Raw genomic sequence first — 53,414 nt, forward strand, 5'->3', positions numbered from 1 at the left:
TAGCTGACTCCCTGCAAGTCGACGAAACCGACCTCAACAAAGATGACTCCGAAAACTTCAGTTCCCTCTTCACCATCGACCCTGGTGCTGATGGGCAACAATCCGTCGCTTACTCACTCGGCCTGAAATCTGCATCTGGCACCGACAGCGGCGTCGTCGACACCGCCACAGGGCACCACGTCTTCCTCTACCTCGAGCACGGTCAGGTCATCGGACGCGTCGGCTCCGGCTCAGCACCTGACCCACAAGGCACACCAGCCTTCACACTCTCCGTCTCAAGCTCAGGAAACGTCACCCTCGATCAGATCCGAGCTCTCCAACACCCAACAGGCGGTCCCTCCTCACCGGATGAGGCCATCAACCTCTCTCCAGGATCCATCAAGCTCAACGCCACCGTCACCGATAAAGACGGCGATACAGCGTCTCAATCCGTTGATCTCTCTGGCGCCGTCTCCTTCAAAGATGACGGACCTTCCATCGCCCTCAGCAGCCTTGGCAAACAAAATGATCATCTGGGCCCAACTCACTCCACCACCAACTTCTCCGATAATTTCACTCAAACTGCCGACTACGGTGAAGATGGTAGTGGATCAATCCACAGTTCCTACGCTTTATCTGTTCGAAGTAGTGGCGTAGACAGTGGTGTTGTTGACACCGCCACAGGACACCACGTCTACCTCTACCTCGAGCACGGTCAGGTCATCGGACGCGTCGGCTCCGGATCAGGAGCCAACCCAAACGGTGACAAAGCCTTCACCTTTGGCATTAATTCACAAACAGGCGTCGCAACACTCACTCAAAACCGTAATATCGAACACCCTCAAGGAGCACAGACTCAAACTCTAGGTGATGCCAACCTCATTCAACTCACCCGTACAGACACCATTACCGATGCCGATGGTGATAAGGCCCTAGATCAAGCTTTTATCAACGTCGGGACAAGCCTATCTTTCAAAGGAAGCCCACCGCAACCGCAACCGCAACAACCTCACTTGATCGATGGAGGGCACAATGGCAACCATGGCGACGTAGTTGAAACTTATCACCAAGGGAACAGCCCGAATTCTGCGATAACCGGATATAAATTTAGGGATGGCAGTGTCTTCGTAGTTCACAACATACCCAGTCACTGGGGCCTACAACAGGACGGAAATAATAAATGGAGCCAAAATCACCACCCGCGACCTTATGACGCAACAGCACCTGCCTCGGACGAACCAGAACAAATCGAGACTATCGACTTTGTCGCACAACTAAACAGCTTTGAAATCATCGAATCACAGAAAGACGACAGTGAAAACCCAGACCAGAAAAGTAGCGCCCAAGATCATTACGACCAAGCAGACAAATCTGACCCGAACCAGACAAGCGAGAAGAAAGACGAAAGCGTCCTTGCAACTGATGCAACTGATGCAACTGATGCAACTGATGCAACTGATGCAACTGATGCAACCTATGCTTTAACAAATGGCCAAGAGTCCAACGAATCGAGCAACACTGCAGCACTAGAAGCAAAAAGAATTCACACCACCACAATGCCAATTACCCACACCGACCACGGAGATATCGTCGAGACAGCAGCCAACGATGCCAATTCAAGTCCCATAAAAACAATTGATTCGTCCAGGATTGATGAAGAAGTCCAATTACCGAGCAGTGATTCAGATTCAAACCAAGTGCCACCTGATCTGACCTTGACAGACACATCACAAACAAACGATGTCATCGATGGCTCCAGCTTGATATCGGCTATCAACGATCTACAACAACCCGATGCAGACGCCCTAGCTGCACTGAATGAGCAAAGTGCAGAGGCCAATGGTGGCGACCTAATTCAAGAGCAAAACGCCATGACGCCCTCAGCTCAAGACCCCAGTGCTGTGCCTGTGACCTCCATCGATGATCCCTTCAGCGATCCATCTGAGTTGAACAGCAGCGACACGGCTCCGCCTGATTTAAGTGACACCAGCCACACCGCTGATCCACTGCCCGCTGATATTTCGCAAGAGGATCAGGATCCAAGCCTCTTGAATGTTTGATGCCAGCATTGAACGATCTTCAAAACAATCACCAGAGAATTGATCTCAAGCTGCATGACGCAGAAATTACTCCTATAATTTTGAGGCTTTCTTTTTATTGGCAAGATGCGCTCCTTCGTTAAGGCTTCGGCATTTGGCTTTATTGCGAGTGCGGCTTTCGTCGGTGCATCCATATCAACTGCTCCTGCCTCCGCCCAGAGCAAGGGCATCACGTATCCCAAAGCCGGGGTGGTGTGCGACCAGGTGGGTCAAACCTGCTACGACAGCTATGGCCCATCAATCGCGATCACCAAGATCTACTTCGGCCAGTTCGCCGCTGAGCGACTTCTCCAGAACCGTCGTGGTTCCACCAACAACGACTTCCGGCTCAGCTCCGGCCAGGCTTGCAGCATCCAGAAGCGCACCTGCTGGGATGACGGCTGGGGCGAGAAGAATGTGGCGCGAGGTTTGACCAAACAGCTCTTTAGTAGCAATCAGAGTGCCAGCAACGCCAGCTCCAGCAGTGGCAATCGACAGGTGTCGACCGACACGGGCTACTGCAGCCTCAGCCAAGGTGGGCGACGGGTGTTCGATGGACCCTGTCTGCTCAAGCAGGTGTCGAGGGGTGATCGCAACCGCTACAAGATTCAGCTCCAGAACGGCACGACCTACGTGTTCAAAGACAACGGCAGCGGTAACTACGCCATCACCGATTCCTTCGGTGGCAGCTGGCCGGTGACCTTCGTGGACCATGGCAACACTGGTGTGTTCCGTTTTGCCAACTACAAACTGGTGGCCACACAGAACAGCGGCAGCTCGAATCAGGAAGCCGCCGGTGCTGCCTTAGGCGCTGCAGTTGGCAACCTGCTGAACAATCTGTTCAAGTAAGTGCGCTGAGCTCCAGGCCATCGGCCAACACCACCCCGTGCTGCTCAAAACTGCGCAGCACGCGCAGCTGAAACTCCCGTTCGGTCACCCACTGTTCGCCGGAACGGGTGATCAGCAACACCTCCAGCTGGGTGCCGAGCGGGGTGATCCGGCGCACACCGCGCAGGATCGGCTGGCAGAGCAAGCGCTCTCCCCAAACCGGATCGCCCATCAACCGCTCAATCTCCTCGCCGATCAAAGCGATCGCCTGATCGATCGAGCTCTGCCTGTGTGAGATCACCACCTTGATCAGGCTGCCAGAGCGCAGCTTGGTGTGATTCCGCAACTGCCTGATCGTGCTGTTATCCAGCGTGTCCACCCGCTGATCAAGGCAACGCATGGCCGTGCTGAACAGACCAACATCGATCACCTCGCCCTCCACGCCATCCACCTCCACCCAATCGCCGATGGCGTAGCGATCCTCAAGCAACACCAGCATCCCTGCCACGAAGTCGCGCAGCAGGCCCTGGAACACAAAGGCCAGAGCACCAATCAAGGCACCGCCAGCCACCAGGATCGACACAGAAGCAGAACGCACTCCTGGAATATCAAGGATCACCCAGATGGCCAACACCGCCACACAACCCACATCAATGAGGCGATGGGAGACCTTCAGCAGGCTGCGGTACCGCTGATCACGCCGGGCCCGCTCCTGTTCGATCACATCGACATTGTCAGCCCACTGGTGGAGAAGAAACGTGCTCAACGCCCTCAGCAACAGGCCCACCACTGTCACGGCCCCCAGCTTGACGATCACGAAACTGGGTTGAAGCAGCAGCTCGATCCCCAGCGGGATCCGGCCTGGCATCGCCATCACCCCAAGACCCACCATCACGACCAGCAGGAACAGCACCAGCACCATCAACACCCGAGTGGTGGTGTGCAAGAGCTGGAGCTTGAGTTCGAGCTTTCGATTGCGTTCGCCCTGATGGCGCCGATGCTGCAGCAAGCAGCGTCGACGGCGAACCCAGGCCCAGAGCCAGATCACAGCGGCGACCAACCCGAACAGGAGCAGTTCCACCGCCAAGGTGAAGCGCCAGCGCCGAACCAAGCGCTCAGGAGATAGAGCCAGGCGGGCGTGATTGATGCGCCGTTCGAGCAGCGTTTTCCATCGCTGCGCCAACACCTCAACTGTGACCCCGTTCATCTCCGCATCGGCGCGGGTCACCGTGAGCAGGGGCAGATGGCGCTGCCGATCTGGCAGCTGCGCTTCCAACAGATAGTTCCCGGCGGCATCCATCTCCACCGTGACCGTGATCGGGTCATGGGTCATCGACACCCCATCCCCAGGGCCGGTGGTGCAGACCTTGGCCTGACCGCCGAGCAGGCTTTCCAGCATCCACTCGCTCAGTCGTTCTGCTTCCGTGCAGAGCCGGTTCGGGTCATAGACCAAACGCAGGTTGCCTTCGATCACCGCAGCCCGGCGCTGCGCTCCGAGGGCATCGCCATCGCGGAGCACCGGGCTGGCAACCGTGAGGGCCGGCACACCAAGGATGCGCACCTTGGCCAGCTCATAACTCCCTGCATCCAACACCTCATGACCAGAGCGTGGAACAGATGCCCCATTGCCGAGTGGGCTGGAGTTGAGCAGGGGAAAGAGCCCGGAAGCCTGGATCGGCTGCTGGGGAATCCAGCACAACAACACGGCGCAGACGGCAGCCAGCAGTCCGCCGATCCAACAGCGCTTCCAACGGTGGGGAGCCAGCACGGCAGCACCGGAACGATGTCTGCACTCTGCTGACAATCCCCCCTGCCGTCAGCGACGAACGCGGATCTGAAAACGACTGCTGGGCGCTCAGCGTGGTCAGAAGCTCAGATCCAACACGCTGTAGGCCTGTGGATGCTTCTGCTGAGCGCTGTCATTGCCCTGATCTGCAGAGGGCGACGGGCCCTGACTGAGGCGCGCGGATGAGCGATTGAAATGGGCTTGCTCCGCCTGGATGCCTTGATCAAGGGAGACGTCACTGCTGGCGGATAAGACAAGGGGCTCCATGGCGGAAGCCTGAGGGAGAAGGCCAGCGAGCAGCAAAGAAGCGCTGACAACAACGAAGCTGAAACGGGTCATGGCCAGGGTGTGAGGAGGGCCACCCTTTCATTTAGCTACGGCCGAAAAAAAATGGCAATGGTGCCAACCAACGCCGCAGCAACGGCAGGCTCAGGCCGATCACATTGGAGTAGCAGCCATCCAACCGCTCCACGCAGCTGCCACCTCGGCCTTCCAGTGCAAACCCCCCAGCACACTGCAACGGCTCACCTGTGTCGACGTAAGCGGCAATCTCTGCATCGGTGAGAGGGGAAAACAACACCCGGGTGGTGACGCAGACACACCGTTGTTGGCTGCCTGCTGCAGCGGCAGGGCCCGGCAGCAGACAGTGGCCGGTGTGCAACTCGCCCCAATGGCCGCGCATGCGCTGCCAACGGGCCATCGCCTCGTCGGCATCGGCAGGCTTCCCAAACACCTCCCCATCGACGGAGAGCACGGAATCACAGCCGAGCACAGCCGAGATCGGATCACCAGCGTCGCCAGAAGCCTCCAGCTGGCTGTGCACCGCCTCAGCCTTAGCTTTCGCCAGCAACTGCACCAGCTGGGCTGGATCAGCGTGATGGATCGCGTCTTCATCCACGCCACTCACCTGCACCCGATGGGGGATCGCCGCCTGTTCAAGCAGACGCCGACGGGCTGGAGACGCGGAAGCAAGCAGGAGCACGGGCCAGCAATCACTCGGCTCAGTCTGAACTGATCGCTCCCAAGGGCTTGAGATCCGAGAATGAACTCCAGCGAGTCTTGGCCGTGATCCCCCCCTCATCCCCACTGCTCAGCCAACGCGCGCTCCAACGGGCTCGGCAGGCGATGGGCTGCCTGCCCTTCACATGGCGTTTTTATCAGGTTCTCGAGGAGGAAGCGCTCAGCAGCACGGGGCTGGTGGCCCGGCCGGATTGGGGTGAACTCTGCTGCCACCCCTTAGCAGCCAGCCGCATTGAAGATCACTTCATCTGGCTGATTCAGCTGGGGGTCCTGCGGAGAGAAGTGGATGGCCAGGGACTCACCGAACGGGTCCGACTCACGCCGATGGGCCGCGATTGCCTAACTGCCTGGCCGGAGGCCATCCCAAGAGCTTCCCTTCCTCAGCGGCTGCAACACTGGCTGAGGCGACACCGACCGAGGCTGTGACGAAAGCAAGTAGCATCTTTATGCTACTGATCGGGAGTGATGGGAACAGAAGTCACCTTGCGGCAGGCCGGCGGATCGCTCAGTGCCACGATCCCGGCTGAAATGGCACGCCGGTTTCATCTGTCGCCCGGAGACCGGGTGCAGGCGATCGAAACGGAACAGGGGATCCTGCTCTCGCCCTTTGATCCAGCGGTCGAGGAAGCCCTGGCGCTGGCCAGTGCAGCTGCACGCCAATTTCAGCCAGCCCTGCGAGAGCTGGCCCGTTGAGCAACACAGCGGAACCCCGCTGGGTCCCTAGCGTTGCCGTACAGGCCAGCCACCGGCAGCAAACGCTGGAGCACGGAGGGCTGCAGGGCATCAGAAGCCAGGCCGCCCTGGATGCCGCACTCGCCAGGCCACAGCAACGCTGGAGCTACGGGGAGCTGAGCACCATTCCGCAACTGGCAGCGGCCCACGCGGAAGCCATCGTGCGAGCCCACCCGTTTGTGGATGGCAACAAGCGCAGCGGTTTCCTTGTGGCTGTGGTGTTTCTCGGTCTGAACGGGTTCAGCTTTCAGGGCAGCAATGAGAGCGTGGTGTTCATGATTCAGCGATTGGCAGCTGATGACCTGCCCTGGGAGGAGCTTAAGGCGTGGTTTGCAGGCAACAGCGTGGTCACACCATGACCATCCCACCCGCCCTGATGGTGCTGGGCACCAGCAGCGGTGCCGGCAAGTCGTTGATGACGGCTGCCCTCTGCCGGGTGTTGCGGCGCCGCGGTGAAACACCGCTGCCCTTCAAGGGGCAGAACATGAGCAACAACGCCTGGGTGGATCAGGCCGGCGGCGAGATGGCCTACTCCCAGGCCCTGCAAGCCTGGGCGGCGGGCCTCGAACCCGAATGCGCCATGAACCCGGTGCTGCTCAAACCCCAGGGCGACAGCACCAGCGAGGTGATCCACCTAGGCCAATCAGTAGGCAGCTGCCGCGCCGAGCACTATTACCGCGACTGGTTTCGCCCCGGCTGGGCCGCGATCCGCAGCGGCCTAAACGAGCTGCAGGCGGCCTACCCCGAGGGGCGGCTGGTGTTAGAAGGCGCCGGCAGCCCCGTCGAGGTGAACCTGCAACCGCGCGACCTCACCAACCTGCGCCTGGCCCAATACCTGCGCGCCCGCTGCATCCTGGTGGCCGACATTGAGCGCGGCGGTGTGTTCGCGCAGCTGGTCGGCACCCTGGCATTACTCCGGCCGGTGGAGCGTCCGTTGATCCGAGGCCTGCTGATCAATCGCTTCCGGGGCCGGCGTGAACTCTTCGATGAAGGGCGCCGCTGGCTGGAGGCCAACACGGGCATTCCGGTGCTGGGGGTGATGCCCTGGCTGGATGAACTGTTCCCGCCGGAAGACTCGCTTGATCTGTTGGAGCGCCGGGGCCGCAAACGCGGCGCCGAACTGGAGATCGCGGTGCTCAAGCTGCCCTCCCTCAGCAACTTCTCCGATCTCGATCCGCTCGAAGCCGAACCCACGGTTCAGCTGCGTTGGGTAGCCCCCGGCGAGGAGCTGGGCAAGCCCGATGCCGTCGTGGTGCCCGGCAGTAAGCAAACCCTGCGCGATCTCGATGCTCTGCAGGTCAGCACCCTTGGCACGCAAGTGCAGGCCTACGCCGCAGCCGGCGGGGCGGTGTTCGGAATCTGCGGCGGCATGCAAGTGCTCGGCCGCGAGCTCCACGACCCGGAGGATCTGGAGGGCGCCAGCAACGGTGCGGGCAGTGCTCCAGGACTGAACCTGCTGCCCTTGCGCACCGTCTTCGGCGGCAACAAAGCGCTGCGCCAACGCAGCAGCCAGGCACTCTGGCCGCTCTTGGACGCCAGCCGCACACTCTCGATTGAAGGCTTCGAGCTGCACCGCGGCAGCACCACCGCCGTGGAACCCTGCCAATCCCTTTGCAGCGATCAGGAGCTGGGCTGGGTGGATGGCTCCGTGGCTGGCACCTATCTGCACGGAGTGTTTGAAAGCGGGCCGTGGCGCAGGCGCTGGCTCAATCAGCTGCGCACGCGCAAAGGGTTGCCGTTACTGAGCGAACAGCAACCCCACCACAGTCGTCAACGCGAAGCACTGCTCGATCGCCTCGCCGATGCCTTCGAGCAGCACGTGAACCTGGAGCCGTTGCTGAAGCCATGAACCAAGAGGTGTTGATCCACTGGCCCAATGGACAGACCAGCCGCTGCACCCCTGGAGCGGATTGGCTGCAAGCAGCACGCGATGCCGGCTTTTCGATCCCCACAGGCTGCCTCGGCGGCAGCTGCGGCGCCTGCGAACTGGACGTGAACGGCAACACAATCCGAGCCTGCATCGCCAGCGTTCCTGCGGCAGCATCGGGGCAACTCACGGTGGAGCTGGCCACCGATCCCCATTGGTAAGCAAGGCCACCTCCCACTCCCTGCTGCTGGGCAGCTTGCGCTCCCTGGGCGCCGGGGCTGCAGGCGGCGCCCTTGCTGCCCTCGTGGTGCTGATCACCCTGAGGTTGCAGGGACAGATCTGGGGCGAAGCCGTGCTTCGGGGTCAACCCAGTCAGCTGCCCCTGGCCTGGTGTCTTCTCTGGGCTGGAGGGATCGGCCTGCTGATCGCCCTGCTGCAACGGCGACAAGCCGGCAGCCGTTTGCCCGAGATGCATGAAACCCTGAGCGAACTGCGCCACCCCAGTGGCCTGCAGACCCGCCATGGCGCCAGACAGTTGCTCGGTGGTGCCCTCGCCCTGATCGGAGGCGGTGCCCTTGGGCCGGAGGCTTTGATGACGCGATTGGTGGCGGTGGCCAGCCATCGCATTTGGCGCGGCGCTGATCGGAATCTGATTGCCGCGGCCATGGCCGGCAGCCTTGGCCTGTTTCGCTCGCCGCTGGTGGGTGGAGCCTCCTTAGCGGGACGCCATTGGCAGCTGCTCTGGCGTTGGCTCCCCGCCACCCTCGGCGGAATCGCCGGATTTGTGATCTTCGATGGCCTCAGCGATCTGGGCGGTGGCCTGCAGGGTGTGCCCTACGGCTGGCCCCAGGATCAGGAACAAAGCCTGAGTGCCCTGCTAGCCGCAGGGCTCGCCGGGGCGGTGGGCACCCTCTGTGGACTGCTCCTGAAGCACTGGCGTCAGTGGCTGAATGGGCTGGATCTCACCGGGCGCTGCTGGTGGAGTCCGGTGGTGACCGGGCTGGTGCTGGGGCTCTGCCTTTGGGGCCTACCCCTGGCCCCTTTCTCTGGAGAGGTGCAACTGAAGCCTTTGGTGCTGGGGCAATGGCAGCTCAGCCCACTGCTACTGATCGCCTCCGGACTGGTGAAGTTGCTGCTGGTGGGTGGCTGCTTGGAGACCGGCTGGCGAGGGGGGCAGTTCTTTCCGGTGATCCTGGCCAGCAGCGCGATCGGCATTGGCTTCCATGAATGGCTGCCATGGATTGGTGGCATGGAGAGCTGGAGCTCAGGAGTGGTGGGTGGCAGCTTGTCGGTGCTGCTGGGATCCCCTCTGCTGGCGCTGCTGCTGGGCCTCACCCTGCTCCAGGGCCATGGGGCCGGTGCCCTAGTGATCGGCCTGCTGGTGGGCCAGATGCTGCAGAACAACCACTGATGGGATTGCTCGCAGGGCTGATCGCCGCGCTGGCCTGGACCCTGGCGAGCAGTCTCTGGCGCGGGCTGACCACCTCACTCTCGGCACTGCAGCTCAACGGGCTCAAAAACGGGATCGCCACACTGCTGCTGTTGCCGGTGCTGCTGACCCTGCCCTGGATGCAGGACAAGCAAGGGTTGATCGTGCTGCTGCTCAGCGGTGGCGTGGGCATCGCCCTTGGCGACAGTTTTTATCTGGCGGCCCTACGCCGCCTCGGCACCCGCCGCACCCTCACGGTCGATGCCCTCTCACCGATTGCTGCAGCAGTTGGTGGTGTCGTCGCCTTGGGCGAGCAGATTTCCGCCCTTGCTTGGTTGGGTGCTGCTCTGGTCACGCTCTCAGTGCTGCTGATCGCCAATCAAAACCCGCCCGATGCCACGGGCCAGGCCGACCGCTCGCAAGCGAGCCAACGGCTCGGGCTGCTCTGCGCCATCGCTGCCGTGCTCTGCGGGGTGAGCGGAGCGGCCCTGTCTCGCAGCGTGCTGATCTCAAGCGATCTGAGCCCATTGCAGAGTGCTGCGACCCGTCTGCTGGGAGGCCTGCTGCTGCTGCTCCCCTGGCTACGCATCGGGCCAATCATCCCGCGTCCGCGCCCCAAACAGATCCGCTGGCCTCGGGTGCTGCTTGCCACCTTGCTGGGCACCAATCTGGGGATCCTGCTGCAGCAGGTGGTGCTGCAACGCCTGCCCCTGGGGGTGGGGGTGACGCTGCTGGGCACCTCTCCGGTGATGGCCTTGTTGGTCTCCAGACTGGAGGGCGACCATCCCAGCAGCGCCGGGGTGATCGCATCGTTGTTGGCCGTCTCTGGCGTCGCCCTCGCCGTTCTGAGCTGAACCCTCTACGGTCGTGCCACTCCGCACTCCCCTATGAACGCCCGCCGCTGGTTGCTGCTGATCGGTGCGATCGGCGCCCTGATTGCGATGGTCGTCTGGATCGGGGAGATGGATCTGGGCATGGATGAATCCCTCCAACCCCCTGCTGTGCAGCAACCATGAGCGATCAGGCCACCTATTTCGGAGCCAATGGCTGGCTGCTGGAGATCAGCGGCCTGCGCGTGCTGGTGGATCCTTGGCTGAAAGGCGATCTGGTTTTCCCTCCAGGACCTTGGCTGCTTAAGGGTGAACTTCCCCAGGAGATCACAGTCCCGGAAAGCCTCGATCTGCTGCTGCTCACCCAGGGCCTGGCGGACCACGCCCACCCCGACACGTTGCAATTGCTGCCGAAGACCCTTCCAGTCGTGGCATCGCCAGCGGCAGCTCGGGTCGCCCAGCGACTCGGCTTCAGCTCCATCACCAGCCTGCAACCGGGCGAGCACACGCGTGTTGGAAAGCTCACGGTGCAAGCGACTGCGGGGGCGGCAGTGCCCACCGTGGAGAACGGCTACCTGCTCGATTGGACCGAGGGGTCGCTGTACCTCGAGCCCCACGGCGTACTCGATCCCAAGCTGCCGAAACGATCGATCGACACAGTGATCACTCCGGTCGTGGACTTGGGTCTGCCGCTGCTGGGTGACTTCATCACCGGTGCGAAGGTGCTGCCCGAACTCATGCAGCGATTCCAACCCGAGCGCGTGCTGGCCAGCACCACCGGCGGCGACGTGCGCTTCAGCGGTCTGATCAGCAGCCTGCTGCAAGGGGGCGAGGGACCCCGTGAAGTGCCGGAGGGGTCTGAGACTGACCCCGTGGTGGTGCCGACTCCAGGCATCGCGATTCCACTCACGCGCTCAGCGGCGGAACAATCGGCGTCTGAGTAAAACGAAACTGAGCTTCCCCCCGCCATGGCCATGCAACAGGTGCTGGAACAGCTCGAGTTCGAAACCCATGGCCAGGGATTCACGCGCCTCGATCCGCATCTGAATCAATGGCTGGCGGCCAGCGGCATCGACACCGGGGTTTTGCACCTCACCTGCCTCCACACCAGCTGCAGCCTCACGATCAATGAAAACGCCGACCCGCGAGTACTCGTAGACCTAGCAGCCTGGATGGAGGCGGTGGTTCCCCAGGACGGCCATGGCCCAGTGACAGCGAACGGCCAACGCCATCGCTACCGCCATGACGATGAAGGCCGTGATGACATGCCCGCCCACATCCGCACCGCACTCACGGCCCAGACCATGACCCTGTCGGTGCAAGGCGGCCGACTGCTGCTGGGGATCTGGCAAGCGGTCTACCTCTGGGAGCATCGCGCCATGCCCCACCGACGTCGGATTGCCTGCCATCTGGTGGGAGAAAGAATCACAGAACGAACAGTCCCTGCCAGCGAAGCCAGCCAAGCCAATCTTTTGCAACGCCGTAATGGACCCAAACTCAATGAGGTCGTGCTGTCGCGTCATCAACCCGATGCCTGGGCCGAGGATGGCGGCGTGGACACCGAGGTGGATCTATTGATCGACCGCTTGCATGAGATCGCCGACGAACAGCCATAAAAAGGCCTGTGGGTATAGTTTTTTGTCCAATATTCGTGTTGGCCCCATTCATGGGCCTGCCAATTCCCAACCCGATTCTTCCAGTTCTGGGTGTGCTCTTTCTGCCCACGACAACCCTGGGGGTGTGCTTCGCGCAGGCCTCATTCGGTGGAGTGGGCAGCTTCAGCGGCCTGCAGGTGCCGCCATCGGTCTGGTGATCGATGCCGGCTTGATTGGAAACGGTCGCGGGCTGGCCAAACGGTCAATCAGATAAAACCATCAATCATCCACGGGCGCAAGCGACATTCAAAAAATCACCCAAGGACAGCACCGACAACCGCTCCTGAGTCTTTTATAAAGCATCACCAATACCGACAACTGAGGTGAATGGAATACGCAAGCAACATAAACTCAACTACAGCAAGACAAAGAGAAGCAAAAACATATCCGAAAATCCGGATCAACTACGCAGGAACAGGAAACCCAAGACCAATACTTGATCAGTGGTTGCACAAGCTACTTCGCGCACCAAAGTTGGCCCGAGATCGAAGCAGCCAATCAAACAAAAACCATCTTTTTGTGCAAGTAAATGTCAAAAAAAGAATTATTATTATCGACACAAAGAGCGTTAGCGCAATTACGCTCAAAGTGAGCCAATGCCAAAGAATTGTGCAAAAGATCACTGAGATCAACAAGCCTTCCGCTAGAATCGAAAGAGTAGCAGGTTTCAAAACTTTTTATAATCGCAAAAACCTCTTCGGGATATCGCCCGCGATTCCATTCCATAAAAATTGACAAGTTACTAGATTTTTCGATTACACCCTTGGCACCAAGCAGAACATTAGCCTCGGCACCCTCAACGTCAATCTTCAGAAAGTCAATCGATTCTATTGATTCCGATCTACAATAGTCATCAAGTGAAATGGAATCAATCTTTTGTTGCACTACATCCGCAGATTTTTCATGAAAGATTTCCAGATCTGTGTTGAAGCCCTGCGTAGAGGCACTACCCCTATGGAGCCCAGGAATACTTAACGTTAACGTATCTCCGGAAGCAACAGAGACAGCCCTGTTCACAATTTTTGACCTGAGCGAGATCCCATTGAGTAATGTTGTTTTCTGCAGATTCGGGATTAGCGACGAATTTGCTTCAAAGAAATATATATTCGAATTGGAATGCAACCTCGAAAGGATTAAGCCATACCAACCATAGTTAGCACCAACATCGAAAATAACCGGATTATCCCCAAGCTTTCGGACGACTTCTTCGCATCGAGCAGTGTTTTCCATTTCCCATTCACCATTGAGCGTAATGTGTGGGGCCAATGAAACGTCTAACCAATCTACTGCAATAATTTGTCCGGTAAAAATGGTTGTCAAAATAGTGCCATCACTCAATGTGTAACATCTACCATTTTTAGAAGCGTTTGCAAAGCTTGCAATCTCCGCCATCTGTGAGATGATACTCAATTGCTGAGCAGACAAAGAAGAGACCGCCTCACTAATCTGTTTCACTTGAAAATTAAGCTCTTTTATCAAATGCATAATTTCAAGAAATTTTTCCACAACCAGGCTCCGTTTCCAGCCAGTAATGAACTCTTATTCTAATGCTAAACCATGACACAAACCTATCAACCTTAACATTAACTACGCAATTTGATGCGATGAAAAATGAAAATTTGGCCAAGCCAAGCGACAGAGCCAAAGAAGGTCACCGAACACATTCTCCTAACACACACATTATCAATAAGCCTACGAGAACATATCTCCAACATCAAAAAAGACAGATGGCTAACTGCGGAAAATCGCCTAAGTGCCTCAACGCATCCCCATTACTACCATTAATTAGTCAACAAAATAACAAGGGATTTATCGGTCGATTCAGTATAAAATTTGCAGAATAGATCGTCTGTCACCCATAGTAGCTCTTATTAAAACACTTCAACAGCTCCTACCCCCCCCCCCATAGTAAGTAGCGCTGAACTGAAAATACAGACGCAGTTCCACGGGAGTGGATAACTTAGCGATACATCGGAGCACTATGGGCATCACCTACGACAAGCTCGATGCCTGCCACATGGTAGAATAGTCAGAAATTGTCACCAAGATGTGGCAAAGTGGGATCAAGTAAACCAAGCCCAACCTCCACAATCATATGCAGAACGTATAGGCATAATAAAAAAACGATGACGTGCAAATTTAATTTGACAAATGATCAAAAAAAGACACGGTCCAAAAACCCAAAACGTATCAAGCTCTATTTGCGAGAACTGCATTAAAAGCAAAAAAGCTACATCATTCCTGACAAACACAAACCATGACCATTCAATCAGCTTCGGAAATAATTAAGCAACCATTATTTGGTCTCAAGCTCGTGGTCTGTGGATATGAACTTGAACGAAAAGAACATCGTGGGATTGCTGTCTTTAGCAAAGGTCTGATCTACTCGTTAAAAGAAGCAGGAGCCGAAGTATGGCTTCTCACAGAACTCTCACCGAGTGATATTAAGGGAAAGTCCCAATTGCCATACTCAGTACGACGATTAGTATTCATGTCACGATTGCTCGATCAACTAAGCAGTGGAGAGGCTTACCCCTATGACGATAGTACTCTAAAGCGCTGGCTGCGAAATAAACCGTTGCTAGGTTGGAGTCTGTCAATATCAAAAGTGGGTCGTCAATGGAAGAGAAATCTATTCCCACAACGGAAAATAAGATCAAATCAACTTAGCTTTTTACCATTGGGACAACTAATCAGCAGCCCGTACCAGAGCTGCGAGCGACTTGCATATCTGCGTTACATCGATGGAATCATCTGCGCACGAGATTGCTTCACTGACTCGTTCAACCTAGCGAAAAGAAGATCCAATCAAAAACTTCAGATCGATCTCAATGGGTTTGACGGCATCATTAGCACCAGTCCACTAAACATAGAACCCTTAAATACGGATATTTTTGTGCAGACATTGCATGATCTAATCCCCTTCGAATACGCGCGTACACTTGACAACCTGCCAAGCTTTTTTCAGCGACTCAATGCGACTATTTCATCGAGGCGAATCTTTGTATCAAAAGATGCAGAGCAAAAATACAATGCATCAATTCTGCCTGATACACACTGCGATGCAAAAAGATTAGCGAGCAAGGTTATTTACCAATGTCCATCACTGCATTTTCCGGAAGACGCTCTCGACTGGGAAGCAAATGTCTGCGAATTGACGATTCAATCCAGCGAAGATCTACATCTTCACTCACTTAACCCCTTCGGATTTCTTCTCTTCAATTCATCACTGGTTCCACATAAAAACATATTGTTTGCATTAAGGGCGTTTATGGAGTCGGGTGTCGAACGGCTGGGGGTGAAATTCTGCATCACCGGCCAGCCACAAAACGATGAATACAGCAATACGGTACAACAACTGGCAAATAAACATAAGAACATTATCTTTACCGGTTACGTCGATGAAGCAACTAAGCGCCATCTCTATCTCAATGCTCTTGCCCTGATCAGTCCCTCACTGGTTGAGGGCTTCGGAATTCCAGTGCTCGATGCCGCCTGTTTAGGTCTCGCAGCGGTAGCTAGTCCGGTCGGCTCGCATAAAGAAATCCAACAAATGCGCGATTTCGATACGTATGTAGTGCTTCGCTCTACACTAGATACAAGCGATTGGGCCAGTGCTATAAGAAAGCTAGCAATGCATCATCAGGATAAAGTTGCTAGAATGAGTCAAAACGATGTACAAGCCCTTCTCAACAAGATTCGGGAAAATCGTATTCTGCGCTACAATTTAGTTCAAAAAATAATCAATATTGAATTCACAAATAGTATCTGTGAACTCCTCTCTCCAGCAAAAAATGGAAAACCAACAAGGCTAGACTTAGTCAATTAATTCAGCACATAGATCGCGAATCGAGTCTTGTTGATCCTGTATTGACAATGTTTTTGCGAGAGCAACACCTTGCACACCTAGGTTGAGGTTGATGGGTGTCGTAAGCCTTCTGCGCCAGGGCGACACCGAGGGCACGGGCGTAGATGGTGACCTGGGCGACAAACCGGTGGTTACCGTCAGCAGTCTCGATCGTGGAGCCTTTGAGGGTCTTGCCATCACAGACCAGCTGTTCCAAAGTCGTTGCCCCACCTGGGATCTGCTTGATCATCCAGGCTTGGCGCACCTCGCCGAACTGCTCCAGGTGAGCCTTGTTGAACAAGTAGAGGAACGTGGCATCTGTCGGCCAGCGCTTGAAATTCAGGCCCAGCGTCTGGTTCAGCGTCTCTCGGTGCCGCTTGGCGAAGGCCTCCAGATCGCGTGAACTCCTGCAGTCACTGAGGATGCCGAGCTCCGTGACAAGCAGCTGATACCACTGTAGATAGCGCACCCCGCGGCGGTAGCGCCATCGGGTATGGCCTTGAGGAAGCTGATCAGGTTGGCATCAGCTCTGAAATCAATGGTAGGGGCTGCGGTCTCGGGCATTGCGAAGGGGTACACCCCGCGAGCAAACCAAGCACCAACGGTGCCGCCAAGGGCGTTCCGGAAGGACTTTCAGGCGGGCCTGGCCTTTATTGCAAGAAGACCGCTTGACTCGTTGCTCGTCATAAAGTTTGTGTATAAAAATGGAAAAACATTTAATTTTTATCAAAAAGATGGGGTATGCCTATAAATACCAACGATTGAATATAAAAAGTAGACTTTCAGGTTGCTGTGGCCAATCAAGCCGAACCTATCTCCTTCGCAAAACTCGCAGGTAATATCATGCAGAGAAGTGACTACAGCTCCACTTTTACTTCGATGTAAGTTACCACCAGCAAGCGAACGGATTAAGAACGACTCGAAGGAACGAGTTTCATTAGAAATTACTGGAATATTAAGACCGACGTGTTAAAGACGTATCACAACTGGTCGCTTCACAATTGACACTGAGGACACGACAAACAAACTTTAATTGGAATACATACATGGCCTCAGCGGCTGCCGCGAGATCACGATGTTAACGAAACATCACAACTCATACTACGACAGAAACGATATCTGCATTCCCCGTAGACACCAAATAATCAGTCATCTGCTGCTCATTTTGATAATTAGCATACTGAATATTACCATCAGCATGCATCAATGCTCTCAAGTATGCGGTTCCATCAACAGTCTTCCAGTATACTTCTTGCATACCATCACCATCATAATCGCCCGCAGTCTTAACGACTAAGTTATCAATACTCAAATCCTTTTGGAAGCGCACTTGACTATCATACGTGTTACCTCTTTCTACGATGCCGGCCTCGACTAAAGGATCGGAATATAAACCCACAACGCGAGTTGTGCCACCTTGACCATAATCTCCATAATCAACAATTCCAGTAACGGGATCTTCACACTCTGTCACCCAACGACCAGAATATCTATTGGTGTATATTTTTTCATATACGCCGTCATTATTGACGTCAAATAATCCCTGATACTTATAGCCGCTTTCGATGCGATCGTCTGATGAACCGCCGTGAAGATGACCATCATAATCCCTGATTTCAGCAAGGCGATACAAGCCATTTGAAGTCGAACTTGTAGACGATCCACTCGAGGAGTATTCGTAAAGATCGTCGCTTGAAGATGACGATCCACTCGAGGAATATTCGTAAAGATCGTCGCTTGAAGATGACGATCCACTCGAGGAGTATTCGTAAAGATCGTCGCTTGACGATGATGATCCACTCGACGAGTGGTCATCATCATGCTCATTTTCGTAGCGGTCATCGTCGAAGCGGTCGTTGCGGGACATGAATCCTCCATAATCGATGCTTCTATACTAGCCAAGGAAGCGTGAAGAAGTCGAGAGGGACTGCCAGGCCACTCATCACGAATTCCACACGACCAACTCGTTAGGGAGGCCCTGGAAAACCCAAGCCTTCCGCGCGACAATCGAGCCGTGATCGCAGGCCAGGACTGAGGTGATGGGCGGCAAGCAGCTCGGCTTCTCGGATTACGAGCTCACCACCGCCAAGAAGTAGACCAAACGCGAGAAGTTCCTCTCTGAGATGGATGCTGTCGTGCCCTGGGCGGCACTGGTAGCCCTGATCGAACCTCACTACCCCAAGGCGAGCAAGAAGGGTGGCCGGCCTCCGTACCCATTGGCCACCATGCTCCGGATTCACCTGCTGCAGCAGTGGTACTCACTGAGCGATCCAGCCATGGAGGAGGCTCTGATTGAGACGCCAACCATGCGCCGCTTTGCCGGCATCGTGCTGATCAGCGATCGGATCCCGGATGAGACCACGATCCTGACCTTCCGCCACCTGCTGGAGAAGCATGATCTGGGCGAGCGGATCTTTGAGACCGTCAAAGCCCACCTCAGTGCACGCGGCATGACGATGCGCCAGGGAACGATCGTGGATGCCACCTTGATCGCAGCGCCCAGCTCCACCTCTACGAGGGCGCAGCCCGAGTGGGCCGGAGGCCAAAGAACAAAGAGGGGAAGCGCGATTCAGAAATGCACCAGACCAAGAAGGGCAACCAGTGGTATCACCGCTACGCGGAAGGCTGCGCCTACGGAATGAAAGTCCACGCAGGTGTGGACAAGGACTCCGGCCTGATCCATTCGGTGGTTGTTACGGCTGCCAATGTTCACGACCTCAGCCCGGCTGCTGAGCTGCTGCATGGCGATGAGGAGGTGGTGTAAGGCGACGCTGGCTATCAGGGCATCGCCAAAAGGCCCGAGATGGACGGCGCGAAAGCTGAATTCAGAGTGGCGATGCGACCTGGGAAGCGGCGAGCGCTACCCGACACACCAGAAGGGAAGCTGCAAGATTTGATCGAGACTGCCAAAGCTCATATCCGCGCCAAGGTTGAGCATCCGTTTCGGGTGATTAAGCAGCAGTTCGGCTTCCAAAAGACCCGGCTGCGTGGCCTGACCAAGAACCGCTGCAAGATCCATGTGCTGTCAGCACTGACGAATCTGTTCCTTGCCCGGCGCCGGTTGTTGACATCAGCATAAGCACGCAAGTGATGTGCTCATGCACCTCAATTCAGGCTCAAATGCCAGTCAGATGAGGGTAGAAATGAGCCGATAAAGCCATCGAGAAACGGCCCCGGAGTCAAATGAAGGGAAGAAGCAGATCTGTCGAGCTCAGGCAGCCCTCAAACCCCTGTTGCCCAGAGATTCCTTAGCCTTAAATGCAACCGTCGATGATCTCAACATCTACTTCGGCGTTACCACTTCAGCATCGCAAACGCTGATCAATGGTCAGCAGCTGTTCTTCTAGGCAGCATGTGTGTATGGGATTCGCTTGCTGACTCTGCTGAGTGCAGTAAGGCTGCATTGACATGACTCCTCCTGCCGAGCTGCTCAGCGACGCGGGCCAGGAAGTCGGGGGTGAACGTGATGCTCATGGTGGGCACAGCAGCGGACTCCCTGAGTGTTCCCCTGTCGCTAGCGGCAGGGTCACTACGGAGCTGTTGGGGCGAGCCCTCGCCAGACTGAACGCTGGTGCCAACAGCTGGATGAGCGTGCCCTGGGCAGCGCTGAAGCAGGACGCAACAGCGGTGGTCGAGATCGGGAAGCTCGATGTGGCGGTGGCAGCCCTGGGGATGGGCTGCATCCTGCTGCACCTGCAGCGCTGCATGCTGCTGGCGGACCGCGTTCTAGGGCAAACGGAAAACGAGGCGGAGGTTTTTGCGCTAACCCTCTACCCCGCTTGCCTGAGAATCAAGTGGAGCCAAGGAGACTCGAACTCCTGACCCCCTGCATGCCATGCAGAAGAGACATCAACCGAGATCCATTGCCACACAACTGCTCAGGAGATTTGTGTCAGTTTGTTTTGCGCCAAACCATGCGCCAAATTCAAAACCGCCTTGCCTGACTGGGTTCTAGCCATGGATGCTTCTGCCCGCAGGGTTGGGGCTGGCTTAGCTGGGCCAGAGCCCAGTGGAGCAGATCTGCTGCATGCTGCAGGGTGCAACTCTTTTGCGTCATAAGCTTTTGGTGGGCCAGCGCGGCGGCAACCGCCTGACCCGTGACCAGTCCAACCGGAATTGAACTGATGACTTCTGTCTATCCACGGCGTGCCCTGCCGTCACCCGCATTGACTGCGGTTGCAACAGTTTTGCAGCGCACACCTGAACGCATCACTTGCACTGTGCCTTGGGCAGTGAAAGATCAGTTGCAGCGTCGTGCTGATGAAGAAGGACGCTCGCTGTCTGGGTTGCTGGCGTTCCTTTTGGAGCGCTCACTGAGTGAATAGCTTTAGAATGAAAACTCAGACATTGTGAATCAAGGCGGGGGAGACCCCGCTTTTTTATTCCTCGTCCTCAAGGTCGCTGATGAGATCTGCAAGGTGAGTCATAAATGGGTAGGTTTCCATTTCTTCGGAGGTGATAACTGCGTCGAGCTGTTGATACAACTGCCACAGCACCTCCACGCGGTCGGTGTTGTTCATTGGCTTTTTGATTGCTGTTGAGTTGGTGGTGCGCCGAGTGCATCGCTTCCAACGGATTCATGATACCACAGCGGGGGTGGTTGTCAATAAAAAACTCGCCATAATTTGGGTAACCGCTGCCACCCTTTGGCCCTTCCTGCATTACCTACAACACTCGCAGGGCACGCAGTTTTGAAGCAACTCAAAGCTGAGGCTGCTGCTGAGCGTCGATCTATTGACGACGACCTACCCCGCCAACCCGAGTGCCCACTTTCTAGTCCACAATCCCGTCGCGCTGCCCGTCATGCCTGATCTAGACCAACAGATAGCCCAGGCTCACTATGATCTCGAAGCGGTCGAGATGGAAGCCAAGAAGCTAGAAGCCAGACTCCGCAGGATCCCAGGCATGGAAAGGCTTCTGCCGAATCGCAACTATGGCCGCCCGGTAAACATCGAAGCGATCAAAGCGAACCTTACCGCGCGGAGTTTAATCAATTCATACGACGAACCTCTGGCGAGTTACTTAGGTATCAACTCAGGCAGCGCTCGCATTGCAGAGGAACGTGCAGAGGCTCGCAAAATGGCAGCCGAAGCGATGCGGCTCCGCGTTGAACGCCTGCAGCAACAGAACGCAGCAGCACAACAGCAACGCGAGCGTTACGCCATCGCTGGTGTCAATCCCGTCAACGGTCGGAGGCTTGGATCATGAGGCGCCTCACCCGTTCGCATCCGTTGCTCGGTTGGCTGAAACTTGAAGGGCGCGACTATCAAGTCACGCTCGACAAACTCATCGAAGAACGCGACCGCGAAGACAACCCAGAAAACTCAGGCCCAGCACCTGCGTTCATTGAGTGGGTTTGGCATAAACAATTGCCCGCACTTGTAAAAAGCGACTTCTACAAGAATCAGATCATGCAAGCAATCGACAGTAAACAGGAACGGATCAATGCTCTACAAGAACAGATCCGCAGGCAAGCCGGAGCCCTGCAAGAAGAGGCCGCATTGATTGCCATTGAACGCCTCCGGCTGCTGGAGGTACTCGATGGCACAGAACACGATGGAGGCGGCGCCTGATGGCTTCCACTGTCACCAGAACGTTCATCGAACGGGTGCCGCAATCCTTCCAGGATCTGCATCGCCAGTGGTGGCAACACAAACACTCTGGAGGCAGCACCCTCCTAGGTCGCGCTGTGAGCGGCGGCATCCTGTCCGCACCATCACCACAACCCGATGACTTCAAGCGTGTGATCCATTGCGTGTGGTGTTGGAAAGCTGGCGCAATCAAGGATCTGTGGTGTGAGCAGCACCCAACGGAATGGGCAGAGGTTCAAGAACGCCTCGCGCTGGAGGGCAAACCATGGTGACCCCCACCCGAGCAGAAGCAGCAGCCCGGCAGGCGTGGGTGTTGCGGGAGCTGTCGCTGCTACGGCCCCGTCATGAGGTGGTGGCCGCCCTGACCGAAGAAGCGGGGGTGTCTGAACGCACCGCTCGCAGGTATGTCCAGAAGGCACAGCAGCAGCTGCTGGAAGGCATCAGCAGCACCCAACGCGATGAGCTGCTTAGTCAAATGGTTTCCACCCTGCAGAGCACAACCCGCCGGGCTGCTGCTGGTGAACGCTATGGGGAGGTAGTGGCTTGCGTGAAGCTGCTGGCTCAGCTCACAGGACTGCTGGAGCGCGGTTGACGCAGGAAATGGCGCATCAATGGGCATCTTTGGGCTAGGCTGCTCAGTTGCTGCAATGAGACTGAGCACATTGACCTTCTGCTACTCGGGCAGAGGGTTGATTCGCCACCTCCAGCCAGACATCTGCATGACAGGGTTGATCCAATGGGCAGGTGCAGCCCAGATCAAAGCCAGCAAGCTCGCGCCTTGCCAGTGCCACCAACTCAGGATGATGGTGTAGGTGTTCGCGGAACATCGCCACAGCCTGCAAGGCATCGGCAGCCTCAATGCCGACCCTAAACGGATTTCCCCATCGAGATGGCCGCGTAACCCTTTTGCTGTTCGGCGGGTTGGGTTGGAAGTAGTTGCCAATTCTGAAGCGGTTGGGATTTCGGCTCACCATTCGTCGCCGTCCTCCATCTCGTAGGGGAGTCTCTCTTGGATGGGAAGGGAATTGCTGACATCCCAGTCCAGCAAAGGGGTTTGGTTCGTTCCCGATCGTATTCCCGTGGAGATCTCGGGATTCCCACCTGCAGGGCCTGGGAACTGGCCGGGAAGTCGCCACTCCCCTTGCGCTGCAGTGCTTTTACGTAAATTCCTTCCTTCTTCTTCAAGAGCTTTATTAGGAGAAAGCCTCTGAAGCTCACCTGGAGCAAGCGCGTAACAACCCGGCTTGGGCTTGACAACCCGCCTTGGCGTCATCTTCCCGAGTGTGTTGTCTACGGTCTTAGCAGTTTTGCCATGCGCTGCAAACACCTCATCAGCTAACCCTTTGCGGCTGAGGTGTCGCACACCTCGCTGATGTGCATCCCAGAGGATCTGAATAATCGCGTCCTCGCAGGTGCCCACCTTCGCGGTCCCATATGCCAGGTCGTAACCCCCATCCTCTCGGTTCAGGCTGAAGGTCAGCTTCCTTCGCGGATCCACTACGGCAGCGCGGTCCTTTTTGAATTCCGCAGTAACGCCTGTAAACCGCCCATCGGGATCCGTCGCTGGCATCAGGTGAACAACCATGGATGGCTCTTCCTGCCAAGCTTTCGCACCGCTCGCAGAACCCTTTACAAAGCCGTCATGACTTAGAAAGGTGATATTGCAACCGGTTGGCTGGCAAACGATCTCCCGCAGATAGGAAAGCATCGCTTTAACACTTTCGTTACTGGCGTAGCTCCAGCCTGCACGAGAGCTAACCGATTTGGCGCTGTCAATAACGACAAAATCAATCAGCTTGGCTTGGATGAACTGCTGCAGCCTGATCACGCCATTGATGCTGGCATCCCATGCCTGATGACCTTGACCAGGCTCGTGGCCCCACACCCAGATTCGTTGATCAGGGTGCCCAGGCTTGAAAACAGGGTCAAGAGGGTCAATTGCCAGATCCTCCAATGCTTTCTTGAAGGTGGCATTACCTCCATCGGTTGCAATGAACAGCGCTCGGCCAGGTCGTTCTGGTGGACTTTCACGATCCAGCAGATTCCTGCCATTTGCAAGAGCGTATGCAATGGCCGCGAGCAGGGATGTTTTGCCGGTTCCTGCTGCCCCATAGAACAGGCTTACATCACCCCTTGGGATCCAGCCATCCAGCAGGTAAGTGAGTTGCTCCACGTGCGCCAGATCAACGGAATCATGTTGTGCATTTGACTTGACCAATGTCCCTTGGCTTAAGAGTCGAAACAACCTGCCGTTGATTTGTTCATCGGTAAGGCGGAAGCAAGTTTTCAATTCTGATCGATGCTCCATCTCCGCATCTTCGTCGCCGGATGTGATTGCATCAAGCGTGGCCCTGACAAGCTCGTTGTAGGTAAGTTCAGAAGACATTGTCTTTCCCTCCCATGTTCAACACTTCGCCTAGACAATTCCTTCTGAACAAATTGGCATCAGCTTGCTGATAGCCCAGTGTCTTGAGCTTGAGCTGCACCGCTTTGGCGTATCGCCGCCAAGATTGATCGGAACTCGCCAGGGAGTTCAGCTTTACCAGCAGTTGCGGTCCCTGCTGGTATGCAGTGTCAATAGCGCGGAAGTAGTGCTTCAGCTCATCTGGGGTGCAATGAATGAATTCAGGACACCGCATTGCCTCCCGATAGAAAGCGAGGAATTGCAGAAGATCAGATCGTGCGATCAGCTTCAGTGAGCGTCGCCTGCGAATACGTCTCGAAGGCCCACTGCCTCGCTTAGTTGGCTTTGGGCGATGTAGCTGGAATTGATGGGCTGCGCCGTCGTAGCCCACTCCAGTTCGAGTCAACGCCCAGTCAGTGCCATGGATGCTGACAACGTCTCCGATTTGGAGGTGTTCTGGTGGGCTGAACCGCGAACCGAGGTGGCAAAGGATGAGCTCATCATTAAATCGGCAGTCTCCATCGCTATTGCGCCCGCATATTGGGCACGGCATGCGCTTGGACGATCGAGTCAACATGCCGCCCACCCGAGACAATCTGGCGCATGCTTTGGCGCATCGCCGAGATAGCACCTGGCCCTACTCCCAGTCCAATCGCTAGACCTCAAGGAATCAACCCGCTGCAGGTGCAGCAGAGGGTCAGCTAAGCTTGGGCAACCACCCCCAAGGCTCGCGCTTACTGCGTGGGCCATTTTTTATGCCTCCTGCAGCTCGCGCAGGACGGCTTCAGCCTTACGAGCCATCATTCCGCGATGATGGAAAGCCTTCCTGACAGCATCAACATTCCAAAGGATTGCAGCGCTGCGAGAGGAACCGAGCATGTAATCCTCACCACCGACTAGAAAGCCACCGTGAGAATCACGGCAGCGCTTCAGGTGGTTCTGACTGCAGCCGATCGCCACAGCAGCCTGAGGCGTTGGTAGCCACTGTTGAGAGGTGCTCATTTGGCTACCTCCTGGGTAAGAGTCAGTTGATGGGCATTTCCTCCCCCTGGGCGGTAGCAAGGAGGCCGCATGTCAGAAACAGCTAGCCCAATGTGATCGCTCACCCATTGGTTGATGGGGTGAACTCTGCGGGCGCTGTAGCTTTCCGCCCTGCCGCCCACCTGCCAAGTGATGACTTTGTCATCAGCAAAGTCCGGGTCTTCCCATTCCTTGTAGTCGTAAATCATCACCGGGCCGTAGGCGGTGCGAAATGCCCATGTGTAGAGGGTTTGCCTCCCCATCGATGAGGGTATGTCGGCGTTGCAGATAGTCGGCTCACCTAAGCGGCTTGCCAAGTAAGCCTTCGATGACTCGAACTGCCCGATCAGGCTTGTGCCCATAAAAGGGGTGTAGTCGAAAAACATCAGCCCACCTCCTCAAGCTCAAAGCCTTCGAGGTCAGAGCATTTGACGACTGGCTTGGTTGCCTTCAGACCAAAAATAGGATCGTTCGGCAGATCAACTTTTGCGCGAGTGCTCAGTGTTTGTTTAATGCCCTCAGCCAGCTCATCTTCAACAAAGCAACCGATAATCCATTGGGCTTGGTTTGCCCAGCTCTCTTCAGGGTCTAGGTAGTCCTTGGTTAACTGCTTCCATTTCACCTCTGTGGCTTGAACGGAGAGTTGGACTTCGAGATTGAAATTGAGATGTGCCGTGATGACTTTTGTGTTCGCAGACATTGAGTTGGTTCGCTTGAAACGACAAGCGCACCATGCGGACGGTTCGCAAAAACGGCGCCACCCTCTTAATCCCTATGCCGCCCTGTTATCCGTCAAACTCACTGCAAACACCGCGAAGGCAAAATCAGATAAATAAGTTACTCTTAATTGTTATGACTTTATTCATAAGTGCACCCAGGGGGGCGCAATGTGCACCTAGGCAGCCACAGAGTGAACCCCTTGGTTGTATCGATCGACCGCAGCCTCAAGGCTGGCCTCATCAGTCCATTGCCCGTAGTGCTTCAGATGGGTGGCAACGTTGTGCCCCATCAGGGCTGCAGCGATCCTTGGGTGCATGGGGTTAGCGCTGCAGCAGTGTGCCCTCCACGCATACCCATGCCGCAGTGAATAAGGGGTGATCCCTGCGCATCGCGCCACCAATGCCTGCCATGGCTTGTAGCGCTCCAGTTTCTGGCGGAAGTCAGCTCCAACGTCCTGGAACTTGCCCTTCTTCTCCACCAGGGCGATCTGAGTGCGGATCGACTTAGGCAGCTTCACTAGCCCACTGGCATAGAGCTGCAGCAGGCGCTCACCCTCACCCTCACGACCTGCAATATCAATGGGCTTCACCAGCCGGGCTGGTTTGGCTTTGCTGCCCAAATTGCTGCTGTTGCGCTTCACGTTGCCCACATAAGCCTTGCCATCACGCACTTGGAGCACAGCCAGCTCAGCAGGTCTTAGACCGAACAGACCCACCAGCCCAACCGCCAGCCGCAGCTCATGCTCGCCATCGGCCTCCAACTGATCCAGCAGGGCTGCAAGATCCTCTGGCATGACCGGCGGCGTCAGGTGATCGGCGGCTGAAGTCTCGGCTGAACCAATCAACTCATTGATCTTCGCTTTGCTCGGTGGGTAAAACCTTGTCGGCGCTCCGCACTCATCGACCGCATAGGTGAGAAAGCGAGCCACGTCGAGCAGGTTGCGCTTCCGGCCTACGCCACCAGCAGGGCAGCTCTCAAAGAACTTGTTGGCATAGGTACGCATCAAGGAAGCACCATCCCGAGGCGCCGGTTTGCTCTGCAAAGCCTGCAGCGTTCGCTCCACCCTTGCGGTTAGATCTCGGAGTGTCGAGCTGCGTCTGCCGTTTTGAGACTTCAGGAATCGAGCGGCAACCTCCGGCCAACCCGCAAAGCCTTCCTGCGTTGCAACAGGGCCTGACAGCAACTCAGTGTTGAGCTTGTGCGCATCCTGCAGGCTGAGGTTGCGATCCTCCATCAGGCTGCGCAGTTGGCCAACGGTGGCGAGGATCGCGGTGGCGTTGGTGGCCTTCCACTCCAGAGGCATCACCACGCTGGAGCGAGTGCGATCCTCCCAAATCCTTGTGAGCTGGCACCGTCCGATCGGGTTACGGCTGCTGGCCCCAATCTCCCGCACGCTCCAACCCTTGCCGTGCTGCTGGCGAAGCTGCAGCCGCAGGAGGTCGAACCATTGCTGACGGGGTGCCATGCGCCAAACGTGCGCCAAATGCGCCAGAGGAGGGCAGAAAACCAGCTAAGAAGCGGGATCTGTGTCCCCACCATCATGCGCCAAACCATGCGCCAAACAAGGGCAAGTGGGTGTGTGTGGGTGCACCTGACCCTCTGCAGGTCTTGCGCCAGAACCTCAAAACCCCTGTCTCTGACTGGGTTTTGTCAATGGAGCCAAGGAGACTCGAACTCCTGACCCCCTGCATGCCATGCAGGTGCTCTACCAGCTGAGCTATGGCCCCAAAAACGTCGGTTGAGCCCTTGGGCCTGTGCCGTCGTCGTGTCGAAGCTTACACCGCCGCAGGCCAGATCCCGTGGCCCAGAGGCGCGATGCTCAGACTTGGCGCCAGACCGCCATGAGCTTGCCCTGCACTTGCACCTGATCGGCTGGCAGCTCAATCGGCTCATAGGCGGCATTCGCCGCCTCGAGACGCACCGTGCCGCCATCACGATGAAAATGCTTGAGGGTGGTGCCGCTACCAGGCACCAAGGCGCTCACGATCGTCCCCTGCCGCAACCTGCCGGGATCGGTCACGGGCTCCATCAGCACGACATCACCGTCGGCGATGTGCGCCTCGACCATCGAATCGCCATTCACCGTGAGGGCAAACAGCCCGCGGGTTTCCAGCAGCGGCGCCAGGTCGAGTCGCTCCTGCACATCATCGAAGGTTTCCACTAACCCACCGGCCGCCACGGCCCCCAGCACAGGAATACCGGAGGCAATGCCTCCGAGCAGTTGCAGTGTGCGCGCCTGACCCTCCTGCCAGGTGATCCATCCCTTCTGCTGCAAATGACGCAGGCGACTCTGCACAGGAGCGGGAGATCGCAACCCCATGGCCTGCATCATCTGGCGAATGGAGGGGCTGTGATGGTGACTGCCGATGTAATCAGCGAGCCAGTCGTAAAGCTCCTGCTGAGCAGATGTGAGGGGCTCGGGGGATCCAGCGGGCACCGGCAAGACAAATGGTCGTCAATACATTTGTACCGGTGCCCTGGTGGTTTGACAAGCCCCTCGAGGGATCAAGGGCTCAGAGGCCGCCCATCAAAGCCACCAGCAACGCTTGCTGCGCATGCAGGCGATTTTCCGCCTGATCAAAGATGCGGCTCGCCTCACCCTCCATCACCCCAGCGCTGATCTCTTCACCGCGGTGAGCAGGCAAGCAATGAAGCACGATCGCGCGGGCATCCGCCTCCGCCAGCAAGTCTTCATTGAGACAGAAGCCCTGGAAGGCGCGCTCCCGTTCCGCCTGTTCTTGTTCCTGCCCCATGGACGCCCACACATCGGTGTAAAGCGCCTGAGCTCCGCGAACCGCAGCGACGGGATCGCTGGTGACGCTGATCTCCGCACCATCCACCGCCAGCGCCCTGGCCTGGTCAAGCACACCAGGCAGCGGCTCGAACCCCTCAGGGCAACCGATCCGCACGTTCACGCCCAGGAGCGCACCACAGAGCATCAGTGAATGGGCCACATTGTTGCCATCGCCCACATAGGCGAGGGTCTGTCCTTTCAGATCGCCAAAGGCTTCCTGCATGGTGAGGAAATCCGCCAGGGCTTGGCAGGGATGCTCCAGATCGGTGAGCGCATTGATCACCGGAATCGAAGCCCAATAGGCGTAATCCACCAACTCCTGCTGAGCGAAGGTGCGGATCGCCAGCACATCGCAGAAGCGGCTGAGCACCCGCGCCGTGTCTTCCAACGGTTCGCCGCGGCCCAGCTGCGTCACCTGGGGATTGAGATCCACTGTCTGGCCGCCAAGGCGGGCCATCGCCACTTGAAAACTCACCCGCGTGCGGGTGGAGGCCTTGGTGAAGATCAGCCCCAGCACCCGGTTGCCTAGGTCAATACGACGGTCACCAGTCTTGAGCTGAAGAGCCAGCTGAAGAAGGGCTGCGGTCTGCTCGGCCGTCGCATCGGCCGACGAGAGGAAGTCACGGCCGCTCAGGGGCGAGAGAACAGAGGCGACACCCTGAGCGGAGGCAACCATGACTGGGTTTCAAAGGAGCTTTATCGGGGATCAGAGCCCCTTTCGTCAAGTGTCAGGCGCTAGCCGCAGCGGATTCAGGCAACACGCTGGCGGCCAGCATCTCCTTGAGCTCGTCGCCCTCGATCACCTCTTTTTCGAGGATCTTCTGGGCAATGGTCTCGAGCAGGGCCATGTTCTGGCGCAGGATCGCCAGGGCGGTGTCGTGGGCGTTGTCCACGAGGGCCCGCACTTCCTTATCGATGGCCTGGGCGGTGGCATCACTCACCGTGCGGCGTGGATTGTTGCCGCCGCCGAGGAAGCGACCACCACCCTGCTTGTCGTAGGCCAGAGGGCCGAGGGTGTCACTCATGCCATAGGTGCCGACCATTTGTTCGGCAATGTCAGTGGCGCGCTGCAGATCGTTGGCTGCACCCGTGGTGATCTTGCCAAAGACAATTTCCTCTGCTGAACGCCCTCCCAGCAGAGTGGCGATCTGGCCCTCGAGATCTTCGCGGGAATTGAGGAAGCGCTCTTCGGTCGGGAGCTGCAGGGTGTAGCCCAGGGCGCTCATCCCGCGGGGCACGATCGAGATCTTGGCCACCTTGCTGCCTCCAGGCATCAGGTGACCGACGATCGCGTGACCCACTTCGTGATACGCCACCACCTTCTTCTCATCGGCCTGAAGCACACGGCTCTTCTTCTCAAGGCCGGCCACCACGCGCTCGATCGCCTCGCCGAGATCCTCCTGCTCCACCTTGGTGCGCTTGGCACGGGCCGCCAGCAGTGCCGCCTCATTCACCAGGTTGGCAAGGTCGGCGCCGGCAAAACCACTGGTGGCCTGGGCAATGCCATCGAGATCCACCCCATCAGCGAGCTTCACTTTTTTGGCGTAAATCTCAAGAATCGTCTTGCGTCCAGACAGATCCGGACGATCCACCAAGACCTGCCGATCGAAGCGGCCAGGACGCAGCAGAGCGGCATCGAGCACTTCGGGCTGGTTCGTGGCCGCCAGCACGATCACGGGCTTGTCCTTGGAGGCAAAGCCGTCCATTTCAGTGAGCAGCTGGTTGAGGGTCTGCTCGCGTTCGTCATTACCGCCGACCACACCCATCGAACCGGAACGGCTCTTACCGATGGCATCGAGCTCGTCGATGAAGATGATGCAGGGCGCGTTTTTCTTGGCCTGCTCGAACAGATCGCGGACCCGGGCGGCACCGGCACCCACGAACAGCTCGACGAATTCCGAGCCACTGATGATGAAGAAGGGAACACCTGCTTCACCGGCGACAGCCTTGGATAGAAGGGTCTTGCCTGTACCCGGAGGACCCACCAACAGCACACCCTTGGGAATGCGAGCGCCGATCTCGGCGTAACGCTCTGGAGTCTTGAGGAAATCAACGATCTCGGTCAGTTCGTCCTTGGCCTCATCAACACCAGCCACATCGTTGAAGGTCACCCGGGATTGCTCATCGGGCACATACACCTTGGCCTTGCTCTTGGTGAAGTTCAGGGCACCTTGGGCACCACCGCCACCCATGGAACGGCGGGCGAAGAACTGAAGCACCAGGATGAAGATCAGCGGTGGGACCACCCAGCTGAGGATCGTGGTGAAGATATTGGGCTTCTTGGGTGGAGCGGCTGCGAACTCGACCCCGTTGCTCTCCAGGCGCTGGGGCAGATCCATGTCGAAGATCGGCGTGGTGGCCAGCACTGCCGGAGCACCCTCCTCGGGGTTGGCCAACTCGTAGCGAATCTGATCCTGGGTGATGAACGCGCGTTTCACGGCACCGTCATTCACCTGATCAATGAACAGGGAGTACGGCACGCGGGGCACCTGCATACCGGGATTAGGAATGAAGCTGCTGAACAGCAACAGCACCCCAAAACCGATCAACACAAGGTTGATGATCCCGAAGCGCCGGTTGGGTCGGTTGTCGTCCTCGCGGATCGGCATGAGACAGGTTCCGTCTAGGGCACCAAACTAAGGCCGTCATTTCATGCCTGGTCGCCCTGAGAGGGGGGAGAACCGAACGAGACGATGCCTTCAGCTCGAGCCCTGAGACGTCGGGAACTGATCTATGAGCTGCTGCTCAGCCTCTGTTTACTCGTGCTGGTGAGCTTCGCCTTTCCGCAGCTGTCATGGCTGGGCACGATCGGCTATTCGCTGATCGCCTTGCTGCTCACCCAGCTGGTGATGATTCGCAAGCCGCGTCTGAGCCGTTGGGATCGGCTTTACCGCCTGCTCGGGGTGATTGCCCTTGCCGCCCAGTGGATCTGGGTGATCACCCCTTTGCGGATGGTGAACACAGGCGTACCGCTGGTGCTCAGCTGGAGCTTGCTGGTGGGCTGGAGCGTGGTGCGCCTCGTCGACCGCCTCTCCCAGGAGAAGCGCGTCACCGTCGGGATGTTGATGGGTGCCGCTGCTGGCTATCTGCTGCTGGGGCTGACCTCAGGCCTGGTGATGAGTGCGGTCGAAACGATCCAGCCAGGCAGCTTCGAGCCCCTGGATCTACCGACTGACTCGTCCCTTGGTGGTGATCTGAGCGTGCTGATGACACCCGGCATCTTCGCCAAGATCAATTACTTCGCCTTCGTGTGCCTCACGACCGTGGGCTTCGGTGATATCAACCCGATGCTGCCCCTGTCGCGAATGCTTTCGGTCACCACCAGCATCGCGGGCCCCCTCTATCTCGCGGTGGTGATGGGGGTGCTGATCAGTCGCTACACCGGCGATGTGGAGGAACGGGACGAGAGCTCGGAGAACGACCTCAGCGATCTGTAGGAAGCAGCGCCTGGAGCAGCCAGTCAGCCGCCAGGGAGCTGTGGCGAATCTGCTGAAGGGACATCACCTGATCCATCGCCGTGAAACCCAGCTCGCCGAGGGGGGTGCAGGCCGCCGCGCCACCCATCAACTTGGGGGCAACGACCACCGCCAGCTCCTGCACGCAGCCCTGCTGCAACGCAGCAGCGGCCAGGGCAGGGCCGCACTCCCAGAGCACCCGGTTGCAGCCACGGCCCGCCAACACCTCCAGGAGTTGTTGAGGCTCGCAGTGTTGCAAGGCCGTGAGCGTCACGCCGGCCATGCCAAGGGCATCCAGCCGTTGGGCGCGCTCGCGGTCGGCTCCGTCGCTAGCGACTCCATGGGCCACCAGGGTGGGAGCGACGGATTGATCCCAAAGCTGGGCCTGATCGGGCAAATCAAGACTGCGGCTCAGCACCACCCGCAAGGGCTCAGGCTGGCGCAGTCCGCGGCTCGTGAGCAGTGGGTTATCCCCCCGCACGGTGCCGCCCCCCACGATCACGGCATCACACTGGGCCCGCAAACGATGCACCCAGCTGCGTGCGCTGGGACCACTGATCCACTGGCTGGCGCCATTGGGCAAGGCCGTGCGGCCATCGAGGCTCATGGCCCACTTGAGAAGGCCCCAGGGGCGTCCGGTCTGCACGCGGTGCACGAAGGCCCGGTTCTGGTGGGCAGCGTCGACCTCCAACACTCCAGAGAGCACCTCCACTCCGGCATCGCGCAGCCGTTGCAAACCTCCGCCGGAAACACGAGGATCGGGATCGGTCAGCGCCACCACCACTCGAGCGATCCCTGCCTTAATCACGGCGTCGGTGCAGGGCGGAGTGCGGCCGTGATGGCAGCAGGGCTCGAGGGTGACCACCAGCGTGCCGCCCTTCGCGCGCTCTCCGGCCTGGGCCAAGGCCCCCACTTCGGCATGGGGTTCACCAGCCCGGGCATGAAACCCCTCCCCCACCAACGTGCCGGAGGCATCGAGCACCACGGCGCCCACCAGGGGATTGGGGCTGGTGTGGCCATCGGCCAAGGCCGCCAGCTGCAAGGCCCGGCGCATCCAGGGAATCCAGCGCTGATCAGAGTCAGCGACCGCCCTCATGACCCAAGAGGCTCCGTCTGCACCTCACGCCATTCACCCACCACATAGGGGGGGACGGGCATTTCGGTGAACACACCGGGAAGGAACAAACGCAGCGGGCGGTTGTTGCTGAGATCATTGAGCAGGGGATCGAGGGCGAACTCGGCTGCCGCCTCCCGGCCATCACTGGCCAGAACAGGATTCTCAAGGGTGATGTCGTCGAGCTGCCACTCCTTCACACCGGCCTGCACGAGCAGGGGGGCGGGATGCTCGAGGCGCAATTTGCCGGGATAACCCACAATCCTCAGCACCACAGGATTGCCAGGGGTTCCGGTGCGATAGGCCACCGCCTGCCAGCTCTGGTAATCGAGATCGCGCAGGCTTTCGAGGCTGCGCAGCATTGGTGCCCCGTTCTCATCCTGGTGTTCGTGCACCTGCGCGATCGCCACCCCAGGGGTGACGAGCAGCAGCAACACAGCAGCCAACAGTGAAACCAGTAAACGGCGCAGCAGATGCATCAGACCCGGGGGTGCTGCTGCCATCATCGGTGCTGAACTTCAGGACCGATGAGCACCAGGAATCTGCTGCCAATCGGTATGGGTCGCCCACAGGCCCCAGATCGCCATCGCCCGCAGGTAGTGGCAAGCCCGGAAGGTGTTCACCGCTGTGATCGCCTCAGGCGTGCGGAACTGCAGACCCCCGCTGTACACCTGCTCCACCACCGCTGAGCAGATCGCTTCCGCGGTTTGGCCTTCGCCCATCAGGCGGTAATAGCTGGCAATGCCGAAGTTGATGCCTGTCCACACCTCCAAGGGGTGGGTGCCATTGGGATCCAGGGGTGTGCCATCGCGGCGCAGGCCATTGGCCACCCCGAGGCTGCCGCCCTGGAACTTCTCAAAGCAGCTCTCCTTCACGGCCTTGAGCGTGCTGCGGCTGTTGGCCTCACTCACCACCGGCTCCAGCCCCAGCAGGCGCGCATAGAAATCACCACAGAGCTGATCGGCCATCACCACCGGCGTGCCGCTCTCGGCATCAATGTCGTAGTACTCCCCGTTCCACAGCAAACGATCGAAGTTGCTGCGCGACTGCTCAAGCCAACCGCTGAACTCACGCTGCTCCGCCGACGTATCCACACCGGTTGCGAGCTGCAAGGTCTGGCCAATCGCCAGGGCCGCCTCTAAGGCCGCAATCCAGAGCGCACCGCAGTAAGCACTCACCCCTTGGAGCGGCCAGTCATCGAAGGTTTGATCCGGCGCACCACCGTTATCAGGCAGACCGTCGTTGTTGGCATCAAACGTTTTCAGATAGCGCAGCGCTTCCACCGCCGATGGCCAGCACTCGGCCAGAAAGTTGATGTCTTCACCGCTCGGGGCCAACTTGAACGTGCGCCAGACCTGCAGCACGTAATCGCTGGCCAGGTCTTTCCAGAGATTGCAATCCTGATAGGCGGTGTAGTTGGTCGCATCCCACGGACATTCATTCGGTGCCCCCAAATCGTGGGGGGTCGCCCCTTTCACCTTGCGGTCAGCCTCCACCCGGCCCTTGCCCTGGGTGAAATACCAGCCGATCGGCCGCTGGGTGGCATCCGCCGCTGGAATCGCCCGAGCAAAACTGCGCAGCACCGCCTTATCGAGTTCCGGCCAGAGCTGCAGCAGCGCTAGGGAGCCATACAGACGCACATCGAGACTTTCGTACCAGGCGTAATCGAGGCACTCGAGCACTCCGAAACGACCGTGGGGATCCTCAGGCGTTGCCGCACTCCAGAGGCTTCCGCCACTGCAGAGGTCATAAAGCTCGTTGAACAGAGCCATACGCAAGGGCTCCGGCAGATCGCTGCGGTCCAACACCGGCTGCTGCCAGGCCTCGATCTGCTGCTTCCACTGCGACCAATCCCGCAGCGCTTCGGCAGCCACCGCCGCCGCCTGGTTGCCTTCAGCGCCAAAGAAATCGGTGTAGCGGCGCAGGGCACTGCTTCCTGTCGCAAAGGCCGTGACCGGCAGATCCCAGCTGATCACCACCGGAATCTCGATGCTTTGGCCCGGCGCCAACTGACACTGCACCGCGAGGGCCGCGCTGACCGGATCGTTCTGTCCGCTGCGGCGATCGTTGTTGCTCTCGGGAATGGTGCCGTCGGCACTGAAATGGCTCCACAGCTCATTGCCATCGCCGTGGGGATTCCAGCGACTGCAACGCTGAATCGTCACCCCTGGCTGATCAGACGTGGCAATGCACCATTGCCCCTCACCTTCGGCGATCGGAGTGGAGACGTTGCCCTCCAGCACGACTCCTTTCAGGTCGCCGTCATCGACCCAACGGTTGCGCTGCCCATCGGTGATGCCGATCGCCGGTGCGTAGTTGTGCTCAGGGCTGCCGTCGTCCCGGAAGTGCACCTCAGCTGAAGCATCGGTGTTGGTAAACCAACCGGTGGTGTTGCGCCAGCTCAACAACAACGACAGATCCAGCGGCTTGGTGGTGGGGTTGCGCAAGGTCCACACGAACACAGCCACCGGGTAGCTGGTGCGCTGATAATCCCCCGGCACGATGGGGCTGAAGGCTTCGCAGCGCACCTCGGCGTCATACACGCCCTCGTAACTGGTCCAGCTCAGGGGGTAGCGGGCGGCATAGGTCCCGGTGCTGCGCTCGGGCGTGCTGGCGGGATACCAATCCCACGCCGCTAGGGGCTCGCCGCCACCAACACGGGAAGCATCTGCCTCCGGTTTGACTGCCAGCGCATGGGCCCTCGTGCTGCTGCCGTTGCTTTCAAACAGGGCGAACTGGCAATCGGGCAGCACACCGAACCAGTGTTCTCCGCCATCGAGGTGCCAGAGGTTGATCGTTCCATCGGGTGCCCGGCCGATGCAACCAGCACCAAAGCCCCCCAAGGGCATGCCGTGGTTGGGGCCATCGTCGAGGTTGCTGGCATAGCGGACCGTGTAGGGGTTGGTCCAGCCCAGGCCAAACGGCCGGCTCCAGCTCGCCTGGGGCGGCTGCCAACGCTTGGCTTGCTTGCGACGGCCCAGCAGCGAACGCAGAGCAGAAAGTCCGAGCGGGGCCATGGAGAGGCAGAAAGTCGCCCCAGCCTGCCAGAGCTGAGGCGACAAGCCAGAGGGGCTCAGATGAACACTTGGCTCACCGTGCTCTCCAGAACATGGCCCGAGGAAGCGACCAGCTCAGCGTGATCACTGATAAACGCTTCCATTACCCCGGGCTCGGCCTGCATCACAGCACAAACCTTGGTGGGATCCTCTTTGCTCACGCCCCGATACAAGGAGGTAATGCCAGCCGCTGCCTGCAATGGCTTCGAGGCGTCATAGGTCGCCACCCATTCAGCAAAGCTCTTGTTAATCGTGAACGTGAGCACGTGGGTTTCGATCATCAGCGAATGCCTGAGCGCATGAAGCGCGCGGAACTTATCACTGATTGTCAGAAGGGTCGGTCAGAAGCCATCGTTCACCTCTGAGCCAGCGGTGGTTTCCGCATCGAGCAAAGCATCGAAGGTCACCGCCGTTCGCACCAGAGCCTGATAGCGCTGCAGAACCCGGCGATTGCGATCCAACCAGCGGGCGGCATCCGCAGGGGCCTCCCCACTCAAGCTGGTGCTGATGCCGGCAGGTCCCTCGGCATCCATCAGTTCAAGATCCGACTGCTGCGCAATCAGCGCCAGCAGGAGCTCATGCAAGCGTTCACGACGATCCCTTGCCATGCGCTCAGTCCTGGGGATGACGACAGTTCAGTCTTTCGTAGTCAGCTCGAAGCTCCCGGTAGCCGCTGGTCTGTCGCGTCAACATCTGGCTGGCCTGCTCCGCCCGCGCTGGATTCTTCCCTGAAGCCTGGGACTCCGCAATCAGGGCGCGGTTGCGCGCCATCGAGGCCCCCATGGACTGCATCAATCGGCGGATCTGCGTGCAGTCGTTGAAAGCAAGCGCCGGCGACCCTGCCGCGAGGGCAAACAGCAGTGGGGCCAAAAACAGACGCATCGCGTCGGAGCCGATCAACAGGGCGTCAACGTACCTCCAAGCAGCGCCTGCAGGTGTTGCTCGGCCGCAGGGTCCAGCTGCACGGGCTGGGCCCGGTAGGTTCGGGCCTGCTCAACCCGCTGGGCAATCGCCGGGCCCGCTGTTGACCAGTCGCCAAGGCGAAGGTCTCCGTAGAGCTGCTCCAGCGTCTGCAGTGGTGCTGTGATCAGATCGTTGTAGGCGATCTCCACGAGGTGGCCCTCAGGAATCAGTGAGCGATGGGCTTCAAAAGCCTCCAGCAATTGCTCGTGAGCCCAGACGGTCTCCTCCACCTGGCGGATGACATCCGGTGGCGATTGCAGTCCCACCAGATCGGCAAGCAACTGCTTCACCTGCACCAAGGAACGGATCGAGTCGATCGGCTCCCTCCGCAACAGCACGAAACGGGCACGCGGGAACAGGCGCAGCAACATGGGCACCCGGGCCATGTGGGCGGAATTCTTGATCACCAGATGGCTCTTGCCCGCACCGTCGTGCAGCCAGGTGAGACGGGTAAACCACAACAGCGTCGACGCCAACGACCGTCCCTCCGCAAGCACGCTATGGCGAAAGTGGCGGAGATAATCGCGAGGGAATGCCATCCCCGCCATGTTCGTGTCCATGGTCAGGCGAGCGAGGCCAATCTCATCCTCCTGAGGATCATCGGCAGACCAAGGCACAGCATCAATCGGGCGGTGCGCACTCATCAGCTTCTTAAGCAATGGTCGGATCAGCGGCTTAAGCAGCAGCGCCACCTGGGGAGCCATGGTGAGGCTGTTGCGGGCAGTCGCTGCCGCTGGATCAGCAGCCAACAACTGATGCAGATACGTGGTGGCACTGCGCCAGTGACCGACCACGATCACCGGATCATCCGGGCAGTCAACACCGCGCCATCGAATGCAAAGCCAGAGGTCCTGACACCAGGCCAGGGGCTCCACCAGCAGACCGCTGCAACTGAGAGCCAACGCCAGCGGCAGCCGCCGTCGCTCAAGACGACCGCGGCGTAAAGCCTGCAAGAGGGTGGAGGGACGCAAAAACCCGGCAGCTACAAGGCGATCCAGGCTTCTGGCTCTCAGCATTGTGAGAAATCGTCCATCGCCGACTATTCCTAACGAACATGGCCGGTAACTTGCAATCAATGCATTAGTTGGAATTGACGGCGGCGCTAGTGCAAACCAGCTCCTTTCCTTGCCTGGTTTCCCCCGGCCCGAAAGCGTCTGACCTGAGTTGGAGCACACCGTTCCGAAGCGCCACCGAACTCACCCAATCACTCGCTCGCCTCGGCAAAGACTTCAACGCCCTCCAGCTCAGTCAGGGCCAGCTGCAGGGCCGCATCTCGGTGGTCCACCTGCTGGGTATCAGCCTGCTGGAGATCCAGACCAACCAGCTGTTACTGCTCAACGGTGAGAGGGGAGACGACTGCACGGCTTTCGCTCTGGAGTCGAGTAACACCATCGACGACCACAAGGTTCATGGCAAACCCATCAATCCCAACTCCCTCCATGGGTTCAAAAGTGGATTGAATGAATCGTTCTTCTCGCTCACCGCTGGATCAACCTCTTACATGGTGGTGACCTCAACCACGCGCTTCCATCGCTACCTGATGCACTGCGGCCAGGAGCACTTGGTGGAGCTCCTGGGGCGGTGCAATGGCGTCACGCTGAATCAAGACCACCACCGGGCCCTCTGCCGGATCATCGCGACCCTGTTCAACGACCCCACAACAACAGCAGCCGATCGCCAGCTGAACAGCTCATTGCTGCAAACCTGCCTGCTCAATGGCCTGGTCGAATCACAAGCTGATGAGTACGTCACCCATCAGCCAAAGGCACGTCATGATCTGATTCGGGAACTCGTGCATTGGGGCTTCCAGAACGGCCACCAACCCCTGAACCTCGATGATGTGAGCCGTGCGCTCTACACCTCGCGCCGCACGCTGATCCTGGGGTCCAAAGAGAGCACCGGCATGGGTCCGATGGAGCTGCTGCGATCGATCCGCCTCGAGCAGGTGAACTGGATGCTGCGCTCTCCAGCCACACGAGCGGCATCGAAGCTTCATTCCATCAGCGAGGTCGCTCAACACTTTGGCTTCCGCAGCCGCGGAAACTTTGCGGCCATCTACCGCCAGCATTTTGAGGAGTCACCACGGGACACTCTTCTGGCGGCCGCCTGATCACAATGACCTCATGATCGAGGTCATCGGCACCGATGCCGGCGCACCCGCCACCCTGGCGGCGCCGCAGCAGCAACTGCTTCGTGAAGCTGCGTTGATCGCCGCACCCCGGCGTCTGCACCCAGCACTCACCCGTTGGCTGGGGAGTGAGCACAACGCGGAGTTGATCGCGAGCGATGCGCCGCTCAGCCTCTGCGACACCCTGCAGCAGCAATCGAACCAAGTCTGTTCTGTCGTGCTGGCCAGTGGCGATCCGCTCTGGTTCGGCATCGGCCGCACCCTGATCGAACGTCTGGGGCCGACGCAGCTTCGTTTCCATCCAGCCCCGTCATCCCTCCAACTGGCCTTCGCCCGGTTTGGGCGTCCCTGGCAGGACGCCCAGTGGCTCAGCCTGCATGGGCGTGACCCGATGGCGCTAACGCAGCGGCTGCAGCAACGACCCAAGGCCTTAGCGGTCCTGACCGACCCCAGTCGCGGGGGCGTCGATGAGGTGAGAGGAGTCCTGCACAGCAGCGGCTTGGAAGCGGCCTATGCGCTCTGGCTGTTCGAAGCACTGGGGCACCCCGAGGAGCGTGTGCGCCAGCTCGACCCCACGGATCTCACCCCCTCTGATCTCCATCCTCTGCACTTGGTGGTGTTGCTGGCGGGCGAGGCTCCTGCCCCGGAGCCAGAGGCCTTACCCCTCTTTGGCCTAGATGACGGCGTGTTCCTGCAACACGACGACCGCCCTGGGCTGATGACCAAACGGGAAGTGCGCATCCAGCTGCTGGCCGAGCTGGAGCTGCCGGCGACAGGGGTGCTTTGGGACCTTGGAGCCGGCACCGGCAGTGTTGGCCTGGAGGCGCTGCGCTTACAGCCAGGCCTCCAGCTCTTAGCGATCGAACGGCGGGGGGGCGGGGCGCACCTGATCAAAGCCAATGCCGAGCGCCTGGGGGTGCAAGCAGCGGCCGTGCTGGAAGCTGATGCCCTGTCCATCATCCAGAGCGGCGATGGTTCCGGCGCTGACCTTCCGGAGAGCTTGCAACGCCCCGACCGGGTGCTAGTTGGTGGTGGAGGCAAGGATCGTGCCGCCCTACTCAATGCAGTGCTGCAGCGACTGAACCCCGGCGGCGTGGTCGTGATCCCCCTGGCCACCCTCGAAGCCCTGGCGGATCTGCGAGCACTCCTGGAGCGCGCAGACCTGAAGGTGAGGGTGAGTCAGCACCAAGCCTGGCGTGGTCAGCCCCTGAGCGATGGCACCCGGCTGGCGCCGATGAATCCTGTGCTGGTGCTCAAAGGAAGCCTTCCAGGGCCTTGAGCAGCAGAATCGAAACCAAGCCCGCAGCGATCGCCATGCCTCTCCAGAAAGACCGTCAGGTGTCCCCCCTGCGCATGAAGATCACCCTGTTGATCGCTGGCTTCGGGCCGCTGGTGGCCATCGGCCTGTTTCTGCAATCCAAAGGCTTCTTTGGCTGAAGCCAAAGCGAACGCCAAGACTAGGCAAACGGCACGATTTCGTTACGGCAATGACACGTTCTCGTGACCAATGTCGTCGATGGCCACGGGATCACCGACCTTGATTCCCAGGCGCGCCGCCTCACCCGCACCGATCTCCACCACCCCATCGGCGAAATCAGCGCGGCCGTTGCCATCCGCATCCGCCCAGTAGGACGGGCAAGGTTGAGCCCGACAGATCGGCACGTTGCTCTGAATCGCCAGCACCCGCCCGCGACGTACAAACACCATGTCGAGCGGGGCGATGGTGTTGAACATCCAGAAGCGCAGGGGCTGAGACGGCACGAACGGGAACCACATGCCCCGCAAGGGGGGCAGGGCCGGGCGCTGCATCAGACCGAGGCGCTGCTCCTGGGGTTCATCAGCCACCTCGAGCAGCACACAGGCCTCGCGGCGATCGGCTACGCACCAGCGTGCCTCGAGGGGCAGCTGCTGCGGTGGAAGCGGAGGAGCACCCTCCACGCTCAGGGGCGCTCCATCTGAGGCATGCCGTCATTAAGGCAGTAGCCGCGGCCGCGGATCGTATGGATCAGTCGCTTTTCCCCACCCTCTTCAAGCTTCTGGCGCAGGTAGCGCACATACACCTCGATCACGTTGCTCGCCGTGCCCTGATCGTCGTTCCAGACCTCTCTCAAAATCTGCTCGCGGCTGAGCACCTCGCCGCGGTGGGCCAGCAACAGCAACAGCAGCGAATACTCCCGCGCTGTGAGCGCCACAGGTCGACGGCCACGGCGCACCTGACGACAGGTCGGCTCCACGGTCAGATCAGCCACCTGGAGCAGGGTGGGCTGGTGACCGTTGCGCTCCTGAATCCGCAGATGCAGGCGCAGTCGCTGCAGAAGATCGCTGGTGCCGAGCGAGGAAAGCCAGAAGTCGTCCGCCCCTGCGGAGAGGCAGATTTCGCGGGCCTCCACGCTGTCGTTCTCTACATCAAGGAGAATCGGCATCGATCCAAACCGGGAGCGCAGGTCAGCAACGCGAGCCGACTGATCGGAAGCCAACACAGCCGCCAGAGGAGATTCGCCATCGGCTGGAAGCGCGGCGGCCATCCCAGCCGACCAGTCGAGGGGGCGGTACCCAGACGCCTCGAGTCGGGCCGCCAGGGCCACAGCCCCCTCTCCAACCAACAGCACCGGAGCGTTCATCGTCATGGCCGATCGGGCTTGGCGACATGGGGCAACCCCCATCCCAGTTTGTTGCGCAGCACCTGAAAAAACTCATGGTCTGACAGGCGCACAAAGCGCACCGGATGCTCGCTGCGACGAATCAGCACCCGATCTTCCGGCCACACATAGCAACCGGCACTGCCGTCCACCACCATCATCAAGCGCTCTGGGGTGGCGGGAAACACGGTGACCGGCTCGCGGTCACTGAACACAAGGGCGCGGGATGCCAGGGAATGGGGGGCAATGGGAGTCAACTGCAGCACCGGGCAGTCGGGTGTGATCACAGGCCCCCCTGCGCTGAGGGCATAGGCCGTCGAGCCTGTGGGCGTCGAAAGAATCACCCCATCGGCGGAGATGTCCACCGGCGCGTGGCGCCCGATCGCGATCTCGAAGTGACACATGCTCGTGAGCGGCTCGCGGTGCAGCGCCATCTCGTTAAGGCAGAGGGCCTCCCAGCGACGCTGCTCACCGCGCATCACACTCACCACCAAACTGGCGCGCTCCTCGATCGTCCATTGCTCGGTGAGCACCTGTTCCAGGGCCCGGTCGAGATCATCGAGATAGGCCTCTGCCAGGAAGCCGAGGTGGCCGGTGTTGATCGTGAGAATCGGCACGCCCACAGGGGCGGTTTGGCGAGCCGCCGAAAGCACAGTGCCGTCACCGCCCAGCACGATCGCCAGGGCCATGCTCGGCTCAAAGCCCTCAGGCACACAAGCGTTGTAGCCCAGCAGGCGCAGATGCTGATCAGGGTTGGCGAAGCCGACCATGCCGCCGGAGCTGCTGGCACGCACCACCTCATGGCCGCAGCGCTCCAGCCTGGCCTGGATGGTCTGGGCCGTCTCAACGGCCAATGGCTTGCCGTCATTCACGATCAGTCCGACCCGGGGCACCGACCGCATCCACGCAACAGCTCCGCCACTTTATGAGAAGTGGAGCCTCCCTGGCTTAAGCCAGGGCTCAGAACTGCTCGAGGAAACGCAAATCGCTCGTGTAAAGCCGGCGGATGTCATCGATGCCGTGGCGCACCATGCAGAAGCGCTCCACACCCAAGCCAGCCGCAAAGCCGCTGTAACGCTCCGGGTCGAGCCCCAGACCCTCCAGCACAGCCGGATCGACCATGCCGCAGCCCATCACCTCGAGCCAGCGCCCCCTCCACTGCACATCCACCTCAGCGGAAGGCTCTGTAAACGGGAAATAACTGGCACGAAAGCGCACCGGCAGATCCCCAAAAAAGGCCTTCAGAAACGCCATCACCGTGCCGCGCAGGTGGCTGAAGTCCAGCCCTTCATCGATCGCCAGCACTTCCACCTGGTGGAACACCGGAGAATGGGTGGCGTCGACGGCATCGCGGCGATACACCCGACCAGGGGCAACGATCCGCACCGGCGGTGGAGTCTGCTCGAGGTGGCGAATCTGCACCGGTGAGGTGTGGGTCCGCAGCAGCAGGTTGTCGCTGAGATAGAAGGTGTCCTGCATGTCCCGGGCCGGATGGTCCGGGGGAATGTTGAGGGCGGTGAAGTTGTAATGATCACTCTCCACCTCGGGGCCCTCAGCCACCTGGTAACCGAGGCCGCAGAACAGATCGACGATCTCTTCACTGGTGGTGATCAAGGGATGGCGATGGCCAGCGGGGATGCCACTGGGAGGAGCCGTCACATCGAGGGTTTCCGCCGCAATGCGTGCCTCCAGAGCTTCGCTTTTCACAGCCTGCAGCCGTTGACTGAGCAGCTCCTGCACCTGGGTTTTCAGCACATTGGCCCGCTGGCCCACCAAGGGACGCTCATCACCTGGAAGCTTGCCCATGGCGCCGAGCACACCCGAGAGGCGCCCTTTCTTCCCGAGTAGGCCCACCCTCAGCTGCTCGAGCGCCTCGGCATCGGCGGCGGCGGCAATCGCCTCGGCGGCTTCAGCTTCCAGGGCCTCCAACTGATCGGTGAGCTGCTGGAGTGACACGGTGGCGCTCACGGCATCGGATTCTCGGCGACTGACTGTAGGCAGCCATCACGCTTAGGTTCCCCCCAGAGCCATCGGATGCCATGTCCCCGCTGCGGATTCTGATCAGCAATGACGACGGCGTCTTCGCCGCCGGTATCCGGGCCCTGGCCGCCGCCGCCGCCAGCCGCGGCCACCAGGTGACGGTGGTCTGCCCTGATCAGGAGCGCTCTGCCACAGGGCATGGCCTCACCCTGCAGACGCCAATCCGAGCGGAGCGGGCCGATGAGCTGTTTGATCACGGCATCACCGCCTGGGCCTGCAGCGGCACTCCAGCCGACTGCATGAAGCTGGCCCTGTTCGAGCTGATGGACCAACAGCCAGATCTTGTGCTGTCGGGAATCAATCACGGCCCCAACCTGGGTACCGATGTGTTCTGCTCCGGCACCGTGGCCGCCGCGATGGAGGGCACCTTGGAGGGACTGCCGGCGATGGCCATCAGCAGCGCCTGCTTCCAGTGGCGCAACTTCGAGGGCGCCGGTGAGCTGGCCGTGGACATCGCCGAAGCGGCCCTGGCCGACGGCTGGCCGGAGAACCTGCTGCTCAACCTCAACATCCCTCCCTGCCGGCCAGAGACGATGGGCCCACTGCGTTGGACCCGCCTCTCAATCCGCCGCTACGACGAGCAATTCAGCCCCCGCGTCGATCCCCGCGGCCGCACCTACTACTGGCTAGCAGGGGAGGTGGTCGAGGACCTGGAGTCCGGCGGCGATGGTCCACGGGACTGGCCCACCGATGTGGCCCAGATTCAGGCCCACGCCCCTTCTCTCACTCCGATCCAGCCAGAACTGTTCTGGCGCGGATCCCTCAGTGGTCTGCCGGAGCTGCGGCTGGGCGATCAATTGGTTCGATAAATCCTCTGCAGCAGCCAGAGAGAGAAGATCAGCCCGAGGGTGTGGGCAAACAACACCTGGGTGTTGCTCAGCACTGAAAGCATCTCGATCGAGGTGATCGGGTAACCCACCAGGCTCCGGGCACTGGTGCCTCCCACCGGTGACCCGAAGAAGCCCGGTGCCTGCAGAGAAGCCTGCACGAACAGGCTTCCAGCCAAAGACTGATAGCCAACGGCTGCGAGCACGAGCCCCAGCAAATCCGCGAGAAGACCACGCTTGAGCAGGCGGCTGGCCTCACCGCGACTCGGCCTGGCGTTGCTGCCCAAGGCACGCCCGAGACGCACGATCAACCAACCCTGCCAGAGGCTGTAAAGCAGCACAAAGAACGAGAGTGTGGTGAGCGACAGGCCAGGGCCGAGGCCAAGGGCACGCTCTGAGTTCCGAGCCAGGCTGCCGCCGATGTTGTTGAACAGCAGCACACCCACCACCACCACCCCAAGGGCGGTCTGAATCCAGAAGCGGATCCATGCCATCCGGCGCACCCCAAGGGCCAGCTGCTGGAAGTCGAGGCGATCGGCCATGCGCGGATGAACGGCGTTCGTCCAAACTTGCCACTAACCAACGCCGGATGCACGGCTGCCCTTGATTCCCCTCTGCTCACCTCAGCAGGCCCGCAGGCCGACGGCCCTGGCCCTCGGCAGTTTTGATGGTCTCCATGCCGGACATCGGCGCGTGATCGAAGCGATCACGCGCGAGCCGCTCGGGGGTATCCCCAGCGTCGTGAGCTTCTGGCCCCACCCTCGGGAGGTGCTTCATGGCGAGCCGCGGCTGCGCCTTGATCTGCCGTCGGAAAAACTGAACCTGCTCGAACCGCTAGGGATCGAACAGCTGGTGCTCGTTCCCTTTGACCAGCAGCTGGCTCAGCTGAGTGCCGAGACCTTCGTTCACACCGTGTTGCTCGAGGCTCTCCAGGCGCGCCACATCGCTGTGGGAGCCAACTTCCGCTTTGGCCGTGGCCGCAGTGGTGACACCAACACCCTGCGCCTGCTCTGCGAGCAAGCCAACGTGAAAGTCAGCGTGCTGCCGATCCTGGAGGACGACGGAGGACGCATGAGCAGCAGTCGAATCCGAAACGCCCTCAGTGAGGGAGACCTGAACGCTGCGACCCAGCTGCTCGGGCGCCCTTACCGCTTCAGCGGACGGGTCGTACGCGGACGGGGCCTTGGGCGCGAACTGGGCTGGCCCACGGCCAACCTTCAGGTGGATGGCCGCAAATTCCTACCCGGACTGGGGGTCTATGCAGCCTGGGCGATCGTCGGCGACCAAGATCAACCCCTGCCAGCGGTGATGAACCTGGGCCCGCAACCCACCGTGGATCCCACCTCTCCCTCAGCGGTCGAGGTGCATCTGCTCGATACCCAAATGGAGCTGGAAGGCCGCGAACTCACCGTGGAGCCGGTGACACGTCTCAGAGGTCAGGAACGCTTTGCAGGACTGGACGCCCTGAGCGCCCAGATCGGCCGCGATGCCCAGCAGGCACGGATGCTGCTTCAGACACCGGTGGGGTAAGCGTTCGTCAGCCCCCAGACGATGAACACGCCGATTCCACCCAGCAGAACGATCCCCCAGACCAGCACGTGCATCGTGCTCTCGGATCCACCGTTGTCCATGGCCGCTTGGGAGCATGCGATCCTGCCAAGACTGCCATGGAATCGATGGTTGTCGCCCCCCTCCGCGACCTGCGTGTGGCTCGGCTGATCGACGCCAATCTCGACCGAGCCCGCGAGGGACTGCGGGTTGTTGAGGATTGGTGCCGCTTCGGCCTCGATCGCCAGGACTTAGTGGTCACCCTCAAGGACTGGCGGCAGCAGCTGGGAGCACTGCATCACGACAGCTACAAACAGGCCCGCTCCACAGCCACGGATACGGGCGCCGGCCTGAGCCATCCCGCCCAACAGCAACGCACAGAGACCCAGGCGGTTGTGGCCGCCAACTGCGCCAGGGTGCAGGAGGCCTTACGGGTGCTTGAAGAATTCGCGCGGGAAACCCACGCTGAATTAGCCCACTCCGCCGCATCGATCCGCTACGGCCTCTATGACCTGGAGATGACGATTCAGCGGGCTGGGCGACGCCAGCAGCGTCTGAGCCAACTGCAAACCAGCCACCTGTACCTGATCACGTCACCGGTTGAAGGCCTGGTTCAGCAGGTGGACGCCGCCCTCCAGGCGGGAGTGACGCTCGTGCAATACCGGGCCAAGGAAGGCCATGACCGCACACGCCTGGAGGAGGCGCGAGCGCTGGCGGCGCTCTGCCGGCGGCATCAGGCCCTGTTCATCGTCAACGACCGCATCGATCTAGCCCTACTGGTTGATGCCGATGGCGTGCATCTCGGTCAAGACGATCTCCCCACCTCTGAAGCCCGGAGCCTGATCGGTGAAGAGCGACTGCTCGGTCGCAGCACCCATCAGCTAGATCAACTGCTGCGAGCGCAACAGGACGGTTGCGACTACGTCGGGGTCGGCCCCGTTTTCGCCACCGCCACCAAACCGGATCGCAGCGCCCGAGGCCTGGATTGGGTGCGAGAGGCCAGTCGCCACGCCACGATCCCCTGGTACGCCATCGGCGGCATCGATGCCGCTCGCATCGCACCGGTCCGAGAAGCCGGTGCCACCCGCGTGGCGGTGGTGCGAGCGATCATGGAAGCGACCGACCCCCTGGTTGCCAGCCGCGAGCTGCTGGCAACCCTCGGCTGATTCCCCTCCCCATGGCGACACTCCAACTGCAGGTGAATGGCGAGCGCCGCGAACTTTCACCAGCTCCGCAGCATCTCGCACAAGCCATCGAGCAACTGGGGCATCACCCCCGGCTGGTGGTGGTGGAGTTCAACGGGCTGATCCTGACCCCTGATCGCTGGCAGGACCAGCCGATTCAGAACGGTGACAGCCTGGAGATCGTCACCATCGTGGGCGGTGGTTCCTAGAGTCGTTGCACCGATGAGTCCAGTCTGCAACGCATGGCGATTCCCCGGAGCCAACCTCTTCCGAACCGCTCCCTGAAGAGGCTGCTGAACCGCTGCCTCTCGGCACTCCTGGTGCCAGCACTCCTGATCGGCCTGCTGGTGATCCAACCGCAAGCCAGTGAGGCCGCAAGCGGTGGCCGGATCGGAGGCGGCAGTTTCCGCGCTCCCTCCATGCCCCGCAGCGGTGGCTACAGCCGCAGCTATGGCGGTGGCTACAACCGCGGCTACGGCGGTGGAATCGGCTTCCCGTTCATCATCCCGATCTTCGGTTTCGGCGGAGGGGGCCTGTTCGGCTTCCTGATCCTGATGGCGATTGTGGGGGTGCTGGTGAACGCTTTCCGTGGGGCTGGCAGTGGTGGCGGCGGCAACAACGCCCTGACTGGAGAGCGCTACGGCGGCGGAGCCATCAGCGCCGGCCCGGTGACCATGATCCAGATGCAGATCGGACTGCTCGCCAGCGCCAAGGCCCTGCAGAACGACCTGCGCCAGCTGGCAGCCTCCGCCGATACCAGCACCCCCAGTGGCCTCCAACGGGTGCTGCAGGAAACCACCCTCGCCCTGTTGCGCCAACCAGACCTCTGGGTTTACGCGAATGTCGAAACCGGCAACGTGCCATTCAACGCAGCGGAAGCCACGTTCAATCGCCTCTCGATGACGGAACGCAGCAAACTGCGCGCTGAACTCACCAGCAACGTCAACGGCCAGAGCAGCACCTCCTCCGAACAAGACCGTGGCGATGCCGATGCCACCAATGACTACATCGCCGTCACCGTCTTAGTGGCCAGCCGTCGGCCGGTCACGCTGAAACAAGTCGAGACCGGTGAAGGGCTTCGGGAAGCCCTGCGCATCCTCGGATCCACCGCTTCGAGCGACCTGATCGCCCTTGAAGTGATCTGGCAGCCCGACGGAGCCGGAGACGTGCTCAGCGCCGACGAGCTCGTGACGGCATACCCGAACCTGCAGCATCTCTGAGCGAAGCTTCAGAAAATCTTCCGCTCCAAAGGTTGAGCGCTCCGAGGCAATCAAGCTCTTGCTGCCTAGCTTGAGTTGATTAAGAACTCCCTCCTTGGCACCCACTTCTCGCCCCGATCCCCGTGCCATGCAATGGCAGAACAACGGAGAGCTTGATCAGGGCGATCTGTTCGAGCTGGTGCGTCACCTCAGGGATGTGGAGTCGCCGACCCACAGCAATGAACTGTGGCGTCTGGGCAGTAAGTACGACAAAGCCGACTGATCCCATCACCCCCCCTTGCCGGCGTGGGAAGCCTGACGCATCGTTTGGCCAGCACTGTCTGACGCATGGCTAGCAGACCCATTCAGTGGGTGAACTCACCCGTCCTGATGGAAGCGATGCTGCGTTACGAACAGGGCCTGTTGCCCCGTTCCATGCAGCTCTGGGTGGAGCAGATGTTTGAACTGGATGGCTCTGAGACCACCAGTGGCCTGCTGCCTTCCTCCTTCGACGCCTCAGTCGACTGACGCCTGCAGGATGCGCAACGCAGCCATCGCAGCGCCATAGCCGTTGTCGATGTTGACGACTGCGAGTCCAGGGGCGCAGCTGGCCAGCATGCCGTCTAGGGCCGCCCGGCCTCCAGCACTGACGCCGTAGCCGACCGACACGGGCACACCGATGACCGGCTGAGGCATCAACCCAGCCAGCACGGTGGGTAGAGCACCCTCCATGCCGGCGCAGGCGATCAGCACTCTCGAGGAGCGCAACAATGGCAAACGCTCCAGGAGACGGTGCAGACCCGCGACTCCCACATCGAGCATCAGAGAGGCTGCCACTCCATGGAACTCCAAGGCCAGCTGCGCTTCCTTGGCCACCGGAAGATCACTGGTGCCACCGCTCAGGATCGTGACTGGCGCCTCAGACGCGTTCTGGTCAAGGGGATGGTGACCGCAGCTGAGGCAGCGGGCCTGATCGTGCCATTGCAGGCGGAGATCAGGCAGCAACGCCGCCACATCAGCGGCTTTGCCAGCATCCACGCGTGTCACAAGCGCCGCTTCGCCGCGGCCGTGGAACGACTCCAGAATCGCCGCGATCTGCTCAGCCGTCTTGTGCTCCCCCCAGATCGCCTCGCTGATGCCTAAGCGACGGCGACGATCCCAGTCGAGATGAGCTGTCAAGGTCATTGCGGCAGCAGTTCGCCTTCAAAGACCAGCGGGAATGGATTGCCCTGACGCTGCCCTGTGCCCTCACGCGCTAGCTGCTCAAAGCGCTGTTGCACAGCCTCCACCTCCTGTTCTGGAATCGCTTTCCAGGCTTCCCTGCTGCTCCAGCGGATCAGCAAGGTGCCTTCCTCGGCCTCGGGATCCCAGAGCAGATCACGCCCCAGAAACCCCTCTTGGTGGGCAAGCCAGGGTTCCCAGCTGCCCTGCTCGGCCTCCAGCCAAGCTTGCCGGGCGGCCTCCGGCACCTTCACCTTGAGATGCTCGATCACCGCAGCGTCGTCGCCACCCTGCGGATCAGCCATCGCGGCGAAACGCGCCTGGGCAGGGGAGCTGAACAGCACAGCCAAGAACAGGGCAAGGCTCAAAACCTTACGCAGCAATCCTGAAAAGTGGCGGGTCACTGAGTGGCGGGTCGCTGAGTAGCGGGTCACAGCGCCTGGAGCAGCGCGACCGCCTGAGCGGAGATTCCCTCTTCCCGCCCCTCAGGGCCGAGCTTCTCGTTGGTGGTGGCCTTCACCCCCACCTGCTCAGGTTCGATGCCGATGCGCGTGGCAATGGCACAGCGCATCGCCTCAATGTGAGGTTTGAGCTTGGGGCGCTCAGCGACCACCACCGAATCGAGATTCAGCACCTGCCAACCGCGCTCCCTGACAAGAGCCACGACCTGCTCCAGCAGCACCAGGCTGTCGGCCCCCTTCCAGCGGGGATCATCCGGGGGGAAGTATTTGCCGATATCCCCCAGGGAGAGGGCACCGAGCAGGGCATCCATGATGGCGTGCACCAGCACATCGGCATCGCTATGCCCGTCTAGGCCGAGGCCATCGGGATGGTGCAGTCGCTGACCGCCCAAAATCAGTGGCCGCCCTGGCACGAGACGGTGGATGTCGTAGCCGTTGCCGATGCGGAGCTGCATAGGGCCTAGGTCAAGGCGTCCATTCTTGATGACCGACAGCCCTACTGCTGTTGCTGTTGCTGTTGCTGCCAGCGGGTGAAGAGGTCTGGCCTGCGCTCCGCGGTTCGCTGCTCGCGCTGCTGCTGCCGCCAGTGTTCGATCGCGCCATGATCGCCACTGCGCAACACATCGGGCACGGACAGACCGCGGAACTCTGCGGGGCGGGTGTAGTGAGGATGCTCGAGCAACAGATCGCTATGGCTTTCCTCCACGAGCGAATGGGCCGTGCCGACGGTGCCCGGGAGGAGACGCACCACCCCGTTGATGATCGTCATCGCCGGCAGCTCACCACCTGTCAGCACAAAATCCCCCAACGACACCTCCTCATCCGCCAGAGGTCTGATCCGTTCATCAAAACCCTCGTAGTGCCCGCAGAGCAGCACGAGCTGATCGCAATCGTCAGCCCAGCGCTGCAGATCCGACTGGCCAAGGGGCGTCCCCTGCGGTGTCATCAGCAACACGCGGCGCCGGGGCAGCACCGGAATCGCCTCCACGGCGGCATAGACCGGCTCCGGCTTGAGCACCATGCCAGCGCCACCGCCATAGGGCTCATCGTCAACCTTGCGATAGCGATCGGTGGCGTAATCGCGAGGATTATGAAGGTGCAGCTCGGCAATGCCGGCAGCGAAGGCTCGACCGATCACACCCAGCTCTTCGAGAGGAGCGAAGGCATGGGGAGCCAGGCTCACCACATCCAGGCGGAACGCAGCCATTGCGATCAGGAGCCTGGAGCTGTGACCCGGCGGATCTCCGAGCAGAAACTGGCCTGCCTCGGCGTCCCGTCCCGATCCATCAGGGTGGTGCTGCGTAGGCGCAGATTCGCCTTGGTGAACCAGATCCGCTCGCGCAGGCTGGCGCCAGCCTCAGCGGGCAGGGTCAGCTCCAGACAGCCATCACCGTGCAGTTGCCACTGGCCACTCTGATCGCCCTGGCTTGCCTGCAGAACCAAGGCACCGTCTGCGGCAAAACGCATTGAAGCCAGCTGACGTCCCTCACCGTTCCTCACCTCCAGGCTGGGGCCAGCGTCAGACGCACCCTCCACGCACTCCATCACCAGCTCCCCACGCTCACAGCTGTGCCAGTCCTCGGAACCATCGAGCTGGAACACGCTGCGCAGACTCATCCAGCGCCCGTCGCAAAGTTGCAGGAACGCGCCGAGATCAGTGGGCGGGAAGGGGAGGTCGGTCATCCGCCTATCTTCTCAGCCCTGGTCCCCCAGCCGTCTTCACTCCTCGGCATAGCCCAATTCCGCAAGCCGGGCCGGCTTACTTCGCCAATCGGGCACCACCTTCACGAACAGCTCCAGATAGACAGGACCATCGATCAGGGTCTGCATCTGCAGGCGGGCGCCCTGACCAATCGTTTTGAGCATCGCCCCCCCTTTGCCGATCAGGATCCCCTTCTGGCTCTTGCGTTCCACCAGCACGGTGGCGAGCACGGCGGTGCGGGGCTTGCCCTTGCCCTTCGAGGGCATGTCCTCCACCCGGTCGATCTGCACCGCCACGCTGTGGGGCACCTCTTCACGGGTGTGGGTCAGCACCTGCTCGCGAATCAGTTCTGCCATCAGCAACCGCTCCGGCTGATCGCTCACCATGTCAGGGGGGTACAACTGCGGCCCTTCCGGCATCAGCGCGCTCACCGCCGTCACCAGCTCCGTGCAGCCCTGGCCATCGAGGGCCGAGCAATGGTGCACCGACCAATGGCTGCCGTCGAGCAACTCCCGATAGGCCGCGTCCGCCTCCGGCTTCCTAGCGGGAGGCACCAGATCCCATTTGTTGAGCACCACCTGCACGGGCAGGCGCTGCTGACGCAGCAAATTGACGATGAAGGCATCACCGCCGCCAGGAGCTTCGCAGGCCTCCAGAAGCAGCAACACCTGATCCACCTCACCGATGGCCGCGCGCGCGCTTTGCACCAACCGCTCCCCCAGCAGGTGATGGGGTTTATGGATCCCAGGAGTATCCACCAAAATCAGCTGGGCCTCCGGGGTGGTGAGGATCGCCCGCAGCCGGTTGCGTGTCGTTTGCGCCACCGGTGATGTGATCGCCACCTTGTCGCCCACGAGCTGATTCACCAAGGTCGACTTGCCCACATTGGGCCGACCGATTAGGGCCACAAAACCGGAGCGGTAAGGCTGTGAGGAAGCTTCCATGCCTTCAGCATCGCCTCTGGGCCCACCACCTGCCCATAGGCTGAGCGCGAGGACGACAGCAGTCATGAGCACGCTTGAACCCACCTTTCAGCAGGCGATGGAGATCGCCGCCAGCTGGTTGCAGCAATGGGATGGGGAGGAAATCAGTGATGAAGTGATGGCCGATCGTGTGGCTGAGCTGGTCGCCAGTCGCGATGGCGCCCGCGGCTTCTTCGTGGTGAGCCTTGCCGGCGACAGTGCCCTGATGGACCGGCTGCCGGAACCACTCGTCATCAAGCTGCGGGAAGCGGGCGATGGCGTGGTGGATCTCACCGCCCGCAACCTGGCCATGAGCGCGGCGATGGTGGTCCACC

At 59.8% G+C, this 53,414-nt stretch carries 66 protein-coding genes, 2 tRNA genes and 2 pseudogenes (2 of these 70 cut by a window edge); 34 read left to right on the plus strand and 36 right to left on the minus strand.

Translation table 11 applies throughout. The features are described from left to right. Together H0O21_RS12430 and H0O21_RS12435 are read left to right on the plus strand one after the other, a co-directional pair. Window positions 1–2,039, plus strand: partial view of a DUF5801 repeats-in-toxin domain-containing protein gene (locus tag H0O21_RS12430; RefSeq protein ID WP_185189858.1) — the 3' portion only. Its footprint begins 2,074 nt before the window's first position; only the last 2,039 of its 4,113 coding nucleotides appear in the window; its start codon lies beyond the left edge, outside the window; its stop codon occupies window positions 2,037–2,039. A gap of 105 nt (window positions 2,040–2,144) precedes the next feature. Continuing rightward, window positions 2,145–2,906 carry a YcgJ family protein gene (locus H0O21_RS12435; protein ID WP_185189859.1) on the plus strand — a complete coding sequence of 254 codons (762 nt, stop codon included), beginning with the start codon at window positions 2,145–2,147 and terminating at the stop codon, window positions 2,904–2,906. Here the strand turns inward: H0O21_RS12435 and H0O21_RS12440 are convergent. From H0O21_RS12440 to H0O21_RS12450, 3 genes are all read right to left on the minus strand, one after another. Beyond that, the gene (locus H0O21_RS12440; protein WP_255441030.1) at window positions 2,899–4,653 is read right to left on the minus strand and encodes a mechanosensitive ion channel family protein; all 1,755 of its coding nucleotides are present in this window, start codon (window positions 4,651–4,653) and stop codon (window positions 2,899–2,901) included. The two genes, H0O21_RS12435 and H0O21_RS12440, sit on opposite strands and share 8 nt — an antisense overlap. Before the next feature lie 96 nt (window positions 4,654–4,749). Further along, window positions 4,750–5,010 carry a hypothetical protein gene (locus H0O21_RS12445; RefSeq protein WP_185189860.1) on the minus strand — a complete coding sequence of 87 codons (261 nt, stop codon included), beginning with the start codon at window positions 5,008–5,010 and terminating at the stop codon, window positions 4,750–4,752. A 31-nt stretch (window positions 5,011–5,041) separates the two neighbouring features. Beyond that, a complete protein-coding gene (locus tag H0O21_RS12450; RefSeq protein WP_185189861.1) occupies window positions 5,042–5,653 on the minus strand; it encodes a nucleoside triphosphate pyrophosphatase in 612 nt (203 codons plus the stop codon). 86 nt (window positions 5,654–5,739) lie between these two features. Here H0O21_RS12450 and H0O21_RS12455 point away from each other — a divergent pair, with 86 nt between their 5' ends. From H0O21_RS12455 to H0O21_RS12500, 11 genes and pseudogenes are all read left to right on the plus strand, one after another. Next, the gene (locus H0O21_RS12455; protein WP_370523116.1) at window positions 5,740–6,117 is read left to right on the plus strand and encodes an Npun_F0494 family protein; all 378 of its coding nucleotides are present in this window, start codon (window positions 5,740–5,742) and stop codon (window positions 6,115–6,117) included. Window positions 6,118–6,156: 39 nt separating this feature from the next. Next, window positions 6,157–6,384 (plus strand): AbrB/MazE/SpoVT family DNA-binding domain-containing protein, encoded by a 228-nt coding sequence (locus H0O21_RS12460; RefSeq protein ID WP_185189862.1) that lies wholly within the window; start codon window positions 6,157–6,159, stop codon window positions 6,382–6,384. After that, window positions 6,381–6,782, plus strand: a complete 402-nt coding sequence (locus H0O21_RS12465) for a type II toxin-antitoxin system death-on-curing family toxin (protein WP_185189863.1) — start codon at window positions 6,381–6,383, stop codon at window positions 6,780–6,782. Before H0O21_RS12460 ends, H0O21_RS12465 begins: the two co-directional genes overlap by 4 nt. Continuing rightward, window positions 6,779–8,272: a cobyric acid synthase gene (locus H0O21_RS12470; RefSeq protein ID WP_185189864.1), complete on the plus strand. Its 1,494-nt coding sequence runs from the start codon at window positions 6,779–6,781 to the stop codon at window positions 8,270–8,272. Before H0O21_RS12465 ends, H0O21_RS12470 begins: the two co-directional genes overlap by 4 nt. Then, entirely contained in the window at window positions 8,269–8,511 is a 243-nt protein-coding gene (locus H0O21_RS12475) for a 2Fe-2S iron-sulfur cluster-binding protein (RefSeq protein ID WP_131456310.1), read from the plus strand. Before H0O21_RS12470 ends, H0O21_RS12475 begins: the two co-directional genes overlap by 4 nt. After that, a complete protein-coding gene (locus H0O21_RS12480; RefSeq protein WP_185189865.1) occupies window positions 8,505–9,701 on the plus strand; it encodes a chloride channel protein in 1,197 nt (398 codons plus the stop codon). Before H0O21_RS12475 ends, H0O21_RS12480 begins: the two co-directional genes overlap by 7 nt. Continuing rightward, the gene (locus tag H0O21_RS12485) at window positions 9,701–10,573 is read left to right on the plus strand and encodes a DMT family transporter (protein ID WP_131456306.1); all 873 of its coding nucleotides are present in this window, start codon (window positions 9,701–9,703) and stop codon (window positions 10,571–10,573) included. The genes H0O21_RS12480 and H0O21_RS12485 overlap by 1 nt, the downstream gene beginning before the upstream one ends. A gap of 33 nt (window positions 10,574–10,606) precedes the next feature. Next, the gene (locus tag H0O21_RS13510) at window positions 10,607–10,735 is read left to right on the plus strand and encodes a hypothetical protein (protein ID WP_255441031.1); all 129 of its coding nucleotides are present in this window, start codon (window positions 10,607–10,609) and stop codon (window positions 10,733–10,735) included. Continuing rightward, window positions 10,732–11,493 (plus strand): MBL fold metallo-hydrolase, encoded by a 762-nt coding sequence (locus tag H0O21_RS12490; protein ID WP_185189866.1) that lies wholly within the window; start codon window positions 10,732–10,734, stop codon window positions 11,491–11,493. The genes H0O21_RS13510 and H0O21_RS12490 overlap by 4 nt, the downstream gene beginning before the upstream one ends. Window positions 11,494–11,517: 24 nt before the next feature. Further along, window positions 11,518–12,165, plus strand: coding sequence for a secondary thiamine-phosphate synthase enzyme YjbQ (locus H0O21_RS12495; protein WP_185189867.1), 648 nt, complete (start codon window positions 11,518–11,520; stop codon window positions 12,163–12,165). After that, a pseudogene (locus H0O21_RS12500) lies at window positions 12,162–12,418 on the plus strand (hypothetical protein). The gene H0O21_RS12495 and the pseudogene H0O21_RS12500 overlap by 4 nt, the downstream one beginning before the upstream one ends. A 284-nt stretch (window positions 12,419–12,702) precedes the next feature. On the opposite strand, the gene H0O21_RS12505 reads toward H0O21_RS12500, so the two are convergent. Further along, window positions 12,703–13,710: an FkbM family methyltransferase gene (locus tag H0O21_RS12505; protein WP_185189868.1), complete on the minus strand. Its 1,008-nt coding sequence runs from the start codon at window positions 13,708–13,710 to the stop codon at window positions 12,703–12,705. Window positions 13,711–14,461: 751 nt separating this feature from the next. Here H0O21_RS12505 and H0O21_RS12510 point away from each other — a divergent pair. Next, a complete protein-coding gene (locus H0O21_RS12510; RefSeq protein WP_255441032.1) occupies window positions 14,462–16,033 on the plus strand; it encodes a glycosyltransferase in 1,572 nt (523 codons plus the stop codon). 91 nt (window positions 16,034–16,124) lie between these two features. After that, a complete protein-coding gene (locus H0O21_RS13270) occupies window positions 16,125–16,454 on the plus strand; it encodes a hypothetical protein (protein WP_221625463.1) in 330 nt (109 codons plus the stop codon). A 693-nt stretch (window positions 16,455–17,147) separates the two neighbouring features. On the opposite strand, the gene H0O21_RS12520 is transcribed toward H0O21_RS13270, so the two are convergent. Further along, complete coding sequence (locus tag H0O21_RS12520) at window positions 17,148–17,918, minus strand: hypothetical protein (RefSeq protein WP_185189870.1); 771 nt, start codon at window positions 17,916–17,918, stop codon at window positions 17,148–17,150. A gap of 172 nt (window positions 17,919–18,090) precedes the next feature. Between H0O21_RS12520 and H0O21_RS12525 the strand changes: the two are divergent. Then, a pseudogene (locus tag H0O21_RS12525) lies at window positions 18,091–19,130 on the plus strand (IS5 family transposase). A 329-nt stretch (window positions 19,131–19,459) separates the two neighbouring features. Beyond that, window positions 19,460–19,873 (plus strand): hypothetical protein, encoded by a 414-nt coding sequence (locus H0O21_RS12530; RefSeq protein ID WP_185189871.1) that lies wholly within the window; start codon window positions 19,460–19,462, stop codon window positions 19,871–19,873. Here the strand turns inward: H0O21_RS12530 and H0O21_RS12535 are convergent. Further along, window positions 19,847–19,921, minus strand: a tRNA-Ala gene (locus H0O21_RS12535). The genes H0O21_RS12530 and H0O21_RS12535 overlap by 27 nt on opposite strands. Window positions 19,922–20,175: 254 nt before the next feature. Here H0O21_RS12535 and H0O21_RS13705 point away from each other — a divergent pair. Next, window positions 20,176–20,376 carry a hypothetical protein gene (locus H0O21_RS13705; RefSeq protein WP_370523117.1) on the plus strand — a complete coding sequence of 67 codons (201 nt, stop codon included), beginning with the start codon at window positions 20,176–20,178 and terminating at the stop codon, window positions 20,374–20,376. Window positions 20,377–20,430: 54 nt separating this feature from the next. Here H0O21_RS13705 and H0O21_RS12545 read toward each other — a convergent pair whose 3' ends face one another. Beyond that, complete coding sequence (locus H0O21_RS12545; protein ID WP_185189873.1) at window positions 20,431–20,571, minus strand: hypothetical protein; 141 nt, start codon at window positions 20,569–20,571, stop codon at window positions 20,431–20,433. A gap of 214 nt (window positions 20,572–20,785) precedes the next feature. Here H0O21_RS12545 and H0O21_RS12550 point away from each other — a divergent pair, with 214 nt between their 5' ends. Genes H0O21_RS12550 through H0O21_RS12565 form a run of 4 tightly spaced genes read left to right on the plus strand, consistent with a single transcriptional unit; the run spans window position 20,786 to window position 22,234 of the window. Further along, window positions 20,786–21,259 (plus strand): hypothetical protein, encoded by a 474-nt coding sequence (locus H0O21_RS12550; RefSeq protein WP_185189874.1) that lies wholly within the window; start codon window positions 20,786–20,788, stop codon window positions 21,257–21,259. Further along, the gene (locus tag H0O21_RS12555) at window positions 21,256–21,624 is read left to right on the plus strand and encodes a hypothetical protein (RefSeq protein WP_185189875.1); all 369 of its coding nucleotides are present in this window, start codon (window positions 21,256–21,258) and stop codon (window positions 21,622–21,624) included. The genes H0O21_RS12550 and H0O21_RS12555 overlap by 4 nt, the downstream gene beginning before the upstream one ends. Then, window positions 21,624–21,914, plus strand: a complete 291-nt coding sequence (locus H0O21_RS12560; RefSeq protein ID WP_185189876.1) for a hypothetical protein — start codon at window positions 21,624–21,626, stop codon at window positions 21,912–21,914. The genes H0O21_RS12555 and H0O21_RS12560 overlap by 1 nt, the downstream gene beginning before the upstream one ends. Then, window positions 21,908–22,234, plus strand: a complete 327-nt coding sequence (locus H0O21_RS12565; RefSeq protein WP_185189877.1) for a hypothetical protein — start codon at window positions 21,908–21,910, stop codon at window positions 22,232–22,234. The genes H0O21_RS12560 and H0O21_RS12565 overlap by 7 nt, the downstream gene beginning before the upstream one ends. A gap of 43 nt (window positions 22,235–22,277) precedes the next feature. Here the strand turns inward: H0O21_RS12565 and H0O21_RS13710 are convergent, their stop codons facing one another. The 11 genes from H0O21_RS13710 to ftsH form a co-directional block, all read right to left on the minus strand. Beyond that, a complete protein-coding gene (locus H0O21_RS13710) occupies window positions 22,278–22,616 on the minus strand; it encodes a DUF4326 domain-containing protein (RefSeq protein ID WP_185189878.1) in 339 nt (112 codons plus the stop codon). Further along, on the minus strand, window positions 22,610–24,028 hold the full coding sequence (locus tag H0O21_RS12575) for an AAA family ATPase (RefSeq protein WP_185189879.1): 1,419 nt from the start codon (window positions 24,026–24,028) through the stop codon (window positions 22,610–22,612). Before H0O21_RS12575 ends, H0O21_RS13710 begins: the two co-directional genes overlap by 7 nt. After that, complete coding sequence (locus tag H0O21_RS12580; protein ID WP_185189880.1) at window positions 24,018–24,437, minus strand: hypothetical protein; 420 nt, start codon at window positions 24,435–24,437, stop codon at window positions 24,018–24,020. Before H0O21_RS12580 ends, H0O21_RS12575 begins: the two co-directional genes overlap by 11 nt. 362 nt (window positions 24,438–24,799) lie before the next feature. Next, complete coding sequence (locus tag H0O21_RS12585; protein WP_185189881.1) at window positions 24,800–25,048, minus strand: hypothetical protein; 249 nt, start codon at window positions 25,046–25,048, stop codon at window positions 24,800–24,802. Beyond that, window positions 25,045–25,452, minus strand: coding sequence for a hypothetical protein (locus tag H0O21_RS12590; protein ID WP_185189882.1), 408 nt, complete (start codon window positions 25,450–25,452; stop codon window positions 25,045–25,047). Before H0O21_RS12590 ends, H0O21_RS12585 begins: the two co-directional genes overlap by 4 nt. Further along, complete coding sequence (locus H0O21_RS12595; RefSeq protein ID WP_185189883.1) at window positions 25,452–25,766, minus strand: hypothetical protein; 315 nt, start codon at window positions 25,764–25,766, stop codon at window positions 25,452–25,454. The genes H0O21_RS12590 and H0O21_RS12595 overlap by 1 nt, the downstream gene beginning before the upstream one ends. Window positions 25,767–25,961: 195 nt before the next feature. Continuing rightward, complete coding sequence (locus H0O21_RS12600; RefSeq protein ID WP_185189884.1) at window positions 25,962–27,251, minus strand: site-specific integrase; 1,290 nt, start codon at window positions 27,249–27,251, stop codon at window positions 25,962–25,964. Window positions 27,252–27,440: 189 nt separating this feature from the next. Continuing rightward, window positions 27,441–27,513 (minus strand) — tRNA-Ala (locus H0O21_RS12605). Window positions 27,514–27,605: 92 nt separating this feature from the next. Beyond that, window positions 27,606–28,229: a transcriptional repressor LexA gene (gene lexA, locus H0O21_RS12610; RefSeq protein WP_131456284.1), complete on the minus strand. Its 624-nt coding sequence runs from the start codon at window positions 28,227–28,229 to the stop codon at window positions 27,606–27,608. A 70-nt stretch (window positions 28,230–28,299) separates the two neighbouring features. Then, window positions 28,300–29,256: an ornithine carbamoyltransferase gene (gene argF / locus H0O21_RS12615; RefSeq protein ID WP_131595561.1), complete on the minus strand. Its 957-nt coding sequence runs from the start codon at window positions 29,254–29,256 to the stop codon at window positions 28,300–28,302. A gap of 52 nt (window positions 29,257–29,308) precedes the next feature. Continuing rightward, on the minus strand, window positions 29,309–31,189 hold the full coding sequence (ftsH, locus tag H0O21_RS12620) for an ATP-dependent zinc metalloprotease FtsH (RefSeq protein WP_131456280.1): 1,881 nt from the start codon (window positions 31,187–31,189) through the stop codon (window positions 29,309–29,311). A gap of 84 nt (window positions 31,190–31,273) precedes the next feature. Here ftsH and H0O21_RS12625 point away from each other — a divergent pair, with 84 nt between their 5' ends. Further along, window positions 31,274–32,017: a potassium channel family protein gene (locus H0O21_RS12625; RefSeq protein ID WP_185189885.1), complete on the plus strand. Its 744-nt coding sequence runs from the start codon at window positions 31,274–31,276 to the stop codon at window positions 32,015–32,017. Here the strand turns inward: H0O21_RS12625 and ribD are convergent. The 7 genes from ribD to H0O21_RS12660 form a co-directional block, all read right to left on the minus strand. Further along, window positions 32,004–33,131 carry a bifunctional diaminohydroxyphosphoribosylaminopyrimidine deaminase/5-amino-6-(5-phosphoribosylamino)uracil reductase RibD gene (gene ribD, locus H0O21_RS12630; protein ID WP_185189886.1) on the minus strand — a complete coding sequence of 376 codons (1,128 nt, stop codon included), beginning with the start codon at window positions 33,129–33,131 and terminating at the stop codon, window positions 32,004–32,006. The two genes, H0O21_RS12625 and ribD, sit on opposite strands and share 14 nt — an antisense overlap. Beyond that, entirely contained in the window at window positions 33,128–33,628 is a 501-nt protein-coding gene (locus tag H0O21_RS12635; RefSeq protein ID WP_185191039.1) for a DUF3122 domain-containing protein, read from the minus strand. The genes ribD and H0O21_RS12635 overlap by 4 nt, the downstream gene beginning before the upstream one ends. 39 nt (window positions 33,629–33,667) lie before the next feature. After that, window positions 33,668–36,166: a GH116 family glycosyl hydrolase gene (locus H0O21_RS12640; RefSeq protein ID WP_185189887.1), complete on the minus strand. Its 2,499-nt coding sequence runs from the start codon at window positions 36,164–36,166 to the stop codon at window positions 33,668–33,670. Between the two features lie 56 nt (window positions 36,167–36,222). Further along, window positions 36,223–36,483 (minus strand): DUF3764 family protein, encoded by a 261-nt coding sequence (locus H0O21_RS12645; RefSeq protein ID WP_131456548.1) that lies wholly within the window; start codon window positions 36,481–36,483, stop codon window positions 36,223–36,225. 63 nt (window positions 36,484–36,546) lie between these two features. Further along, the gene (locus H0O21_RS12650; protein ID WP_131456273.1) at window positions 36,547–36,813 is read right to left on the minus strand and encodes a hypothetical protein; all 267 of its coding nucleotides are present in this window, start codon (window positions 36,811–36,813) and stop codon (window positions 36,547–36,549) included. Window positions 36,814–36,817: 4 nt separating this feature from the next. Beyond that, window positions 36,818–37,087: a hypothetical protein gene (locus H0O21_RS12655; protein WP_131456271.1), complete on the minus strand. Its 270-nt coding sequence runs from the start codon at window positions 37,085–37,087 to the stop codon at window positions 36,818–36,820. Between the two features lie 14 nt (window positions 37,088–37,101). Beyond that, on the minus strand, window positions 37,102–38,139 hold the full coding sequence (locus tag H0O21_RS12660; protein ID WP_255441033.1) for a sulfotransferase: 1,038 nt from the start codon (window positions 38,137–38,139) through the stop codon (window positions 37,102–37,104). Window positions 38,140–38,273: 134 nt separating this feature from the next. Between H0O21_RS12660 and H0O21_RS12665 the strand changes: the two genes are divergently transcribed. Genes H0O21_RS12665 through H0O21_RS12675 form a run of 3 tightly spaced genes read left to right on the plus strand, consistent with a single transcriptional unit; the run spans window position 38,274 to window position 40,733 of the window. Beyond that, entirely contained in the window at window positions 38,274–39,278 is a 1,005-nt protein-coding gene (locus H0O21_RS12665; protein ID WP_185189889.1) for an AraC family transcriptional regulator, read from the plus strand. 13 nt (window positions 39,279–39,291) lie between these two features. Continuing rightward, window positions 39,292–40,575: a precorrin-6y C5,15-methyltransferase (decarboxylating) subunit CbiE gene (gene cbiE / locus H0O21_RS12670; RefSeq protein ID WP_185189890.1), complete on the plus strand. Its 1,284-nt coding sequence runs from the start codon at window positions 39,292–39,294 to the stop codon at window positions 40,573–40,575. Continuing rightward, a complete protein-coding gene (locus H0O21_RS12675) occupies window positions 40,572–40,733 on the plus strand; it encodes a hypothetical protein (protein ID WP_185191046.1) in 162 nt (53 codons plus the stop codon). The genes cbiE and H0O21_RS12675 overlap by 4 nt, the downstream gene beginning before the upstream one ends. Before the next feature lie 42 nt (window positions 40,734–40,775). Here H0O21_RS12675 and H0O21_RS12680 read toward each other — a convergent pair whose 3' ends face one another. The 4 genes from H0O21_RS12680 to pheS form a co-directional block, all read right to left on the minus strand. Next, the gene (locus H0O21_RS12680; RefSeq protein WP_185189891.1) at window positions 40,776–41,234 is read right to left on the minus strand and encodes a DUF192 domain-containing protein; all 459 of its coding nucleotides are present in this window, start codon (window positions 41,232–41,234) and stop codon (window positions 40,776–40,778) included. 2 nt (window positions 41,235–41,236) lie between these two features. Then, window positions 41,237–41,923, minus strand: a complete 687-nt coding sequence (locus tag H0O21_RS12685; RefSeq protein ID WP_370318296.1) for a winged helix-turn-helix domain-containing protein — start codon at window positions 41,921–41,923, stop codon at window positions 41,237–41,239. Then, window positions 41,920–42,828 (minus strand): NAD(+) kinase, encoded by a 909-nt coding sequence (locus H0O21_RS12690; RefSeq protein ID WP_131456544.1) that lies wholly within the window; start codon window positions 42,826–42,828, stop codon window positions 41,920–41,922. The genes H0O21_RS12685 and H0O21_RS12690 overlap by 4 nt, the downstream gene beginning before the upstream one ends. Before the next feature lie 67 nt (window positions 42,829–42,895). Next, window positions 42,896–43,903 carry a phenylalanine--tRNA ligase subunit alpha gene (pheS, locus tag H0O21_RS12695; protein ID WP_185189892.1) on the minus strand — a complete coding sequence of 336 codons (1,008 nt, stop codon included), beginning with the start codon at window positions 43,901–43,903 and terminating at the stop codon, window positions 42,896–42,898. A 71-nt stretch (window positions 43,904–43,974) separates the two neighbouring features. Between pheS and surE the strand changes: the two genes are divergently transcribed. Beyond that, complete coding sequence (surE, locus tag H0O21_RS12700) at window positions 43,975–44,784, plus strand: 5'/3'-nucleotidase SurE (protein ID WP_185189893.1); 810 nt, start codon at window positions 43,975–43,977, stop codon at window positions 44,782–44,784. Here surE and H0O21_RS12705 read toward each other — a convergent pair. Further along, a complete protein-coding gene (locus tag H0O21_RS12705; protein WP_131456257.1) occupies window positions 44,769–45,344 on the minus strand; it encodes a DUF3611 family protein in 576 nt (191 codons plus the stop codon). The two genes, surE and H0O21_RS12705, sit on opposite strands and share 16 nt — an antisense overlap. Before the next feature lie 61 nt (window positions 45,345–45,405). Here H0O21_RS12705 and H0O21_RS12710 point away from each other — a divergent pair, with 61 nt between their 5' ends. The 6 genes from H0O21_RS12710 (at window position 45,406) to H0O21_RS12735 (ending at window position 49,261) form a co-directional block, all read left to right on the plus strand. After that, a complete protein-coding gene (locus H0O21_RS12710; RefSeq protein ID WP_185189894.1) occupies window positions 45,406–46,332 on the plus strand; it encodes a bifunctional riboflavin kinase/FAD synthetase in 927 nt (308 codons plus the stop codon). Window positions 46,333–46,469: 137 nt separating this feature from the next. Continuing rightward, a complete protein-coding gene (locus H0O21_RS12715) occupies window positions 46,470–47,516 on the plus strand; it encodes a thiamine phosphate synthase (RefSeq protein WP_185189895.1) in 1,047 nt (348 codons plus the stop codon). An 11-nt stretch (window positions 47,517–47,527) separates the two neighbouring features. Beyond that, entirely contained in the window at window positions 47,528–47,743 is a 216-nt protein-coding gene (gene thiS, locus H0O21_RS12720; RefSeq protein WP_185189896.1) for a sulfur carrier protein ThiS, read from the plus strand. Window positions 47,744–47,776: 33 nt separating this feature from the next. After that, window positions 47,777–48,754, plus strand: coding sequence for a DUF1517 domain-containing protein (locus H0O21_RS12725; protein ID WP_185189897.1), 978 nt, complete (start codon window positions 47,777–47,779; stop codon window positions 48,752–48,754). A 94-nt stretch (window positions 48,755–48,848) separates the two neighbouring features. Continuing rightward, window positions 48,849–49,016: a hypothetical protein gene (locus H0O21_RS12730; RefSeq protein WP_161567588.1), complete on the plus strand. Its 168-nt coding sequence runs from the start codon at window positions 48,849–48,851 to the stop codon at window positions 49,014–49,016. Between the two features lie 65 nt (window positions 49,017–49,081). Further along, a complete protein-coding gene (locus tag H0O21_RS12735; protein WP_185189898.1) occupies window positions 49,082–49,261 on the plus strand; it encodes a hypothetical protein in 180 nt (59 codons plus the stop codon). Here the strand turns inward: H0O21_RS12735 and larB are convergent. The 6 genes from larB to era form a co-directional block, all read right to left on the minus strand. Next, window positions 49,250–49,918: a nickel pincer cofactor biosynthesis protein LarB gene (gene larB, locus H0O21_RS12740; RefSeq protein WP_185189899.1), complete on the minus strand. Its 669-nt coding sequence runs from the start codon at window positions 49,916–49,918 to the stop codon at window positions 49,250–49,252. The genes H0O21_RS12735 and larB overlap by 12 nt on opposite strands. Then, a complete protein-coding gene (locus H0O21_RS12745) occupies window positions 49,915–50,259 on the minus strand; it encodes a TIGR03792 family protein (RefSeq protein ID WP_131456542.1) in 345 nt (114 codons plus the stop codon). The genes larB and H0O21_RS12745 overlap by 4 nt, the downstream gene beginning before the upstream one ends. Before the next feature lie 125 nt (window positions 50,260–50,384). Continuing rightward, entirely contained in the window at window positions 50,385–50,870 is a 486-nt protein-coding gene (ispF, locus tag H0O21_RS12750; RefSeq protein ID WP_185189900.1) for a 2-C-methyl-D-erythritol 2,4-cyclodiphosphate synthase, read from the minus strand. A gap of 41 nt (window positions 50,871–50,911) precedes the next feature. Next, window positions 50,912–51,622 carry a tRNA (guanosine(37)-N1)-methyltransferase TrmD gene (gene trmD / locus H0O21_RS12755; protein WP_185189901.1) on the minus strand — a complete coding sequence of 237 codons (711 nt, stop codon included), beginning with the start codon at window positions 51,620–51,622 and terminating at the stop codon, window positions 50,912–50,914. A gap of 5 nt (window positions 51,623–51,627) precedes the next feature. After that, the gene (locus H0O21_RS12760) at window positions 51,628–52,098 is read right to left on the minus strand and encodes a phycobiliprotein lyase (protein ID WP_185189902.1); all 471 of its coding nucleotides are present in this window, start codon (window positions 52,096–52,098) and stop codon (window positions 51,628–51,630) included. Between the two features lie 36 nt (window positions 52,099–52,134). After that, window positions 52,135–53,061, minus strand: a complete 927-nt coding sequence (gene era / locus H0O21_RS12765) for a GTPase Era (RefSeq protein WP_185189903.1) — start codon at window positions 53,059–53,061, stop codon at window positions 52,135–52,137. Window positions 53,062–53,125: 64 nt separating this feature from the next. On the opposite strand from era, the gene H0O21_RS12770 reads away from it, so the two are divergent. Next, window positions 53,126–53,414: the 5' portion of a hypothetical protein gene (locus H0O21_RS12770; RefSeq protein WP_131595521.1), read on the plus strand. The gene runs 233 nt beyond the window's last position; the window shows 289 of its 522 coding nt (coding positions 1–289); the start codon lies at window positions 53,126–53,128; its stop codon lies off the right edge, out of view.

Source organism: Synechococcus sp. HK01-R (assembly GCF_014217855.1).
Classification (GTDB): Bacteria; Cyanobacteriota; Cyanobacteriia; order PCC-6307; family Cyanobiaceae; genus Synechococcus_C.

What these genes read in the sequence shown, in the direction of transcription:
- H0O21_RS12435 (WP_185189859.1), top strand. Translation starts at nt 2,145, where the DNA reads ATGCGCTCCTTCGTTAAGGCTTCGGCATTTGGCTTTATTGCGAGTGCG.
- H0O21_RS12445 (WP_185189860.1), bottom strand. Translation starts at nt 5,010, where the DNA reads ATGACCCGTTTCAGCTTCGTTGTTGTCAGCGCTTCTTTGCTGCTCGCT.
- H0O21_RS12460 (WP_185189862.1), top strand. Translation starts at nt 6,157, where the DNA reads ATGGGAACAGAAGTCACCTTGCGGCAGGCCGGCGGATCGCTCAGTGCC.
- H0O21_RS12470 (WP_185189864.1), top strand. Translation starts at nt 6,779, where the DNA reads ATGACCATCCCACCCGCCCTGATGGTGCTGGGCACCAGCAGCGGTGCC.
- H0O21_RS12475 (WP_131456310.1), top strand. Translation starts at nt 8,269, where the DNA reads ATGAACCAAGAGGTGTTGATCCACTGGCCCAATGGACAGACCAGCCGC.
- H0O21_RS12485 (WP_131456306.1), top strand. Translation starts at nt 9,701, where the DNA reads ATGGGATTGCTCGCAGGGCTGATCGCCGCGCTGGCCTGGACCCTGGCG.
- H0O21_RS13510 (WP_255441031.1), top strand. Translation starts at nt 10,607, where the DNA reads ATGAACGCCCGCCGCTGGTTGCTGCTGATCGGTGCGATCGGCGCCCTG.
- H0O21_RS12490 (WP_185189866.1), top strand. Translation starts at nt 10,732, where the DNA reads ATGAGCGATCAGGCCACCTATTTCGGAGCCAATGGCTGGCTGCTGGAG.
- H0O21_RS12495 (WP_185189867.1), top strand. Translation starts at nt 11,518, where the DNA reads ATGGCCATGCAACAGGTGCTGGAACAGCTCGAGTTCGAAACCCATGGC.
- H0O21_RS12510 (WP_255441032.1), top strand. Translation starts at nt 14,462, where the DNA reads ATGACCATTCAATCAGCTTCGGAAATAATTAAGCAACCATTATTTGGT.
- H0O21_RS13270 (WP_221625463.1), top strand. Translation starts at nt 16,125, where the DNA reads ATGGGTGTCGTAAGCCTTCTGCGCCAGGGCGACACCGAGGGCACGGGC.
- H0O21_RS12520 (WP_185189870.1), bottom strand. Translation starts at nt 17,918, where the DNA reads ATGTCCCGCAACGACCGCTTCGACGATGACCGCTACGAAAATGAGCAT.
- H0O21_RS12530 (WP_185189871.1), top strand. Translation starts at nt 19,460, where the DNA reads ATGACTCCTCCTGCCGAGCTGCTCAGCGACGCGGGCCAGGAAGTCGGG.
- H0O21_RS13705 (WP_370523117.1), top strand. Translation starts at nt 20,176, where the DNA reads ATGACTTCTGTCTATCCACGGCGTGCCCTGCCGTCACCCGCATTGACT.
- H0O21_RS12545 (WP_185189873.1), bottom strand. Translation starts at nt 20,571, where the DNA reads ATGAACAACACCGACCGCGTGGAGGTGCTGTGGCAGTTGTATCAACAG.
- H0O21_RS12555 (WP_185189875.1), top strand. Translation starts at nt 21,256, where the DNA reads ATGAGGCGCCTCACCCGTTCGCATCCGTTGCTCGGTTGGCTGAAACTT.
- H0O21_RS12560 (WP_185189876.1), top strand. Translation starts at nt 21,624, where the DNA reads ATGGCTTCCACTGTCACCAGAACGTTCATCGAACGGGTGCCGCAATCC.
- H0O21_RS12565 (WP_185189877.1), top strand. Translation starts at nt 21,908, where the DNA reads ATGGTGACCCCCACCCGAGCAGAAGCAGCAGCCCGGCAGGCGTGGGTG.
- H0O21_RS13710 (WP_185189878.1), bottom strand. Translation starts at nt 22,616, where the DNA reads ATGGTGAGCCGAAATCCCAACCGCTTCAGAATTGGCAACTACTTCCAA.
- H0O21_RS12575 (WP_185189879.1), bottom strand. Translation starts at nt 24,028, where the DNA reads ATGTCTTCTGAACTTACCTACAACGAGCTTGTCAGGGCCACGCTTGAT.
- H0O21_RS12585 (WP_185189881.1), bottom strand. Translation starts at nt 25,048, where the DNA reads ATGAGCACCTCTCAACAGTGGCTACCAACGCCTCAGGCTGCTGTGGCG.
- H0O21_RS12590 (WP_185189882.1), bottom strand. Translation starts at nt 25,452, where the DNA reads ATGTTTTTCGACTACACCCCTTTTATGGGCACAAGCCTGATCGGGCAG.
- H0O21_RS12595 (WP_185189883.1), bottom strand. Translation starts at nt 25,766, where the DNA reads ATGTCTGCGAACACAAAAGTCATCACGGCACATCTCAATTTCAATCTC.
- H0O21_RS12600 (WP_185189884.1), bottom strand. Translation starts at nt 27,251, where the DNA reads ATGGCACCCCGTCAGCAATGGTTCGACCTCCTGCGGCTGCAGCTTCGC.
- argF (WP_131595561.1), bottom strand. Translation starts at nt 29,256, where the DNA reads ATGGTTGCCTCCGCTCAGGGTGTCGCCTCTGTTCTCTCGCCCCTGAGC.
- ftsH (WP_131456280.1), bottom strand. Translation starts at nt 31,189, where the DNA reads ATGCCGATCCGCGAGGACGACAACCGACCCAACCGGCGCTTCGGGATC.
- H0O21_RS12625 (WP_185189885.1), top strand. Translation starts at nt 31,274, where the DNA reads ATGCCTTCAGCTCGAGCCCTGAGACGTCGGGAACTGATCTATGAGCTG.
- ribD (WP_185189886.1), bottom strand. Translation starts at nt 33,131, where the DNA reads ATGAGGGCGGTCGCTGACTCTGATCAGCGCTGGATTCCCTGGATGCGC.
- H0O21_RS12635 (WP_185191039.1), bottom strand. Translation starts at nt 33,628, where the DNA reads ATGCATCTGCTGCGCCGTTTACTGGTTTCACTGTTGGCTGCTGTGTTG.
- H0O21_RS12640 (WP_185189887.1), bottom strand. Translation starts at nt 36,166, where the DNA reads ATGGCCCCGCTCGGACTTTCTGCTCTGCGTTCGCTGCTGGGCCGTCGC.
- H0O21_RS12650 (WP_131456273.1), bottom strand. Translation starts at nt 36,813, where the DNA reads ATGGCAAGGGATCGTCGTGAACGCTTGCATGAGCTCCTGCTGGCGCTG.
- H0O21_RS12655 (WP_131456271.1), bottom strand. Translation starts at nt 37,087, where the DNA reads ATGCGTCTGTTTTTGGCCCCACTGCTGTTTGCCCTCGCGGCAGGGTCG.
- cbiE (WP_185189890.1), top strand. Translation starts at nt 39,292, where the DNA reads ATGATCGAGGTCATCGGCACCGATGCCGGCGCACCCGCCACCCTGGCG.
- H0O21_RS12685 (WP_370318296.1), bottom strand. Translation starts at nt 41,923, where the DNA reads ATGACGATGAACGCTCCGGTGCTGTTGGTTGGAGAGGGGGCTGTGGCC.
- surE (WP_185189893.1), top strand. Translation starts at nt 43,975, where the DNA reads ATGTCCCCGCTGCGGATTCTGATCAGCAATGACGACGGCGTCTTCGCC.
- H0O21_RS12705 (WP_131456257.1), bottom strand. Translation starts at nt 45,344, where the DNA reads ATGGCCGATCGCCTCGACTTCCAGCAGCTGGCCCTTGGGGTGCGCCGG.
- H0O21_RS12715 (WP_185189895.1), top strand. Translation starts at nt 46,470, where the DNA reads ATGGAATCGATGGTTGTCGCCCCCCTCCGCGACCTGCGTGTGGCTCGG.
- thiS (WP_185189896.1), top strand. Translation starts at nt 47,528, where the DNA reads ATGGCGACACTCCAACTGCAGGTGAATGGCGAGCGCCGCGAACTTTCA.
- H0O21_RS12725 (WP_185189897.1), top strand. Translation starts at nt 47,777, where the DNA reads ATGGCGATTCCCCGGAGCCAACCTCTTCCGAACCGCTCCCTGAAGAGG.
- H0O21_RS12735 (WP_185189898.1), top strand. Translation starts at nt 49,082, where the DNA reads ATGGCTAGCAGACCCATTCAGTGGGTGAACTCACCCGTCCTGATGGAA.
- larB (WP_185189899.1), bottom strand. Translation starts at nt 49,918, where the DNA reads ATGACCTTGACAGCTCATCTCGACTGGGATCGTCGCCGTCGCTTAGGC.
- H0O21_RS12745 (WP_131456542.1), bottom strand. Translation starts at nt 50,259, where the DNA reads ATGGCTGATCCGCAGGGTGGCGACGACGCTGCGGTGATCGAGCATCTC.
- ispF (WP_185189900.1), bottom strand. Translation starts at nt 50,870, where the DNA reads ATGCAGCTCCGCATCGGCAACGGCTACGACATCCACCGTCTCGTGCCA.
- trmD (WP_185189901.1), bottom strand. Translation starts at nt 51,622, where the DNA reads ATGGCTGCGTTCCGCCTGGATGTGGTGAGCCTGGCTCCCCATGCCTTC.
- H0O21_RS12760 (WP_185189902.1), bottom strand. Translation starts at nt 52,098, where the DNA reads ATGACCGACCTCCCCTTCCCGCCCACTGATCTCGGCGCGTTCCTGCAA.
- era (WP_185189903.1), bottom strand. Translation starts at nt 53,061, where the DNA reads ATGGAAGCTTCCTCACAGCCTTACCGCTCCGGTTTTGTGGCCCTAATC.